Origin of the sequence: Bacillus sp. TH17 (assembly GCF_016651125.1) — a bacterium.
GTDB classification, from domain to species: domain Bacteria; phylum Bacillota; class Bacilli; order Bacillales; family Bacillaceae_G; genus Bacillus_A; species Bacillus_A mycoides.
On the sequence record NZ_JAEKEN010000001.1, the window covers coordinates 692,055 to 749,725 of the forward strand.

Sequence of the window (57,671 nt, forward strand, 5' to 3'; positions counted from 1 at the left end):
TGAAAGAAGAGATTGATAGTAAGATTAGTGGTTTGGAAATGGATCAGGAATTATCTTTGTATTTTACATTATTAGATTTTAGATATAAGATGCTGACGGATTGGTTGAATATAAAAGAAAATAGTTTTGAGAGAATAGAATCTTTTGAAATCCCAACTGAAGGATTTTTAGCATATTATTATCATTTCTTTAAAGGGATATATTGTACTTCAATGTCTAAATATGGAGATGCAAAGGAAAATTATGAAAAGGCAAATGAATTACTGAAATATGTCTCGCACCCTTTAGAGAATGCTGAATTTGATTATCGTATGGGTAATTTTTACTATCAGACGTACCAACAAGTTAATGCAATTGAGTATTTGAGAAAAGCGAAAGAGGAATTTAAAAAACATATAGGTTGTGAAATAAATATAGCGCTAGATGAAAATGTTTTTGGCCTGTGTTGTGTAGATTTAAAAAATTACGAACTCGCTGAAGAAAGCTTTAATACTGCTATGGATATTTTCCAAAAAGTAAATTATGAAAAATATATTTTAATGGTGCGTCATAATTTAGCTTTTTTATATGCTAGCCAAGATTTATCGGAACTCGCAATTCGTCATGCATCCGAAGTTACAAAAAAACAGCCGAAATTTTTTAAAGCGCTATTTGTTGAAGCGGGTGAATATTATAAATTAGGACAATATCAATTGGCGGCAGATTTGATAGAAAAAGGTTTGGATATTTGTAAAGAATTAAATAAGGAAGAGTTTCAATACCGTTTTATGATTTTGAAAAGTGTAAACGAAAAATCACCTACATTAAGCTTAGAGGAAGTAGTTTTAGAAGGTATTTCTTATTTTGAGAAAGAAGAGTTATGGGAGTGTATACAAGAATACGCTGGAATGTTAGCTTTAAGGTTTTATGAAGAAGAGAATCACAATAAGGCAAGTCATTATTTTTACATGAGTCATAAAGCTCAAAAAAAATTATTGAAAAAAGGGGCGCTGAAATAATGAAAAAGATTCACTTTGGAATGTTGGGGATTGCGTTAGTAGGTGCGTTATCGATTGGAGCTAATAGTTTATTTACAAATCAAGCATTAAATATAGGAGAGACAGGAGGAGCACCAGCAAGACCAGACTACGTTAGTTTTAATAAAGGCGATGGCGGAGCACCAGCAGATAATAGAGGCGACGGCGGAGTAAGCCAACTCTAATAACAAAGAAAGGGACTTCAACATGAAGTCCCTTTCTTTGTTATTAGGACATGTAGAGAAAAGAATTGACTTACTTTAAATGTGTAACTATAATAGTTACAAAGTAACCATCACTAATGGCAGTGAGTAATATTTTTTTAGTATAATTGTAACTGTCATGGTTACAATTAAAAACAATCATAAAACAACCAAATAATGTAAAAACTTTAAATAGCAACAAGAGAAAGGAGACGGGAATTTTGAAACGGTTTAAATTTTATTTTATTAGCGGTATTGTTCTTGTTTTATTAATAGTATGTAACTTCGTTGATAAGCCGATTGCGAAGGTTGAAGAAGTGAAAGATACTGTGATGATGAGGCTGAATACGAAAGAGAGTATGGCGCAGATTGATGGGCAGACGATTTATTTTAAGCAAATTGGTGAGGGGAAACCGCCTTTACTTATGCTTCACGGGTTCGGTGGTTCTTCAGATGGGTTTAATGATATTTATCCGGAACTTGTAAAGGACCATACGATTATTGCAGTTGATATTTTAGGGTTTGGGCGTTCTTCTAAACCAATTGATTTTCAGTATTCGTTTCCCACGCAAGTGAATTTATATTATAAGTTAATGAAGAAGCTCGGATACGATCAATTCGCAGTACTTGGTCATTCGATGGGCGGAGAGATGTCTCTAAATTTAGCGTATTTATATCCGGATGCAGTAACGCATCTCGTTTTAGCGGATTCTACAGGAATAGAGTCTTTCCAGCAAAAAGAAAGTTATGAAGTGCCGCCACTATCGACAGACTTACAAACTGTAACAGAGATTACGGATTATAATAAAAATGAAGTGAAAAATAGTCGCGATGATAAAGAGCATTATGATCAGCTTACGAAAATGAGAGAGCGCCGCATTGCGATGGAAGCAGATAAAATTAAGGTACCGACTTTAATTATATGGGGACGACACGATAAGAGTGTTTCTTGGAAAAATGGTGAACTGTATCATGAGCTATTTGCAAATAGTACGTTCCATATCATTGAAAAAGGATACCACGCACCGTTTCGCCAGGAACCAATCGAGTTTATGGAATATGTACAAGCGTTCTTCGCGAAGAATCCACAATAAAATTTAAGCATAAATCCACTTCTTTCCTCATAAAGTGAAACTAATAAGGCTTGTCTAAGGAAAGGGATGAACGAAAGTGGAAACTTTACCATGGTGGATTTATCTTGTAATCATTGGGATCGTATTGAGTGGCTACATGGTTTTATATACTTCGAAAAAAGAGCAAGAGATGGATAATGATTTTATCGAAAAAGAAGGCGAAGTATATATGAAGCGTTTAGAAGAAGAGCGAGAGAAGCGGAATCAGGATAGTGATAAAGATTCGGTATTGCTTTAATAGAAATTTTGACAGGCTACCGACTAGTAGAACTTTACATCTAGCTGGTAGCCTTTTTTGCTGGAGGAGCAGTATATGTTCATCAAGCTAAGCTTATACAAGTTGAATTTTACATGTATACAATATTCATCATGAACTTTTATTGATGGTATTTATATATTTTTTTACTCATAAGAATGGAACTAGCGCAGTATTTACTGGGGGGATTAACAATGCATAGGGATGAAACATCATTACATCCTGATACAGGTGTTACATCTGTAATGTTTGTTGAGCGTTCATTAAATGAAATTCGTTTTTGGTCTAGAATCATGAAGGAGCATTCTTTTTTTCTTCGCTTAGGGTTTAGATGTGAGGATACTCAACTAATTGAAGAGGCTAATCAATTTTATCGATTGTTTGAACATATCGAACAAATAGCGCATTCCTATACAAATGAAACAGATCCTGAGCAAATAAAAAGATTTAATTCAGAAGTACAACAAGCCGCAACTAATATTTGGGGATTTAAACGAAAAATTTTAGGATTAATTCTCACATGTAAATTGCCAGGACAAAATAACTTTCCGCTTTTAGTTGACCATACAAGTAGGGAAGCTGATTATTTTAGAAAACGTTTAATACAATTAAATGAAGGTAAATTAGATGCTCTTCCTGATGCTATTATTAAAGAAAATGTTTTCTTTTTAAGGATTATGGCAGACCATGCTAAATTTATTGGTCATCTTCTTGATCCATCGGAAAGAAAGCTTGTAGACACAGCACGGAATTTTAGCAATGATTTTGATGAATTGATGTATCAAGCAATTGACTTAGAATCTATGAAACCACAATCCCAAACAGTCCCTCTTTTAGATCAATTTTTAGATCAAAATCGTGTGTCGGTTACATCTCTTCGGGATTTTAAGAAAACAGCACGTGATTTAATTGAGCAATGTAAAATAAAGAGTATCATTCATCCATTATTAGCAGACCATGTTTTCCGTGAAGCTGATAGATTTCTTGAAATAATTGATATGTTTGATGTTCATCTTACAAATATTCAATCCCAACCTAGATATTAGAAGATAAGGAAAGATAATATTTTACTTTCAGCTGAGAAGTTAACAATTTATTGTTAGCTTCTTTTCTTTGTGAATAAAATTTCTTTTCATTTAGTAAATTTCCCTTCAAAGACTACATAAATCCCTTTGACCAAATATGTAATTCTCTGTAAAATGATATATATGGAAAGATTATGAATATACAGGAAATATATGGATAGTAGATTCTAATAAATTATTCGGGGGGATTTATTAGTTAAGTATATTAACTTGTTTGCACTGAATTTTACACATAAAGGGGTATTAGTAATCATGAAAGCAAAGAAATTAGTAAGTTTAGCGTTACCAGTTATGTTATTGAGTGGTTGTATTACAATTGAAACTGATGGTAAGAAAGCTGAACCAAAGAAAGAAGAAACGCAAAAGGTAGAGAAAGAGAGTAAGTCAACGGATAGCAAGAAAGAGGATAGCTTATCTGTAGCGAAAGGTGAAGATACAAACAGTAGTTCATCAAGTAGTCAACAAAGTTCTTCTTCAAATAATTCTACTTCTTCTAATTCTTCAACTGGTAAGGTAACTGGTTCAGATGTTGAAAGGTACAAGGCAGATATTATAAACAGTGCCACTCAAATTGAAGATACAATGAAATTAATTGAAGGAATAGCAGATTCAGACGTAAAATCATACAAACAAAAGAAAAGTGAAGTACAACTGAGTTTAGGTGGAGCAAAGGCAACCGCAACGAAATTGAAGAATCTACAAGCACCTCCTGAGTTACAAGGAGAACAGGCGAAGATAAAGCAGTCGATGGAACTGTATGCGGATTGTTTTCAACTTCTCTTTGATGCATTAGACCAAGAAGACGAGAGTAAAATGCATCAATCATTAAGTAAAGCACAAGAAGGCTCAAAACTGTTTGAAGAAGCAGCGAAGAGTATCGGTAGCAAAACTAACTAAGAATAAATTACTTAAAGGGGTATGAGGTATGAAAGTGAAAAAACTAATAGCTGCTGCAGTTCCAGTTGCCATATTATTAAGTGGTTGTGTTACAGTAAAAGATTCGGAAAATAAAGAAGAAAAGACAGAAGAAACAAGTAAATCTAAGGCTGCTGAAACGAAAGAAAAATCAACTAATTCGAAAGAAGAAAGTAAAGATGTTCAAAAGGTTCGAGTTTTAGATGAAGATTATGCACAATATTTATTAGATATTGAACAGGATATGTTAAGACGATTTGATTACTATGATGCTTCTGTAAGAGATTTGAGAAATGGAAGTAAATCAAAAGCTGAGGTATTAGATAGTATTAAAGACATCTATAAAGTATTTGATAAGATAGAGAAGATTTACGCACCGCAAAAACATAAAGAAGAACAAAAAGAGATTGAAAAAGCGACAGGTAAACTAAGAGAAACATTCGGTGAAATAGAGAAGTTATTCAACGATAAAGGCTTCAGCTTAGAGACCGATAAGGAAATCTTAAATAAAGCAAATGCAAAACTAGAGGAAGCAAAACGTATTTGGAAACCTACATTCGATAAGTTAAGATCCGAGATAAAAGGTGATACAGCCACAGAAAAATCTACTAGTACAACAAGTAGTTCTATATCGACAAACCCAACTACTGATAGTCAGGCTCAAACAGATAAAAGCCAAGCTAAAACGGGGGTATTTGTAGGTACAGTTGGTACAAGTGAAGAGTTAGGAATTAGTTATGGAAACATGGAGAAGAACATCAAAGATGGGACTGAGATTATTGGTAACTGGGGTATTGATTACGGTAGTGGCATAAAAACTACGTTAGTACTAAAAGGTGATAAAACATTTGAGTCCTATGCGAACGGTTCTTATCCGAATAAAGATAACTACTTAACAGGAACATATGCGGTAGATGTTCCATCATTCCAGTTATCTTTAAAAATAACAAAAGCAGTTAAAGACGGTCAAGAAGTAAAGCTAACAAATGATAGTATGATGTATAAATTACAAAACTATGATGGAAACACATTACAAATTTATCATATGGACGATAACGTTCGTATTCGTTATGCAAAACAATAAATAGTTGGCAAAAAACTCTGTAATAAATTTTACAGGGTTTTTTGTTAGTTCTAATTGTATTTCTTCATTAATTTCCCTGGCGCTATCCATATTAGTATAAGTTGAGAAATCAACAAAACGATTTTCTTTTTGGAGAATGATAAGGATTCGGTTTTATTATAATTAGGGGAGAGTGGATAACGTATTGTTATCCACTTTTTTTATTTCCTAAAATATATCAACGATTTTTTCAATATATCGACTTACTGACACAAAGCGACAATGTTAAGAAGCACGATTATTGTTCGGGAAATTATTATAGAAGAAAAGCATATGAAATCGACATGATGCATAGCGTCATTTTTAGATGTAACGCACAAGTTGCACAACCTATGCAACGATAACTAGCTTTACTCTTCATCATTTATTTGACCATACTAGACATAGAGAGGTGATAAACACAGTATGATTTTTAGTGAACGTTTAAAAGAAGAAAGGGAAAAAAGAAATTGGTCGCAAAATGATTTGGCTGAAAAAATTCATGTAAGTAGGCAGTCTGTTTCGAAATGGGAGACGGGAAAGAACTATCCGAGCATTGAAATTATTATTCATTTAAGTGATCTGTTCGGTATTACAATTGATGAGTTATTGAGGAGTGATGAAGAGTTGACGCAGAAAGTAATTGAAGATAGTAAACAATTAGCGCATCCAAAATGGAAGGTGTTCTTTGATGGTCTATTCATGCTGGGTGTATTTTTGTTTATTACAAAAATCGTTGTATGGGCGTTAAATAAGTTTGCCGGAGCAAGCATTACAATTGTCGCAGATGCACCATATGTAATGAATTTTTTACCGCTCCTATTAATGATTATAGGTGGTACGGTTTCTGATAAGTTGAAGAAAATATATAGATAAGAGAAAGATTTGTAAGAAATCCACTACACTAGCTGTTCTTTTCACCCAAATTGTGTACTATAAAGGATAGATAGGAAGGGGACGTTTAGAATGGAATTTCATGAGCAAAAGATTTTGCCGGCAGTGAGGCAAATTAAAGATTTGGAGAAGCTATTACATAGTTCGTATGAGTATATTGTTATTTTAGATATTCATGTCGGTCAATTGAAGAGTGTTGTGTCGCTCGCGAAGCAGCATAATAAAAAAGTATTTTTACATGTGGATTTGATCCATGGATTACAAAGTGATGGGCATGCGACGGAGTTTTTATGCCAAGAATATAAACCGTACGGGTTATTATCGACAAAGGCGAGCGTAATTATGAAGGCGAAGCAAAAAGGTGTCGTCTCCATTCAACGCATCTTTTTAATTGATTCTAGCGCAATGGAAAAGAGCTGTAATTTGCTAGAAAAGACGAAGCCGGATTATATAGAGGTGCTTCCTGGTGCGTTAACGGGTGTCATTGCTGAGGTGAAAGAGCGTACAGGTGTACCAATTTTAGCAGGTGGTTTTATTCGAACGGTAGAAGACGTTGAAAGAGCGTTAAATGCTGGTGCGACAGCAATTACGACATCGAAAAAAGAACTATGGAAACATTACCAAAAAAAGTGACGAAAATGTGAAAAAATTCTGTTGACACCGCTTTCATTAAAGGTTAACATTATAGACAAGTTAATAAACGTGACGGAGAAAAGAAGAGATCCACATTTTATTGTTTCTATATATATTATATAGAAGCATGTAAGCTGTGGATCTTTTTCTTTTGAAAAAAAACGAATGGCCATTCATTTTACCTCTATCACTTTTCGAAAGCATTTAAATTGATTGTGGAGGGATTTTATGTCAGCATTTTTAGGGGAATTAATAGGGACTGCATTGTTAATCTTACTTGGTGGCGGCGTTTGCGCTGGTGTAAGTTTAAAGAAATCGTTTGCGAAAGATTCTGGTTGGATTGTAATTACAATGGGTTGGGGTCTAGCGGTTGCTATGGCAGCGTATGCAGTTGGATCAATTAGTGGGGCACATTTGAATCCGGCTTTAACGATAGGACTTGCGTTTAAGGGAGCGTTCCCATGGAGTGATGTACCTATGTATATCGCAGCACAAATGATTGGGGCAATTATCGGGGCAGTTCTTGTATATTTACATTACTTACCACACTGGAAAGAAACAGAAGATCCAGGAACAAAGTTAGGTGTATTTGCAACAGGTCCAGCAATTCCGAACACATTTACAAACCTTTTAAGTGAAATGATTGGAACATTCGCTTTAGTATTTGGTATATTAGCAATTGGAGCAAATAAATTTGCAGATGGTTTAAATCCATTTATCGTTGGTTTCTTAATTGTAAGTATTGGTTTATCATTAGGTGGAACAACAGGATACGCAATCAACCCAGCTCGTGATTTAGGTCCGCGTATTGCACACTTCTTCCTTCCGATTGCAGGAAAGGGCGGTTCAAACTGGAAGTATGCATGGATCCCAGTAGTTGGTCCAATTCTAGGTGGATCACTTGCAGGATTATTCCATCAAGTTGTATTTGAAGGAAAACAAAATTCAGCACTTATTTATGTGATTATTACAACTGTGATTGTATTAGCAATCTCTTATATGACAAGTAAAAAAAGTGAAGCTACTACAAATAGTAGAAAAGTAGCATAGGGGGAAACTGATATGAAAAAATATATTCTTTCATTAGACCAAGGAACAACAAGCTCACGCGCAATTCTTTTCAATAAAGAAGGAAAAATCGTTCATTCAGCTCAAAAAGAGTTTACACAACATTTTCCAAAGCCAGGCTGGGTTGAGCATAATGCACAAGAAATTTGGGGATCTATTTTAGCAGTTATCGCAACTTGCTTAAGCGAAGCAGATGTGAAGCCAGAACAAATCGCTGGTATCGGTATTACGAACCAACGTGAAACAGCGGTTGTATGGGATAAAACGACTGGAAAACCAATTTATAACGCAATCGTATGGCAATCTCGTCAAACAGTTGAAATTTGTGATGAGTTAAAAGAAAAAGGTTATAGCGAGATGGTTCGCGAAAAAACAGGTCTTTTAATTGATGCATACTTCTCTGGTACGAAAGTAAAATGGATTTTAGATAACGTTGAAGGTGCAAGAGAAAAAGCAGAAAACGGCGAGTTATTATTCGGAACAATTGATACATGGCTTGTATGGAAATTGTCTGGCGGGAAAGCACACATAACAGATTACTCAAATGCATCACGCACATTAATGTTTAACATTCACGACTTACAGTGGGATGATGAGCTTCTAGACATGTTAACAGTACCAAAGAGCATGCTTCCAGAAGTACGTCAATCATCTGAAATATATGGAGAAACAATTGATTATCACTTCTTCGGTCAAAATGTACCGATCGCAGGTGTAGCTGGTGACCAGCAAGCAGCATTATTTGGACAAGCTTGTTTCGGTGAAGGTATGGCGAAGAACACTTACGGAACTGGTTGTTTCATGTTAATGAACACAGGCGAAAAAGCAGTAGCTTCTGAGCATGGCCTATTAACAACAATTGCATGGGGTTTAGATGGTAAAGTGAATTACGCATTAGAAGGAAGTATTTTCGTAGCTGGTTCTGCAATTCAGTGGTTACGTGACGGACTGCGTATGTTTAAAGATGCGAGCGAGAGCGAAGTGTACGCTAGCCGTGTTGAATCAACTGAAGGTGTATACATAGTACCGGCATTCGTAGGACTAGGTACACCGTATTGGGATAGTGAAGTACGCGGCGCTATGTTTGGTGTAACACGCGGTACGACGAAAGAGCATTTCATTCGTGCAACGCTAGAATCTTTAGCATACCAAACGAAAGATGTACTATGCGCAATGGAAGCAGATTCAGGTATTGAACTAAATACATTACGCGTTGATGGCGGAGCAGTTAAAAATAACTTCTTAATGAAGTTCCAAAGTGATATTTTAGACGTTCCTGTAGAGCGTCCAGTGATCAATGAAACGACAGCTTTAGGTGCAGCATACTTAGCTGGTCTTGCGGTTGGATACTGGAAAAACCAAGATGAAATTAAAGCACAGTGGCATATGGACAAACGCTTTGAACCAACGATGGAAGCGGAAACAAGCGAAGAGCTATATGCTGGATGGAAAAAAGCAATTGAAGCAACTAAAGCTTTCAAATAATCATAAACAGTGTTATAATGATGACAAGTTAATAATTCGGTAGGAGATTTGGAGAGACCACAACACGCTATAGAGGCGAAATCTATAGCGGAGCTTGTGGTCTCTTTTTTCGTTATCAAAGGGAGGAATTACCATGAAATTTTCAAGTAAACAACGTAAAGACGTATTAAATGGAGTAAATAAACAAGAGTTAGATGTGATCGTAATTGGTGGAGGTATTACTGGTTCTGGTATTGCATTAGATGGGGCAACACGCGGTTTATCAACGATTGTGTTTGAAATGCAGGACTTTGCAGCAGGTACATCAAGTCGTTCAACGAAACTTGTACACGGCGGTTTACGTTATTTAAAACAACTTGAAGTGAAAATGGTAGCAGAGGTGGGGAAAGAGCGTGCGATCGTATATGAGAACGGTCCCCATGTAACAACACCGGAGTGGATGTTACTTCCGTTCCATACAGGCGGCACGTTCGGGTCATTCAGTACATCAATTGGTCTTCGTGTATACGACTTTCTAGCAGGTGTAAAACGAAGCGAGCGCAGAAAGATGTTTAACCGTGAAGAAACGCTAAATAAAGAGCCTCTTGTAAAACAAGAAGGATTAAAAGGCGGCGGTTACTACGTAGAATATCGTACAGACGATGCGCGTCTTACAATTGAAGTAATGAAAGAAGCGATTGAACATGGTGCGAAAGCTGTTAACTACGCAAAAGTAGACAGTTTCTTATATAAAGATGGAAAAGTATGCGGTGTACGTGTAATCGATTTACTAGACGGAGAAGTGTATGAAGTTTACGGTAAGAAAATTGTAAACGCAGCTGGTCCTTGGGTAGATACACTTCGTGAAAAAGATAACTCTAAAAAAGGGAAAGTACTTCAGTTATCAAAAGGTGTGCATTTAGTAATTGACCAAAAACGTTTCCCATTAGGGCAAGCAATTTACTTTGATACACCAGATAAACGTATGGTGTTCGCGATTCCTCGCGAAGGAAAAACGTACGTAGGTACAACAGATACGTTCTATGATAAAGACGCAGCTGTACCGCACATGACAACAGAAGATCGCACATATATCATTAATGCGATTAATTACATGTTCCCAAGCGTGAAAATTACAGAAAAAGATGTGGAATCAAGCTGGGCTGGTGTACGTCCGCTAATTTATGAAGAAGGTAAGAATGCATCTGAAATTTCTCGTAAAGATGAAATTTGGACTTCTGAATCTGGTTTAATTACAATCGCGGGCGGTAAATTAACAGGATACCGCAAAATGGCTGAAATGGTAGTAGACTACGTAACGAATCTATTACAAAAAGAAGGCCATAGCGCATATAAGAAGAGCGATACGAAACATATGCCAATCTCTGGTGGTCATGTAAGTGGTTCACACGGATTCCCGGCATTTGTTGCGAAAAAAGCAGGCGAAGGTACGAAATATGGTTTAACGACAGCACAAGCGGAAAAATTCGCGAAATTCTACGGCTCTAACGTTGACGTACTGTTTGACTTAGCGAAAAAACATAAAGACGAAGCGAAAGAATACAACATGCCGCTAGACGTTCTAATCCCACTTGTATACGCAATGGATTACGAAATGACAGCGAAACCAGTTGACTTCTTCGTACGCCGCAGAGGCGCTGTATTCTTCAACATCCACTGGGTATACGAGTGGAAAGAAGCAGTAATCAACTATATGGCTGCGAAACTAGGCTGGAGCAAAGAAGAGCAAATGAAATACACAGCTGAATTAGAAAAAGCGTTAAGAGATGCTGTAATTCCTGTAGATCAACAAGAGCAAGCAGCTGCTTTAGCTTAAAAATAAACCGCGTGAGGGAGAGCCCTCGTGCGGTTTTTTGTTTTATTATATTTGTATAGAGTGTACTGAAATTAACTGAGTGTAGATTTTTGTTGCTTAACAGGATATGAATACGAAAGGTATAATAAGTATTGTTATACCGTTTGAATAACTTAACAATTGTAGTAGTGTATTGGAGTTGAAATGAATCAATTTATTAATTTGCTTCTACAATATCCTTATTTTGAAAAACTTAATAAAACAGACGTATCGCAAGCTATAAAAAGTGCGGGGAATATTAAAAGTTTTGTTTTAGAAAAAATTAAATAGTAGAGGATGAGCAAAACGGTATGGACATTTCCAACCGTTTTTTTATGAATTTATAAAACTTTTCCATACAGTGCGTCGTCTAATAAATGGGAAGGAGGAAATGATGTGGATGAATTAACGGTAGAAGCGTTTGAAATAGAAGATAAGGAACTCCTTATCGATGAAATAATGAACAAGTATGGACAAGAAGTCTTACAGCTTGTGTATTCATATGTGAATAATAAAGAGGTCGCTGAGGATTTAACGCAAGATATATTTGTGAAATGTTATAAATCTCTTCATACATACAAAGGGAAGTCGAATGTGAAAACGTGGTTGTGGAGAATTGCAATTAATCAATGTAAGGACTACATAAAAAGTTGGTATAACAAAAAGGTGATCGTGACAGAGGATGAAGCTGCTTATATTGGGGTTCAAAATGATAGTGTCGAACAAACTGTTATTCAAAATGCGAAGGACCGTGAACTGGCTTCTGCAGTAATGAATTTACCGATAAAATATCGAGAAGTCATTTATCTATTTTATTATGAAGAACTATCAATTAAAGAGATTGCTATTGTAATAGAAGTGAAAGAAAACACGATAAAAACGAGACTGAAAAAAGCGAAGGAGCTTTTGAAGAAAGGATTGGAGGAATAATCAAATGGAAGATCGATTAAAAGGCCTGCGAAAATCAATGGAGAATACAACGTTTAAACATTTGAGTTTTTCTGATCAACACCGAAAGCGGGTGCGCGAAAAAATCAATGCATCACACGAAAAGGAAGAGGACATCTCGTTAGCGATTTTACAACTCCTCAGTAATGAAAAAACAGGATACGAATTGTCACAGCTACTACGAGGGAGAGGGATTCAAAAATTCGAAGGAAATGAAGGGTTTTTATATACCGTATTACATCGGCTAGAACAGAATCGTTTTATCCAATCAAGTTGGGATCATTCAGGAGCTAAATATTATCAATTAAATGATAAAGGAAACAAGATGCTGCGAAAGGCAGAAAAAGATTCTACGAAGGCACGGTTTATATTAAAAGGATTAGTACAGGAGTGAGATAAAATTGAACAAAAAATGGGAGCGTTTTTTAAGCGAAGTTACCAATCACATTAAATCAAAAGAAGCAAAGAGCTTTGTAGCAACTGAACTAGAGTTTCACTTAAAACAGGCGAAGAACACGTGGATAGAAAAAGGTTTAGGTGAGGAAATTGCTGAAAATAAAGCTGTGGAACAAATGGGAAGTCCGATCAAGCTTGGCAGGGAACTTAACAAACTTCATAAGCCGAAGATTGATTGGTTCATTATTAGTTTATTAGTGATTGCTATGGGATTAGGCTTTTTGCCACTAGTAGCTCTTGGACATACGAATGATTTACTAATGGACAAGGTGATATTTGTTATTCTCGGTGTTGTAGCAGCTTTAGGGATGATGCTGATTGATTATCGGAAATTAGAAAGACTCGGATGGTTGTTTTACACAATTGGAGTACTTATCCTGTTAATGTTATACTGCTTTCCAAACGCTTCATTGACTGGAGAGCCGTTAATGAAAATTGGTCCCATTGCAATTGACTGTTTAATGGCAGTGCCGTTCTTTTTTCTAGCCTGGGCTTCTTTTTTCAATAATAGTAGGTTAAAGGTTATGCATCTTGTGGTTTTGTATTTATTTTCTTTGTATTTATTTTTAATTGTATCAACTCTTTCGTCAATTTTTATCTATATAACGATGGTATTCATTATGCTTTGGTGGAGTAAGTTAGGAAAGAAAAAGGCATTGATTATTACAATTGTACCAATTTGTTTATTTATTATCAGGGTATCCGTATCCTGGTCCTCAGGATACCACTTGGATAGATTTCTAGGGTATTTAAATCCAGAGCAAGATGCAGGTGGCTCAGGGTTTATGTATATACGTTTAAAAGAGGTAATGTCGTCAGCAGGTTGGTTTGGTGCATCTGAAAATATAAAGCCCATACCTGCTCCAGATACTGATTTTGTGTTTGCCAGTTTGACTTACTATTATGGATATGTGCTTGCGCTAATCCTTGTCTTGATTCTTTCTCTTTTTGTAGCAAGGATAATGATCATATCTTATAAAATAAATGATCGGTATGGTAAATTGCTTCTCGTTGGAGGAATGACTCTTTTTGTAGCCCAGTTCATTTATAACGTTGGCATGATCATAGGATTATTACCGATTGCTTCTATATCATTACCTTTTATTAGTTATGGATTAACACCAACTTTATTTCATGCGCTTTTAATGGGGATTGTGCTGAGTGTATATCGACGTAAAGATATGTCATTTAGAATGAAAAAAACACCTTGATGATGATCAAGGTGTTTTCGTTACAAGTTCAAAACTCTCCGAAGTAGCCCCTGTTACAAAAGGACTAACCTCACCAACGCTATAAAGCTGTAAATCATGCATCGCGCGCGTACAAGCGGTGTAGAACAATCTGCGTAGGCTCTCATCGCTGTACACATCTTTAGAAGCGTCGTAAATAATAACAGCATCAAATTCGATACCCTTCGCTAAATAAGCAGGGATAACGACGATGCCTTGCTCATACTCGGCTGAGTTACTTTTCACAAGTTTAATATTCTCGATATGACTGAGTGCCTCGTATGCAGCGGCACTTTCAGCCGCGGATTTACATATAATTGCGATCGTATTGTGCTGTTGTTTTTGTAGTTCAGCAACTTTGGAAGTGATACGCTCATGCAGCTCACTGTAATCCGAAACTTTAGTTACTGTAGGCTTTTCACCGTCACGTTCAAATGCATTAATGTTCTTTCCTTCAGGTACGAGGTCCCGTGTAAATTCAATTATCGGTTTTGTTGAACGATAGCTACGAGTTAAGTTAATGCCGTTCGTTTCATCTGGTCCGTATAAGCTAGTAAGTGTATTGAAATTAACTGTTTCACTCGCATGGGCAAATATCGCTTGGTTAAAGTCTCCGAGTACAGTCATTTTTGCGGCAGGGAAGAGACGTTTTAAAAACTCGAACTGAAACGGAGAATAATCTTGTGCTTCGTCTACAAGTACGTGTTTAATGGATCTGTTCGTTTGGAAGCCTTCAATTAATTCTTTTAAAAGTAAAAATGGAGTCGCATCCTCGTAATGTAGCTTTCCTTCATCAAGCATGTTCACAGTTAATGAGCAAATGTCGTCCCATTCTTTAGGCTTTTCGCCAGTAACCCATGATGCATCTGTGAAGAGTTGTTTATATATTCCTGTGAAATTGATAAAACGCAATGTTTGAACGCCTTTACGCAACGGTTTTAATTTTTTACGGACAATCATACGACCGAGTACTTTCGTTTCTTTTTCATAATCATTAAAGGAGTTGTCATCAAACTCGCCTTTTTTCTGTAAGTATTTATAAGCTTTTTGATATTCATCTTTACTAAGTAGTTCAATTTCTTCTTCTACCCAAGGCTTTTTCAGTTCTGTTTTTTCAATTGTGTCTATTTGTTTGTTTAGCCAATCCGTTAACTTCTCAATTCGATTATGGAAGCGGAGGGAGGAATCAGTATTATAAAATTGCTCTGTAATTTCTTTAGCAGAGGCAATCAGTTTTCCTCTAAATTTCATTCCTCTAAATAGCATGCCTGAAGATTCAAGAGATTGTCTGTACGTTCTAATCATATCGAAAAATTGAGTAGATGCTTTAAATCGAATGCTCGCATTTCGAGTTTTATAATTTGCGCTATTCGTTTCAGTTAGCATATATTCTAATTGCTCATAAGGGTCTTCAACGTCAAATGACTTGCTTAGTCTATGGTTTAAATATTCCTGGAATGTAACTTGCTGCATATTCTCTTCACCGAGTTCTGGCAGTACGTTAGATACGTAGCTGTTGAACATGGAGTTAGGGGAGAAGAGAATGATTTGATCTGCTTTTAGCCATTCGCGATATTTATATAGTAAGTAGGCGATTCGCTGCAGGGCAGCTGACGTTTTACCACTACCAGCAGCTCCTTGAACGATAAGTAGTCGCCCTTCATCGTGACGGATAATTTCATTTTGCTCGCGCTGGATAGTAGCAACGATACTTTGCATATGTTTGTTTGTTCCTTTTCCGAGCGCTTGTTGCAGAATTTCATCTCCAATTGTGAGGCTCGTATCGAACATGGAATCAATCTCGCCATTCTGAATAATATATTGTAATTTTTTCTCCACATTACCGCAGATTACGCCTCCTGGTGTGCTGTATTCAGCCGGTCCTGGTGGATAATCGTAGTAAACACTTGAAATTGGTGCGCGCCAATCGTATATAAGAAAGTTTTCTCCGCTTGCATCGGTAAGTGTAGCAACGCCGATATAAATTTGTTCTGCACCAATTTCTCCTTCTTCTTTGAAATCAATTCGTCCGAAGTAAGGTGCTTTATGCATACGGCGTAGTGCGGCAAGTCGATTAAAGGTGTGCTTATGGGTAATTTGTGTTACGGCTAGTGACTGAGCTTGTTGTCTTAAGTTGATAACTGTTTCAAGATAATCGTCAAAAGTATCAGTATTAACTTTTACATCATCCCAAAAGTGTTTACGAATGTTGATTACTTCTGCCCGGCGTCTGCCAGTTTCGCTTTCCAGTTTATCAATTTGCTCCGTAATCGTTTCTATTACGTTATCCAATCGTTTTTGCTCTTGATCAAGTTTTTTGTTCATACGTAAGCACTCCTTTAAAAGTGAAAAATAGAGGTTGACTGAAGATGTGTTTTGGTGTACAATTAAGATACGGATAAATACATTCTTTTATTTTTATCGAATGCGTTTCTGTACTAATTTAACATAGTTTTTTAATTTAATCAATGATAATAAGATAAACCTTGGTTTCGTGCTGTACGAAATCAAGGTTTTTTTGTGTTGAATGGAGTAAGATGGGGGAGTATATCGATTTATCGGTAAAAAACTACTACAAAATAAAAAAGCTTGGGGCTACCCAAGCTTTTTTCACTTCATTATTTCTTTTCGTCTTTTTTAGCGTCAGCTTTTGGTTCTTCGAAAAGATCTTTCAAATCTTTATCGTCAACTTTTACGTCAGCTTTTTTGATTTCTTTCATCATAAGATCATTCATAAATTGAGCATCTTGTGTTTTTTCTTGAACTACTTCTTTTTTGATGTCAGCTTTTGCTTTATCGAAAGTTGCGTCAGCATGAGTCTCAGTTACTTTAATGATATGGTAACCATGCTGTGTTTTTACTGGTTCACTTACTTCATCTTTTTTCAGCTTACGAGCAGCTTCATCGAATTCTTTTACCATTTTATCTGGTCCGAAGAATCCTAAGTCGCCACCTTTTTCTTTTGAACCTGGATCTTCAGAGTACTTTTTCGCTAACTCTTCGAAAGATTTACCTTGTGCAAGTTCTTCTTTCACTTTTTTAGCAGTCTCTTCATCTTTTACAAGAATATGGCTTGCTTTAATTTCTTGCTTATAGTCCTCAAATTTTTCTTTTAAGTCTTTATCAGTAATTGCTTTTTCAATCGCTTGTTCTTGAGCTAATGAAGCGCGAACGCCATTTTTAACTGTTTCTTCTTTAAGGCCTTGTTGTTTCATTAGTGTATCGAATTGGTCACCGACTTGCTTTTTCATTTCATCGAACTTTTTGTCTACTTCTTTTTCATCGACTTTGTAGTTTTTAATAAGTACTTTTTCCATAACCATGTTATTTAGTACTTGTTTACCAGCTTGTGTCTTCATTTGATTGTAGAACTCTTCTTTAGTGATGTCACCAGCTTTAGATGTAACAATTTTGTCTGATGATGATGTTCCACATGCTGATAATGCGATTACACTTGTTGCGGCTAAGGCAAGCATAGCTTTCTTCATTCAATAAACACTCCTACTATTATGTATTTTTAATTTATCCCATACGAATGAAGAAACGCCTTATGATAGGTTATTTTCGTTCATAAGAACCTGATTAAGTCTCACTGATGTCTTTGCTTTTTTATATGTAAAAGCACGCTTAACAGGGCTTACCGAGGCTTTAGGATAAAGTTTAGATGCGTGTCGTTTATTTCATAGTATAAGCAATATGTACAAAATTTAATATATCATATTTCGACGGGTTTTCCTATTGATAAAGAAATTTTAACCAGTTTGTGTCAGATTTTGAAAGGGTACCATATTGGGCGCATGTCGCATATACAGAAAAGAGGAGGGGATGGGGGATGAATTCAAAACTTATTTTATTACTTGTACTGTTTATTTTATTAGTTATAGTAGGTATAATTTGCTTATAGAGGAAAAAAATGAGGAAGGGGCTTCCTTCCTCACTTTCCATGAAATATAATTTCTACATAACTAGAAATTAATAGAATGGTAATACATACATTAATAACTCGAAAGACACCGGGCTGGCGGCTCGCAGATATTTGTTTTCGCTCACACAGTGTATGTGTCATGAAATTCGTGTAAAATATAACAAGAAGTGCGAATGCAACAAAAACAACGGTTATAAGAGTCATGAGGCGAGACCTCCTTTTGGCTAAAATACATATACTTTATATATTGTATCATACGATATTTTGTTCGTGTTACAAAATTCAGAAATAGAAGACTTTGTGTTAGGAAGCGAGGGAGAAAATGGACGTTGTAAGAAGACTAGAACAAGCTGAATACTACGTAGACCTACTATTTAAAATGATTGATGAAGAAAAGTGTCCATTTTATTCTTTAATCATAAAGAAAAAAGCTCGTAAAAAAGACATTGAACGTATACTAAAACTTTGTGAAAGACTGAACGAACAATATGTAGTGGAGAAAGCAGAAGGCCTTCTATTGTTTGATGCGCTATTAGATCAATTTGAAAAAGCGCTTCCACATCAGCTCGAAGTACACGAAACTGCGGAAGCGCTAGCAAAGCAGGGCTTATTTGTGCCACTTATGAATGAATTCTTACGCATGATTGCGAAAGGATAAATAGATTATTTCTTAACTAATTTTTGATCGGTCTCCGTAAAGTTCTCCTCAATATTCTCTAATGATTTCTCAAAAATATCGATGAAGTCCTGTCCGTAAATATTGCGAAGGATCGCAATAAGTTCGATATTTTCTGGGAACTTACCGTAAAAATTACGAAGTTCAAGTGCCCCATTAAAAACAGAATTATTTTCAGGGTCATACTCCTCCATTAAGCGAAGTAGTAATTCTTCCCCTTTGTCTGTAATTTCAATGTACGTATTTCGTTTATCATCTTCTTTTTTAGAGAATACAAGATAGCCGCGTTCTTCTAGCTTTTTAGAGAAGTTAAACGCCGTTGATACGTGCATAACTCCAAACTTAGCAATCTCAGAAATAGAAGCCCCTTTTAAATGATAAGCGATTGATAAAATATGATGCTCGTTAATGTTTAAATCGTAAGGTTTAATCCATTGTTGCCAATCTTTCTCTACGCATTTCCATAACGCTTTCGATAATTGAGCAATACGTTGGCTGAAAATCATCGCTTCTTTTACCGAGTAATTTTTTTCTCCACTTTTCATTTACTCACCCACTTTAACATTCTTTTTTCATTATTATCTATTATGCCAGTAAAATAAAAATTAATAAAGTCTTTTTGTGAGAATTGTGAAAATTTTTCGGGAAAATAACATTCTATACAAATCATGCATAACTATGGAAGCGTTTTATGAGTCGAGAATACATGTGTTGTCTTTACATGTTAAGGGATAACATATATTGTAAATGCATAAAAACACGGCATATCTATGTGATATGCCGTGTTAAGGTCAATTCGTATGAAAAATATTTGTTATATGCAAAAAACTAAGCAGGAATATGTTTACGCTTTTTCTGGAACGGCTTCTTGTAGTTTCTCAATTGACTTTTGAATGTCTAAAATTTCTTTTTCGATATGTCGTTTGTTTTGAGAAATATCTTGTTTCCAGTTAGAAAGCGTGTCATGCATATCGTCTTTTAGTTCTTGGAATACTTCTTTACCTTCTGAAGCAGTTTCAACGATTTGACGCTTTAATAACTTCGTATCAGCTGTAATATCAGCTAATGTTTTTTTAATATCAGTTCCTTTTTCTTTCAGCTTACCGCGCATAGCTTTACCAGAAGAAGGAGTTGAGAAAAGAACGGCTAGTCCAGCAACTGCTCCGCCGCAAAGTACACCTGTAATAAAGGATTTAGCTTTTGACATAAAAGGAAACCTCCTTATTTTTCGTTCGTATTCATGATGTATAAAAGTGTGCATATCTTTAAGACAAGGGGAAGAAAAGTGAGCTTTTCTTTCTTGTACATGCTATGCACAAAAAATCATACCCCCGGCATTTTTTGTGAAGAAAGAAGCCATACAATAAATGCCAGAGGAATCGGCTTGTTATGTATTACTTCTTATTATAGTGGCACTATTTCACACTATTTGCAATTGTACTTGCGATGTTTTGTAAATTTTCCATTGTGTATTCATTTTGGTGTGATTTCCAAACAGCACCGAAACCATCGTTTTCACCGTAGCGTGGAATTAAATGAAGGTGGAAGTGGAATACAGTTTGTCCAGCTTTCTCGCCGTTATTGTTAAGTAGGTTGAAACCAACTGGATTAAATTCTGCTTTCATTGCATTTGCGATTTTTGGAACGACCGCAAAAATATGTGATGCGATTTCTGGCGTTAACGCAAAAATGTCTTGTTTGTGAACTTTCGGAATAACAAGAGTATGTCCTTTTGTTACTTGACTAATATCTAAAAATGCAAGTACATGTTCATCTTCGTATACTTTTGAGCAAGGGATTTGCCCGTCAATGATTTTACAAAAAATACAATTGTCCGCTGTATGATTCATCGATCTCATCCTTTCAAATAGTCTTAGCCGTATTTTACCATAATTACATAGGAGAACAAACACGAAAAACAGGAAGCTGACTCAGCTTCCTGTTTTCTGAAGAGGGATTGAAAAAGCATTTTTTATAATTTACGGTTCGCAGACACCTCATTTATTTAAGAAATGCACGGTAAATCGGCTAAAGTTTCTGCCGTAGACACCCCATTTTCAAGTGAAATGAATTGCAATCTTTTTTTAAAATGAAATTGTTTATTTTTTAAAACAGTATATGCTCTTTCGGAGACACCCCGTTTCGAAAATGAAACAAATTATCTGGTTATGTGTAAATTTCATTGTCCAACTTGGACACCCCATTTCATGATGACTTCACTATGTTGTTGTACTCATCAATTGGTGGTTGCTTTTTCAATGTGTTCCTTCTTCACTAATTATGATGTCCGCTTTCGTAAAAATATATGCCAAGAAATTTAAATTTTTTTTTGAAGGCATCGATACTATGTAGTGCACCATGATTTTTGGTAAGATGAATATATACATTTCTTACAAAAGTGAATGAATATAAATGAAGAAAGTGGTGTCGTATGAGCGAGTTATTGCGTGTAGAAAATGTTACAGGAGGATATACGAAACGACCTGTACTGCAAAATGTTTCGTTCTCTGTTAATAAAGGCGAACTTGTTGGCTTGATCGGTTTAAATGGAGCCGGGAAAAGTACGACAATTAAACATATCATCGGTTTAATGGAGCCGAAAAAAGGAACTGTCACAATTAATGGGAAAACAATTCGTGATGATATGACAGCGTACCGTTCTAGTTTCTCCTTCATTCCAGAAACGCCAGTATTATATGATGAGTTAACGTTAGAAGAGCATTTGAAATTAACAGCGATGGCGTACGGTGTAGATGAAAAACAATATGAAGAACGCGTAGGACAACTATTACAAGAGTTTCGGATGAAAAATCGTTTGAAATGGTTTCCGTCTCATTTCTCAAAAGGGATGAAACAAAAAGTGATGATTATGAGTGCATTTTTAGTTGAACCATCACTTTACATTGTGGACGAACCTTTCGTTGGGCTTGATCCGTTAGCGATTCAATCACTTCTTCAAATGATGGATCAAATGAAAAAGAGTGGTGCGGGCATCTTAATGAGTACACATATTTTAGCGACAGCAGAGCGCTATTGTGATTCATTCATTATTTTGCATCAAGGTGAAGTGAGAGCGATGGGAACATTATCAGAACTTCAATCCGGGTTTAATATGCCTGGTGCAACGCTTGATGATATTTATATTGCGTTAACGAAGGAAGAAGATTATGAATAGCACAGCGTTATGGAAAGAACGATTTCGGCACTTTCTAAAAGAAGTTCGTACATATAGTAAATACGTATTTAATGATCATTTGAAATTTATTTTCGTATTTATCATCGGCGCAGGAGCGTATTATTACCAGCAATGGTTACAAACGTTAACACCTTCGTTTCCGACAGCGTTTGTTATGGCAGTCTTACTTGGCCTCGTATTAACAGCTGGGTCCATCCAAACGTTATTAAAAGAAGCGGATCTCGTGTATTTGCTTCCAGTTGAAGAAAAGTTAAAGCCTTACTTTACGAAGGCATTTCTCTTTACGTTTATGATTCAGTTATACATAATCGCAATGGTAGCAGCTGCGCTTGCCCCGTTATATTTCCAGCAAATGAAACAAACAGGTGCCAATTACATATGGATTGTAATCGCGTTTGTCATTGTAAAAGCGTGGAATTTATTCGTAGCGTGGGAAAAATCATTTTTAACAGATCAAAGCGTTCAAAAAGCAGATTGGTTCATTCGCTTTATCTTAAACGGCTTATTTGTGTACGTCCTTGTAGAACGTACTTCATTCATTTTTACCGGTGTAATTGTCTTTCTTATGGCACTATACCTTGCTGTTATGCATCAAAAGGTGAAAGGAAAGCCGCTAAACTGGGAGTATTTAATTTCTGAAGAAGGTAAAAAAATGATGCTGCTGTACCGCATTGCGAATATGTTCGTTGATGTACCAGCGTTAAAAGAGAGAGTATCACGTAGGAAATGGCTTGATTTCATTCTTTCGATGATTGGTGAGAAACGTACATATTTATACTTATATACGAGAACATTTTTAAGATCGGGTAACTATTTCGGATTATATATGCGTTTACTCGTTCTTGGGGGAATTATTCTTTACTTCATCCCATTTTTATATGGACGTTTTATCGTAAGCCTTGTTTTCTTATACTTAATCGGCTACCAGCTCTTAACCCTTTGGAAACATCACCGTATGAAAGTTTGGCTTGATTTATATCCGGTAGGGGGAGACGAGAAGAAGAGAGATTTCCTTACTTTATTAAATGCGATTCTTATTATCGGCAGCGTTGTATTTACAGTTATATTTGCACTTGCGACGAAAGATTTCATAATGACCGGCATTTTATTTGTAGTAAGCATATTATTTAGTATTGGTTTCGTTTATCAATACGGTGCAAAGCGCATTGAGCGTTTAAACTGAAAGGAATGAACCTATGATTACATATGAAGAGAAGGTTATAAAAGAATTGGAGCAGTGGAAAGCTACATTCATGAAAGGTTCTTCTATGATGACACGGTTCTCTAAAAAAGTGCAGGTGAAAGTGCAACAACTAGTGCCCGCGAAAGTGCAAAAGGTACTAACAGAAACGATTCGGATGATGGTGCAAACAATTAGTGCTGGATCAAACTTCATAAAACCGAAGCTAAAAGAAACGAACTGGTCACTGCAAAGAAGAGACGATGAAGTACGTAAAAAAATGGATGAGTACAAAAAAGTCGCAGCGGCAGAAGGGGCAGGAACAGGAGCAGGTGGTATTCTCCTTGGCCTTGCCGATTTCCCGTTATTACTTACTATTAAAATAAAATTTTTATTTGATGCAGCAACATTGTACGGATTTGATACGAGTAAAAAAGAAGAGCGCCTTTTTATTCTTCACGTTTTCCAACTTGCTTTTTCAAGTGACGATCACCGAAAAGAAGTATGGAAAGCGATTGAAACGTGGGATACAGAAGAAGAAAATCATATGGACTGGGAAAAGTTCCAAACAGAATACCGAGACTATATCGATTTAGCAAAAATGCTCCAGCTCGTCCCGATCATCGGTGCCCCGGTCGGAGCGTACGCAAATTATCAATTGTTGCAAAGGCTTGGGGAAGTGACGATGAATTGTTATCGTATGCGATTGCTTAATAGAAATTAATTTGTTTTACAAAAAGTATCCTAAATTACACATTTAGGATACTTTTTTTTATTTTTATTCATATTTTTAATTTTTTTACCAATAATATACAGATAAAGTTACTTGAGCTTACTTTACTGTATTTAGGGGTGCAAAATATGAAAGTATCAATATTTATTACTTGTGTTGCAGATATTTTTTATCCAGAAGTAGGGAAAGATGTTGTGGAAATTCTTGAAGATTTAGAGTGTGAAGTTGATTTTCCAAAAACTCAAACTTGCTGCGGACAACCTGCTTATAATAGCGGGTATGTGAAAGAAACAAAAACAGCTGCAAAACATATGATTGAAGCCTTTGCTAGTTCAGAATATGTTGTGGCACCATCGGGGTCTTGCGCTATGATGGTTCACGAGTTTTCTAGCTTATTTTCTGAAAGTGAAGCGGATTGAAAGAAAAAAGCTACTGAACTTGGAAATAAAACATATGAATTCACACAATTTCTAGTTGAAGTGTTAGGGAAAGAAGATTTAGGTGCGGAGCTTCATAAAAAAGCAACGGTTCATACATCTTGTCATATGAGCCGATTAATGGGGATTAAGGAACCACCGCAAAAACTATTAAAGTGTGTAAAGGGACTGGAAGTTGTTTCATTGCCGCATAATTATGATTGTTGCGGATTTGGAGGGACATTCTCGGTGAAAATGCCAGAAATCTCTGAGCAAATGGTTGAAGAAAAAGTAAAGCATATTATGGAAACCGGTGCGGAATTGTTAATTGGGATGGATTGTAGCTGCTTAATGAATATAAAAGGACGTTTAACACGTAATGGTTATCCAATTGATGTAAAACATATTGCTCAAGTATTAAATGAAGATCGAAAACAAGGGGGGATATAGAGATGGGAATGAAAATTGGGAACGATCCCTTTCATAAGCGTACTGCAGCAGGTATTGGGGATCAATTTATGCGACAGGCTGTCAGGAAAGCGCAAGATGGTCTGAGAGTCAAGAAATTAAAAGCTACTGAGAGTCTTGGGAACTGGGAAGAATGGCGAGCTTTAGGAGAAGAAATTCGAAAGCATACATTAGAAAACCTTGATTATTATTTATATGAGCTGAGTGAAAATATTGAGAAAAACGGTGGTTTCGTTTATTTCGCAAAGACTGCAGAAGACGCAAGGGAATATGTAAAAGAGATTGTAAAAAAGAAAAACGCGAAAAAAATTGTGAAATCAAAATCGATGGTAACGGAAGAGATTAGTTTAAATGAAGCGATTGAAGAAGCTGGAGCGGAAGTGTTAGAAACAGATCTTGCTGAATTTATTCTACAAGTGAACGACCACGATCCTCCATCACATATTGTTGTTCCATGCCTTCACAAGGATAAAGAACACATTTGTGAAATATTTAAAACAAAGTTAGATTATACTGGAACATCTGATCCTACGGAAATGGCGAGGTTTGTAAGATCGTATTTACGTGATGATTTTTTTGCAGCGGATATAGGGGTGACTGGATGTAACTTTGCTGTTGCAGAGTCTGGATCAATTTCTATCGTAGCAAACGAAGGAAATGCAAGACTTACTACGACACTTCCAAAAACGTTGATTACAGTTATGGGGATGGAGCGTATTGTTCCGACGTGGGAAGAGCTTGATGTTTTAGTAACACTTCTATGCCGAAGTTCTGTAGGACAAAAGTTAACAAGTTATATTACAGGGTTAACTGAGCCTGGCGGGACGGATGGACCTGAGGAATTTCATTTAGTCATTGTTGATAATGGCCGTTCCGATATTGTAGGAACAGAATTCCAAAGTGTCCTTCAGTGCATTCGTTGCGCGGCATGTATTAATGTGTGTCCTGTATACAGGCATATTGGTGGACATGCATATGGCTCAATTTATCCAGGACCAATTGGAGCTGTGTTGACACCGCTTTTAGCGGGATATGATGAATATAAGGATTTACCTTACGCATCTAGCCTGTGTGGTGCTTGTACAGAAGCGTGTCCAGTGAAAATCCCGTTACATGACTTATTAATTAAACATCGTAGCCGCATTGTAGAAGAAAAACAATCACCTGTAGCTTGGAACGTGGCTATGAAAGGTTTTGAAAAAGCGGTGAAGAGTCCTAGACTATTTTCTTTTGCAGCGAAGAGCGCTCCGTATGCATTAAAACCTCTTGCAAAAGGGGATAAGATCGAGCGTGGAATTGGGCCGTTAAAAGCTTGGACGGATGCGAGAGATTTTCCAGTTCCGAAAAAACAACCGTTTCGAGAGTGGTTTGAAAAACACGAAAAGGAGAACAATGATGGCCATCCAAAATCGTGAGGAATTTTTACTCCAGTTATCAGAAAAGCTTGGTAGGAAACGTCCAGAAGCAGTGAAAAAACCGAACTGGTCTTTTTCCCCGCAGTGGGATGTTTTTGACGGACTGGCGCAAGATGAACTTGTATTAAAGTTAATAGAGCACTGCGAAGTGATTCATACAGAAGTAAAGCGAACAACAAAGGAAAATCTTGTTGAAACATTGGGGTCTTTTATAAAAGAATGGAATATCAAATCTGTTATATGTTCGAATGATGAGCGCTTTAATGAGTATGGTCTTACACCATGTTTCAGCAATGAAGGAACAACACATTTTCGTACATGGGGATTAGATCATAAAGAAGAGGACGTAAAATTTGCGAAAGCTGCTGACCTTGGCATTACGTTCAGTGATATGACTTTGGCAGAATCAGGAACCGTTGTGCTATTTAATGATGGGTTAAAAGGAAGACATGTGAGTCTTCTTCCAGAGTCATATATTGCAATCGTTCCTAAAAGTACGATCGTACCAAGATTAACCCAAGCTACAAAACTGATTCATGATCAAAGTAAAGCGGGAGAAAACTTGCCGGCTTGTGTGAACTTCGTTTCTGGTCCGTCAAATAGCGCGGATATTGAAATGAACCTTGTCGTAGGTGTGCATGGGCCAATTAGAACAGCGTATATTATTGTGGATGATCAATAATGATTTACGTGTGCGACAGAGCGCCCGCGCATACGAGTTGGAAATATAAATGAAACATTATAAGAGTACTGAAAATAGAAAGCGCTGGCTGTTAAATATAACCGGGGCTTTTTATTTTGCGTGCCCAGGTTATTAGTTTTTAAGTTCTAAATTTTTTGAATGAGACATAGAGCTTATACGATATTCTCCGCCACCATATTCTACATCCACAGAGAAAGTTTTACTTTTGTCATCTTTAACATGTCCATTTATAAAAACTGTTTGAAAATCATTGGGAGCAAATTTATGACTTGTAAGGGTTACTTCTAAATTCTCTTTTTCTTTGAAATATTCAATTGTTACTTTTTCTGCTTTATTAACTATTTGTTGTTCATCATTTTTTTGATCTATAGTACATCCTCCTAAAAGTATAAGTGTAAAAATAAAGAATAATCTTATACCAAATTTTTTCACGTAGAATCACTCCATTAATATTGCGTTATATTTCTTTTTCCTAAATTTTATACCCACTGAACATTGTGGTGGGGTATAAAGAAAAGGCACTTTAAAAGAGTGCCTTTTCTTTTATTATTTTAAATATAAATTTTCACTTGTAGAGATTGAACCTATTGTATATTCATCTCCACCGTATTCTATTGTAATATTAAATGTTTTGCTTTCATCATTTTTTATATAGCCGGAGATAAAGATACCTTGTAAATCACTTGGACCAAATCTATAATCAGTGATTACTACATCTAAGTCTTGTTTTTCTTTGAAGTATTGGATTGTTCTTTCTTGTGCCCTTTCAACTATTTGTTGTTCAGTATTTTTTTGATCTATCGTACATCCTCCTAAAAGGATAAGTGTGAAAGTAAAGAATAATCACTCCATGAATGTTGCGTTATATTCCTCTTCAATAAATTTTATATTCACTGAACATTGTGTGGTGAAGTATAAAGAAAAGGCACTCTAAAGTGCCTGGATTATTAGTTTTTAAGCTCTAAATTTTTGGTGGTTGAAATAGCGCCGATATGATAATTATTTGCGTATTCAACTGAAGCAGTAAATTCTTTAGTTTTATCATTAGTCACATAGCCTGATATAGAGATAGTTTGAAAGTCTTTTGGTCCAAATTCATGATCAGTAATTGATACATCTAAGCCCTCTGTTTTTTTGAAATATTGAATGGTTTCTTCTTTTGCTTTATTAATGATTTCTTCCTCGGTATTATTTTCATTATTACAGCCTCCTAAGGTAGTAATAATGAAAATGAAAACTAAATAAAAAAACAATCTTTTATGCAACATAATTCTCCTCCAATCATTGGTTCCTAAATTAGGGATATATCAAATGTTGTAGAAGAGAAACTTTAAAATGTTTTAATAGGTTCAAATCAATCTAGGTTTTTAAGAATTATTTGAGGGGCTCCTTTTGAAAATAAAAATAGACACCTTATTGTTAGGTGCCCAAAAGTTTGATACATTGCTTCTAAATTTTTAATGTTAGAAGTTGAGCTTATTGAATATTGATCTCATCCTTTATATACATATGAAATAATTGGAATTAATATAAAGGGCCAACAAAAATATACTTTATTTTCATATTAATTTCAGTCATCATAACTAATACTTTCAACCTTATTTTTATAATTTATATCTGCAGTTATTTTACGGTTTGGATTATTTATTACATGACCAGATACAAAAATCACCCAAAAATCTGAGGGGGCGAATTCCACTCTTGTCACTGTGACACCTAGCTTTTTATCTTCTTTAAAATGTTGGATTGCGATCTTTTCTGCTTTTTCTTTTAATGCTATTTCCTCATTTTTTTATCCATATTGTATTATTTTTTTAGAGAAAAATTCGTTGAAACAGAACCAACATTATAATTATTATTGTAATCTATTGTAGCAGTGAATTCCTTGCTTTCATCATCTTTGATATGACCAGTTATGAAGACTGATTCTAGATCATTAGAAGGGAACCTGTAATCAGTAATAGTTACATCTAAATTTTGTTTCTCTTTAAAGTAATTAATTGTTTTTTCTGTTGCTTTATCTACTATTTGTTTTTCTTTATTATTTTCCTGCATATTACATCCCCCAATTATTGTACTTACAAAGATAAAAAAGACAAAAAAGGTAAATTTTCGGATTTTAATTCTCATGTTTACCCTCCGTTAATGTTGTTCTATAATTTAGAATATACTAAATATCCCGAGGAGGGAATACTTTGGATAGCAAAAATACACAAGAAGTGTTAGATTTAAGCTTTTATCGAATGGCTAAAGATGCGTATAAATCAGATAAAGAGTTAAGAAATGAAATTACAGTGAATAATGCGAATGATGATACTTTACAAACATGGAAGGTCCGTGAAACATTCCACGACAAACAAACCGGAATGGACGCAGTAGTCTTTGAACGAGATGTCGATGGGAAAAAGCAAGTTATGGTAGCTTTCCGAGGTACAGAAGGGGACAAAATTATAGAGAAAAACTCTTTAGGCATTCCGATGAAGCCAGGGGAAGGCATGAAGGATTTAAAAACGGATACTAATCATTTTGTATTACGAGAAGGTGTTCATGAACCAGCAGCACCTCCTGTAGCAGGAACTGAGAATGCAGATTCAAAGAAATATTGGAATGAAGAGAATCAACGTTGGGAAACACACAATCAATTCGAACAAGCTGAAAGAGTTATGAAACAAGTAACGGATACATATAAGGATAGGGATGATGTGGAGATATATACGACGGGCCATTCGTTAGGTGGCGCTTTGGCTGAATATGTTGCAGCATTTAATGATAGCGTAAGATGTTTGTCGTGGAATGCGCCGAGTGCAAAACATTTGTTACCGCCTGATTTACAAGAGAAAGCAAATAATGGTGAATTTAATAATAGAATTGTAAGTGTTGTTCATGGAAATGATTCGATTGGTTATGGGCCGTTTGGCTCATATGAAAGTCATATAGGATCTACTTATGCGGTAACACCACCAATTTCGAAAGAAGCAATGTCAAAGTTACCATTACAGCAAAAGCTCGGGATGGATGTTGTTCGATTTTTGAATTCGATAAGTGGCCCTGGTTATCATTATCAAACAGATCGGAACTTCCGTTTTGGAGAGAATGGATCTTTATCAAATGAATACTTGTAAACGATGATTTTTTATTTTACAATTTACTTACCGACCGGTAAGTAAAAATAAGTGAGGTACAGTATGACAAAGAATTTACAAACATCGCAAAACATTGTAGAGGCATCATTTAAACTCATGGCAGAGCACGGTATTGAGAAGATGAGCCTTTCTATGATTGCGAAAGAGGTAGGTATTTCAAAACCGGCTATTTATTATCATTTTTCTTCTAAAGAAGCGTTAGTGGATTTTTTATTTGAAGAAATTTTTTCTGGGTACCATTTTGCAAGTTACTTCGATAAAGAGCAATATACGAAAGAAAATTTTGAAGAAAAATTAATTGCAGATGGTTTACATATGTTGTCGGAGTATAGAGGTCAAGAAGGTATATTACGCATTATAAATGAATTCATCGTAACTGCGACGCGAAATGAAAAGTATCAGAAACGCTTATTTGAAATACAAGAAGAGTTTCTAAATGGATTCCACGATTTATTAAAGAAAGGTGTGGAACTTGGTGTTGTGTCACAACATGCAACTGAAGAAAACGCGCATACGTTAGCGCTCGTTATTGATAATATGAGTAATTACATATTAATAGGATTCGATTTAAAGTATAAAGAAATTTGGATTCGAAATGTGAAAAACGTAATGAAGGAGGGGGAATAAAAATGAAAATGCAGAAAAACTGGTGGCTCGGTTTTCTGGGGTTAATTGGAATTTATAAAATCCCAGGTATGATTGAAGCTTTTCAAGCGGATAAAGGTTGGTTCGCGTTAATTAGTTTAGTTTGGCTGCTTTGGTTCGGGTATTTTATTCCTGAGAAAAAAGAGGATAAATAATAAATTTTCAATTTTATGTAAAGTTATGTAAAATATAGATTGAGACAATTCATATATTAGATTAATAGATTTGGAGTGGTTACATGGATCCATTGAAAAATGAAATTCATCCTGACATGGTCAAGGTGTGGAAAGTTCGTGCTGTAATTGAAGAAGGGATAGGTATTCTCGTCATCTTAGTATACCTTTTCCTCATGATAAAGTTTGATTGGTGGGCGTGGATTTTGTATGTGATGGTTGGGTTAACAGTTGCGCTAGCACCATTTTCGTACTTTTTATTCCCGAAACTACGTCAGCGTTATTATAGCTATCAATTAAATGAAGAAGAGCTTGAAATTCAGCACGGTCTTTTCGTTGTAAAGCGCGTATTAGTACCGATGATTCGTGTACAGCACGTTACAATTGAACAAGGACCAATTATGAGAAAATATGGATTAGCAGAATTACATATTTCAACAGCGGCAACTTCTCACAGCATTCCAGGCTTAACGATGTACGAAGCAGAAATGTTAAAAACGAGAATCGCAGAATTAGCGAAAGTGAGTGATGAGGATGTATAAGAGGCAGCATCCCATTACGATGTTATTAGAATTAAAAATAACAGACTTTATACCATTATTTATTTTCATGTTTAGTTTAAATGGAAAGTTTCCATTTTGGTATTTAATTCCCGCTGGATTCGGTTTACTCACCGTCTTTTCAGCGTTTGAAAAATGGTATTACACAACATACTGGGTTGAAAATAACGTATTACATGTGAAACAAGGGCTCTTTGTGAAGAAGGAGAGCTACTTAAATAAAGAACGTGTTCAAACGATTAATACAAGTTCAAACGTGTTATATCAAATGCTCGGTTTAAAGAAAATTCAAATCGAAACAGCTGGCGGAGGCGATGATGCCGAAGTAAGCCTAGCTGGTATTACAGAAGATGAGGCGAAGGAGCTTATTTCCTTACTAAATGAGCCAACTCCAGAAGTAAAAGCAGAAGAAACATCAGAAGAAGTAGTAGAAAAAGAAGTTATGACAGAGGAAAAGCAAGCGACAGAGTACAAATTAACTTTGAAAGAAATTTTATTAGCATCTGTTACATCTGGTCAGTTTGGATTATTATTCTCATTAATCTTTTTCGTGTATCACCAAGTAGATGAGTACATTCCGAAATGGATAAAAAATAGCGTAGAGTCGTATGTAATGGATCATGATATATACGGCTGGATTTACATGGTAGCTATTTTACTCGTCCTTTCGTGGATTATATCTACAATTGGTTACGCGTTAAAACATGGTAATTTCACAGTAAATCGAAAAAACGATGAAGTGCGTATTTCTCAAGGATTACTTGAAAGGAAAGAACTAGTACTAAAGTTACACCGCATTCAAGGGATTACGATAAAAGAAGGTATTTTCCGTCAGATGTTCGGTTATTGTGCTGTGCAAGTCGAAGTCATTCAAAGTAAGGGATTGGGAGAAGAGAAAGACAAAGTTACGCTGCATCCGATTATTCGAAAAGATCGTGTGCAAGAGTTACTCGCTCATTTACAATTGCCATATGAACTGAATACAAATATTACTGCATTACCAAAAGCAGCCTTGCGCCGTTATTTAATTGATAGTTTCATTTTCTTCGCAATGCTAGCAGTCCCGCTTACTGGGATAAGCATATACTTTGAAAAGTATTTCATCATGTGGGCGTTGTTACCGCTAGCTATCCTCATCTTTACACTTGGATACGCAACATTTAAAACAAATGGTTACGGTGTAAATGGAGAACAAATTACGATTATACATCGTAGTATTGGGAAACATACAGGACTTGTAAGAAGAAGACACGTCCAATCAATTGAAAAAACACAATCATATTTCCAGCGCCGAGCGGATTTATGTACGTATACGTTTTCTAGTGCATCATCGAATTATAAACTAGAGCATACGAGAGTAGAAGATGCGGAGAGAATGCAGGATTGGTATAAGAAGAGAATAAGTGAGAATTAATTTGAAAAAGCTTGCCTATTATGAAAGGCAGGCTTTTTTGTTATGGAGAAATGAGTAGTTTGATTCATATATGGGTGCAAATACAGCTCACATTTCTCAATACGTATCAGAAAAAAGTAGTACCTTTCTATTTCAGGGAAATTCGTGAAAATTTTGATATAAATGGTATACTAATATAGAAATAATATTAGGAGGTTATATATGATAAGTCAGTTGAAAAGAGAAGCACTTGATGCATTAAAAGGAAAATGGGGATTAGCGGTAGGGGCAACCTTATTACTTGGAATCCTTATTGGAGCTGTTGAACTTCTAATTACAGGTGTTTTCTCGATGTTTTGGGGTTGGGAAGAAGCAAGTGATTCGCTTACAGTAAGTATTATTGCAATGCTTGTTATTGGTCCGTTAACAATAGGCGCCTACTATCTTGTTTTAAATGTAATCCGTGAGACTAGTGCTCGCATTGGTGATTTATTTAGATGGTTTAGCGATGGAAGTAAGCTTATGAAGTCGTTTTTAACATATTTACTAATGTATGTATACTGGATGCTATGGACATTACTTCTTATTATTCCGGGTATTATTAAATCATTTTCTTATTCTATGACGTATTTTATTTTGAATGATCGTCCAGAATACACAGCGAATCAAGCAATTACCGAAAGTCGCCGTATGATGAATGGACATAAAATGGATTACTTTTTACTATGCTTAAGTTTCCTTGGCTGGTTCATTTTAAGTATTCTTACTTTAGGAATCGGTTTCTTATGGTCTGCACCTTATTTCTACGCGACATCGGCAGCGTTTTATGAAGAGATTTCAAAAGAATATTATAAAAAAGAAGATACTACCTTCTAATAAAACACCTAAACCACTTATCCCCTAAAGAATATAGGGAACAGACGGTTTAGGTTTTTTGATATGTGTACTGTTTTCGGGGTTCACTTCAAAGCTCTTCCCTCTATGTTTTATCATAGAGGGTTATTTTTTTATGTAAAAATGATAGAAAATAATGAATAATATATGTGAAGGGAAAAGTGAGGTGAATGAGATTGAGCAAATTTTTAATTCCGTATTCATTTTCTATATTAGGTTTCTTTATTTCAGCAACGGCACTTGATTTATATGATAGGATGGGAAAAAATGATGAGATGACTTCGCCGAACATAATTGGAAAGATAATTCAATCTACTGCGCAAATGGGAGTCCTTACATTGTATTTTGGAGTACCTATCATTTTAGGTGGCTGTCTTCTTGGTGAGCTATTGTTTAGAGGTATCATTTTACGATTTAAACTAAGCTATATTATATCTTTATTATTATATTTACTTTTAGCTTGTAGTATTGTTTCAGTAACGGTTGGGATTCCAACTACATATGAAGATTCTAATGTTTTTTTCATGGGAATAACTATGATTTGCGCTGTGACATTCTTTGTGGGCCGGAATATATGGGAGAAAAAACAAGTTAATAATGGAGTGACAGAATGAAATATACTTGTCCATGCTGCGGGTATAGAACAATAGAAGAAGAACCACCAGGTACATATGAAATCTGTAACATATGTTATTGGGAAGATGATCCTGTTCAGTTTAACGATCATGACTTTGAAGGCGAAGCAAATGAGGTTTCGCTAAGACAAGCGCAGAAAAATTTCATTGCGTTTGGTGCTTGTGAGGAATGTTTTGTTGAATCAGTTAGAAAACCGACTGGTGAAGATATGAAGGATGCTAGTTGGAAGCAAATTTGTTAAGTGGTTTATAGGTAGAAAATGTTATTACTTATAGAAAGAGAAGTAATAACATTTTTTATTTAGTGATTAAAGAATTGGCAACGTCTTATAAAATAAAACAATAAAGCTGATAGGGTGGTAGGAAGACCAGCGTCGAAAAATGCTTGAAAACTAAAGGATAGGAAATCGACTCGTTAAAATTGTATTTCGCATTTATGGGAATATTAGGAATTTATATAAATGTATAGATGTATAGTCTACGGAGTGTATTTAATGTTATCATATTGGATGATATGGAAATTTTTAATAGAAGAAGCAACTAACAATTCAAAGATAATGAAGCCTATATTGAATAAAAAAATACCTAGTAGTACTGAACAATATTAAAAATAAAATACGTATTTAGATAGAATTAGTAGAAATGAGGGTTTAAAAAGGAATGAACACGAGCATAACACGGCAAAAGATTTTAGCCGCCGCTTCTCAAATTGTTCAATTTAAAGGGGTAGCTAAGTTAACTTTAGAAGCAGTAGCAAAAGAGGCAGGTGTAAGTAAAGGTGGATTATTGTATCACTTTTCAAATAAAGAAGCTTTAATAGAAGGCATGATACTTAAAGGGACAGAGGAGTATCATGGTGCTATTCATAATAGGGTAACGGAAGACACAGAGAAGAAAGGAAGGTGGATTCGTTCTTTTGTAGAGGAAAGATTAAGTAATGAGAAAAGAACAGAAGAGTTGTGTAGTAGTATGATGGCAGCATTAATGCTAAAACCGGAATTACTTGAGCCATTACAACAAGCATTTCAGCAATTGCAAACTAAAATAGAAAATGATGAAATGGATTCTGTTTGTGCCACAATTATTAGATTAGCAGCTGATGGATTATGGTATTCGGAATATTTAGGGATTGGAAGACTAAGTTCTGAATTAAGAGAAAAAGTGATTCAAGCTCTTATCAATGCTTCCTATAAGTAGAATATACAAACTATAGAATAAAAAATAATTCCCCATTGGTTTATTTAATCCGATGGGGAATTATTTTTTTATTAGAATAATAGAACAATTTTGCAGGGTGTTGAATTATAACCGTCCAGACGGTATAGTAATATTTGGTTCAAAAGGAAAATGAAACAAAAAAAGAATAAAAAAATATTTTTAGCACACTATTCGAAAGGATAGGCCGCAAAGCTTAGAGTCTACGGTAATATATTGGTTACTAAGATCGTCTGGTTGCACATTTTTGATGCAACCGGACGGTCTTTTTTTGTTATATAAATATAAAAAATTAGGAGGAAATTATGCAAACGAAAAGTACTAAAAGGCACATTTCAATGGTTTCATTAGTTTTTCTAGTATTATTTTCAGTGCTGAATGTATGGGCTCCAGTTATTCAAGCCGCTGTGATAAAAAATCCAGTGGACGAGATTAATATTTCTCGTACTGATGGCACAACATCTGAACCATATCAGGCTTCAGATGGTATGAAAGTAGAAGTGAAGTGGTCAGCTAAAGAGCAAATAAAAAGTGGAGATCAATTCACAATTGATATGCCAAAAGAATTTAGAAAAGATCTTATGAATATGAGTTTTCCTTTAAAAGATGCTGAAGGCAAAACAGTTGGTATATGTGAGATGAAAAAGGGTCTATTAACGTGTACTATGGGTGATTATGTAGAAGGAAAGAATAACGTTAAAGGTTCTTTATTCGTAGAATTTTACTTTGGTCTAGAAGCATATGATGGTGTCCAAAAAATCCCATTAGAATTTAACGTTGATGGTCAAATCGTAAATAAAGAAGTAAGTGTAAGTAATACGACAGAGAGACCGAAGCCGCAGCCCAATACAGATAACCTATTGAAATGGGGTTCTTATAATCAAGAAGATCCGTCCATTGCTGATTGGCTTGTATATGTAAATGCAACTGGAACAGAAATGCAAGATCTTAAATTAACAGATACATTAGGACCTGGGCATGAGTTAATTACAGACAGTGTAGTATTAGAAGAGGCTGTATTTGAAGATGGTTATGCACCAACAAATATTAAGTCAGCAGATTTATCTAAAATTAAAATTAATGCAACGAAGACTGGATTTACAATTGAATTTCCAGACAGTTCAAAAGGTTATATTTTAAGATATAAAACAAAGATTACCAATCCCGCTGCAAAGCCTCATAAAAATACAGTGAAATTAGAAGGCAAAAATATTAAAACTGAAGAAAAAGTAGGAGAAGTATTCGTAAGTGGTGGGGGAGGAAGCGGTTCAGGCGAAGATAATCCACCTAGTATTGAAAAGAATATAGTTGATGAGAATGGTAAGCTTGTAGAGAATCAGCAGTTAGCGCAAATGGATCAACCTATTCAATATCAAGTTGGTACACATATACCAAACGATCCTCCTAAATACACATCTATGGTAATTAGTGATGATTTAGAAGATGTATTAGAAGTATTAGAGGCAAAAGTGTATGATCAAAATGGCCAAGATATTACTTCTAAAGGAACACTAAAGATAGATAAACAAAAAAGTGAAGTAGCATTTACGTTCGGTGAGAGTTTTGACTATAAGTCATATGAAGACCAGATAATTAACTTGAATATTAAGGCGAAAATTAAAGCTGATGCAGACTTATCTTCTTACGTAGATAAGAAGATTCCTAATAAAGCAGAATTACATTTTGATGATAAGAAATTAACATCAAATGAAGTAACGGTTACGCCGCCTGAACCTCCAAAAGACGGTACAGTAGCTATTCATAAAATAGATGCTGAGGATCCGACTAAAGAGTTAACAGGTGCCGAATTTGAAGTTCGAGATAGTGAGGATAAGGTTGTTGCAGTACTGAAAACAGGCGAAAAAGGTTTTTCAGCCCCTCAAACTTTAGCACCTGGAACGTATAAAATTTATGAAAAAGTAGCACCTGAAGGATATCAAAAATTAACAAGTCCGGTAGAGGTTACACTTCAAGCTGGAGAAACAAAAACAATTGAAATTAAAAATACCATGCAAAAGGGTCAAATTGAATTAAAGAAAATTGATTTGGAAAATGGTGGTAAAGCATTAGCGAATGCAGAGTTTGATATAGTAAAAGACGGTGTAGTAGTTGAGCATATTATTACAGATAAAGACGGTAAGGCAATTTCTAAACCGTTAGCACCAGGAAAATATATTTTAAAAGAAACGAAAGCGCCCGAAGGATACCAATTAAAAGAAAAAGAGTTCGAAGTAAATGTAACAGGGGACGGCATATTCCCAATAACAGTAGAAAATGCAATGGTAGACAAAGGTAATGTAGAAATTACAAAAGTGGACAAAGAAAGCGGCGCAGTATTAGCGGGTGTCGAATTTGAAGTCCAAGATGAGAAAGATAAAGTGGTAAGAAAAGTAGTAACAGATAAAGATGGAAAAGCAAACGTTTCAGATCTATCAGTAGGAAAGTACAAATTAGTAGAGACGAAAAGCTTACCAGGTTACAAGAAACTAACAGAATCAGTATCATTTGAAATTAAAAAAGGTATGACGACAGTCCTATCATTGAAAGTAGAAAATGAGCAGTTAGACAAAGGCTCATTAGAAATTACAAAAGTAGATAAAGACAGCCAAAAAGCATTAGCAGGCGTAGTCTTCGAAGTGCAAGATGAAAAAGGAAAAGTGGTAAAAAAAGTAACGACAGATAAAGATGGAAAAGCGAATGTCTCAGACTTATCAGTAGGAAAATACAAATTAGTAGAGACGGAAAGCTTACCAGGTTACAAAAAATTAACAGAGCCAGTATCATTCGAAATTAAAAAGGGTATGACAGAAGTCTTATCACTGAAAGTAGAAAATGAGCAGTTAGATAAAGGCTCAGTAGAAATTATAAAAGTAGATAAAGACAGCCAAAAAGCATTAGAAGGTGTAGTCTTCGAAGTGCAAGATGAAGCTGGAAAAGTAATAAAGAAAGTAACAACAGATAAAAATGGGAAAGCAAAAATTGCAGACCTATCAGTAGGGAAATACAAACTAGTAGAAGTTGAAAGTTTACCAGACTATAAGAAACTAACAGAGCCAGTATCATTTGAAATCAAAAAAGGCATGATCGAGGTACTATCATTAAAAGTAGAAAATGAAATGGTAGATACGGGAAACGTAGAGATAACGAAGATAGATAAAGATAATAAGGCGCCGTTAGCGGGAGTAACGTTTGTTGTCCAAGATGAGAAGGGCAATGAGGTAAAAAAAGTAACGACAGATAAAGATGGAAAAGCAAATGTTTCAGATTTACCTGTAGGAAAGTATGAATTAGTAGAGGTAGAAAGTTTACCTGGTTATAAAAAGTTAGAAAAACCAGTATCATTTGAAATTAAAAAAGGTATGACGAAGTCTTTAACATTTACTGTAGAAAACGAAATGGTGGATACGGGGAATGTTGAAATCACGAAAATAGACAAAGATAGTAAAGCACCATTAGAAGGTGTTGTGTTTGAAGTACGTGATTCAAAAGGTAAAGTAGTTACTAAAGTAACAACGAATAAAGATGGAAAAGCAAATGTTTCAGATTTATCTATTGGAAAGTATGAGTTGGTAGAAGTAGAAACACCAGCAGGATACAAACCGCTAGAAAAACCAATTTCATTCGAGATTGAAAAAGGTAGAGTTACAGCATTACAATTAACTGTCGAAAATGAATTAGTGGATACAGGAAATGTAGAAATTACAAAAGTAGACAAAGAAAATAAAGGTGCTTTAGCTGATGCCGTATTTGAGATTCAAGACGAAGCAGGACAAGTAGTCGCTAAAATAACGACAGATAAAAAAGGGCACGCACAGGTTACTAATTTATCAGTTGGAACATACAAGTTGGTAGAGGTAAATGCACCAAAAGGATATAAGCAATTAGTAGATCCTATTACTTTCCAAATTGAAAAAGGTATGACAAAATCTCTTGCTTTAACAGTAGAAAACGAAATGTTAGACAAGGGTAATGTAGAAATTACAAAAGTAGATAAAGAAGGCCAAAAAGCATTAGCAGGCGTAGTCTTTGAAGTACAAGATGAAGCAGGCAAAGTAGTAACAGAAGTAACGACAGATAAAGATGGAAAAGCAAAAGTCTCAGACTTATCTGTAGGCAAGTACAAATTAGTAGAAAAAGCAGGCTTACCGGGATACAAAAAACTAACAGAGCCAGTATCGTTCGAAATTAAAAAAGGTATGACGAAAGTTTTATCATTGAAAGTAGAGAACGAACTGTTAGATAAAGGTTCAGTAGAAATTACAAAAGTGGACAAAGAAAGTGGCGCAGTATTAGCGGGCGTAACCTTCGAAGTGCAAGATGAAAAAGATAAAGTAGTAACAAAAGTAACAACAGATAAAGATGGAAAAGCAACAATTTCAGATTTATCAGTAGGGAAATATAAGCTAGTAGAGGTAGAAAGCTTACCAGGGTACAAAAAACTAGCGAAACCAGTATCGTTCGAAATTAAAAAAGGTATGACAGAAGTCCTATCATTGAAAGTAGAGAACGAAAAGTTAGATAAAGGTTCAGTAGAAATTACAAAAGTAGATAAAGACAGTCAAAAAGTATTAGAAGGCGTAGTCTTCGAAGTACAAGATGAGCAAGGAAAAGTAGTAACAGAAGTAACGACAGATAAAGAAGGAAAAGCAAAAATCTCAGACTTGTCTGTAGGCAAGTACAAATTAGTAGAAAAAGCAGGCTTACCAGGTTACAAAAAATTAACAGAACCAGTATCATTCGAAATTACAAAAGGTATGACGACAGTCCTATCAATGAAAGTAGAAAATGAGCAGTTAGATAAAGGCTCAGTAGAAATTACAAAAGTAGATAAAGACAGCCAAAAAGTATTAGCGGGCGTAGTCTTTGAAGTACAAGATGAAGCAGGCAAAGTAGTAACAGAAGTAACGACAGATAAAGATGGAAAAGCAAAAGTCTCAGACTTATCTGTAGGAAAGTACAAATTAGTAGAGAAAGAAAGCTTACCAGGTTACAAAAAGTTAGCAGAACCAGTATCATTTGAAATTAAAAAAGGTATGACAAAATCTCTAGCGTTCACTGTAGAAAACGAAATGGTGGATACGGGGAATGTTGAAATCACAAAAATAGACAAAGATAGTAAAGCACCATTAGAAGGTGTTGTGTTTGAAGTACGTGATTCAAAAGGGAAAGTAGTAACAAAAGTAAAAACGGATAAAGATGGAAAGGCAAACGTTTCAGATTTATCTATTGGAAAGTATGAGTTGGTGGAGGTAGAAACACCAGCCGGATACAAACCACTAGAAAAATCAATTTTATTCGAAATTGAAAAAGGTAGAGTTACAGCATTACAATTAACTGTCGAAAATGAATTAGTGGATACAGGAAATGTAGAAATTACAAAAGTAGACAAAAAAAATAAAGATGCTTTAGCTGATGCCGTATTTGAGATTCAAGACGAAGCAGGACAAGTAGTCGCTAAAATAACGACAGATAAAAAAGGGCACGCACAGGTTACTAATTTATCAGTTGGAACATACAAGTTGGTAGAGGTAAATGCACCAAAAGGATATAAGCAATTAGTAGATCCGATTACTTTCCAAATTGAAAAAGGTATGACAAAATCTCTTACTTTAACAGTAGAAAACGAAATGTTAGACAAGGGTAATGTAGAAATTACAAAAGTAGATAAAGACAGCCAAAAAGTATTAGCAGGCGTAGTTTTTGAAGTGCAAGATGAGCAAGGAAAAGTAGTAACAGAAGTAACGACAGATAAAGAAGGAAAAGCGACAATTTCAGATTTATCTGTAGGAAAGTACAAATTAGTAGAGAAAGAAAGCTTACCAGGTTACAAGAAGTTAACAGAACCAGTATCATTTGAAATTACAAAAGGTATGACAGAAGTCCTATCGTTGAAAGTGGAGAATGAGCAGTTAGATAAAGGTTCAGTAGAAATTACAAAAGTAGATAAAGACAGTCAAAAAGCATTAGCAGGCGTAGTCTTCGAAGTGCAAGATGAGCAAGGCAAAGTAGTAACAGAAGTAACGACAGATAAAGAAGGAAAAGCAACAATTTCAGATTTATCTGTAGGAAAGTACAAATTAGTAGAGAAGGAAAACTTACCAGGATACAAAAAATTAACAGAACCAGTATCATTCGAAATTACAAAAGGTATGACGAAAGTTTTATCATTGAAAGTAGAGAATGAACAGTTAGATAAAGGTTCAGTGGAAATTACAAAAATGGCTGCTGAAAGCAAGAATATATTATCAGGAGCTGTGTTTGAAGTTCATGATGAAAAAGGTAAAGTAGTAGCGAGAGTAACAACAGATAAAGAAGGAAAAGCAAAAGTCTCAGATCTATCTGTAGGTAACTATACACTTGTAGAAGTAGAAGCACCAAAAGGATATGAAAAATTAACTAATCCAATTCCATTTGAAATCACAAAAGGAATGATAAATTCAGTTCAATTAGAAGTATTAAACGAATTGAGTCATTTAGCACCACCAGGTCCAGAAAAACCAGATCCAGAGAAACCGGAAAAACCAGATCCAGAAAAACCGGAAACAACAGATCCAGAGAAGCCTGGAACAACAGATCCAGAGAAACCTGGAACAACGAATCCAGAGAAGCCTGGAACAACGAATCCAGAGAAGCCTGGAACAACAGATCCAGAGAAACCTGGAACAACGAATCCAGAGAAGCCTGGAACAACGAATCCAGAGAAGCCTGGAACAACAGATCCAGAGAAACCTGGAACAACGAATCCAGAGAAACCTGAAAAAGAATTACCGAAGACAGGGCAGAAAATGCCTGTGGAACCATATATGGGAGCACTTCTTGTAATGATGAGTTTTGGATTACTCGTATTAGGTAGAAAACAGCAAAGATAATAAAAGTGAAAAGGTATCCTCAAAGTATTTGAGGATACCTTTTTTATCTTTATTTGGCATAAAAAAAGCATCTAGCAAAAGAATTAGCTGCAAATAAAAAACACAAGGGAAGATAAATGTCTTCCCGCTTCACGAATGTGCTTATTTCAAAAAAAGTATAAAAACTAGCTTTATTATATATATTTGATGTGTAAAGGTATGGAAGGAAAAGTTTATACGTTTTCGTAGTGTTTTGTTGAAAAAAGAGCAATCTATGTAATTAATTTTAATGATTTAGGAAATAAGTCCCGTTCTTAAAGCGTTTGAAGAGCGATAGTCCAATAGTAGGTGGGAGATGAAATTAGGGTTGGAATCTTATTGGATCTTAAAATGTAGAGGGGGAAAATAATGTAAAAAAAACTATTGTATGTTTAAAAACCTTATGTTACATTTGTGTTACAAGAGAGTTACAAATCGTGACTTTTGTTACGATTTATTTTCTGTTGCTTTTCGGTATGTTACAGATTATAGTTTGTATTCCAATTAGCTGAGAATGTTTAAAGCTGAAGAAATAGCAAACTATAAACGAAAAATGATTTTTCTATGTGTATAAGAGTGTGTGTAGTAAAGATTCTGAGTAAGGGCTTTATTAAAATTCCTTTCTGTCTTAAAAGAAGAAGAAAACCAACTACCAACTATTTAGGAGTTTTAAGTAATGATAGTAAATGAAATGTACAGTACATAGTTACTTTCAGTCTAATTACTACACAGACTTTTATACATATGATGTTATTGTTTTAGTTATATATAGGGGGAGAGAAAATGAGAAAGTTATTAGCGGTAATTGGACTTACGTTTTTAATGCTAGCTGGATGTAGTAATGGGGATTTTGACAAAGCAATGGATGAAGGGAAGACCGCGTTAACGAATAAAGAATATAAAAATGCTTTATCATCATTTGAACGAGCACTAGATGAGAAAAAAGATGATTCAGATGCAAAAGTGCTTGTAGAACAAACGAAAGTAATGATTGAAGCAGTGAAGTTAAAAGAAGAAACAAAGGTAGAAGAATCGATCAAGTCATTTGAAAAAGTAGAGAGCATGAAGAATGGAAGTAATGCGCTTATAAAACAAGCAAAGGAAGAACGAACAGCATTAGTAGCGATCTTAGAACAAAAAAAGAAGTATGAAGAGCAACTGGTGAAAAGCGAAGAGTTAATAAGTAAGAAAAATTATGCAGAAGCGAAAGAGATGTTAAATAAGGTAGTTTCAGAAACAAAAGATAACAAGAACCTTGAAGAATATAATAAAAAGGCTTTAGGATTAATCACTAAAATTGGTGAAGAGGAAAAAACCGCAAAGAGTGTAACGACAGCAGCGAAGGCACAAAAAAATGATGCAGTAACGAGTCAAAAGGTAGCGACAGAAAAGAACCAAAAAGCAGAGACAGAAAAAAATCAAAAGGCAGTAACAGAAAAGAACCAAAAAACAGAGACAGAAAAAAATCAAAAGGTAGTAACAGAAAAGAACCAAAAAACAGAGACAGAAAAGAATCAGAAGGTAGTAACAGAAAAGAACCAAAAAGTAGAGACAGGAAAGAATCAAGATGCATTTACTTTTGAGAAAGCTAAAGAATATATCAAAAAAGAATATAAAGAAGAATATAATTACACGCTAGAGGATACGCAAGTAGAAAATGGAAAGAAATATTATCAAATTAGAGTGCGTACGACATATAAAATAGAAGGTGCAGCTGGAGCAGGATTTACTGGAGTATTCAAGGTGTTCGAAGATGGTACAATTGTTGAAATGCACTAAATTGATGAAAAAGGTATCCTCAAAGTATTTGAGGGTACCTTTTTAGCATAAAAAAGCATCTAGCAAAAGTACTAGATGCAAATAAAAACACAAGGGAAGATAAATGTCTTCCCGTTTCCCGTAAGTAATTATATCAAAAAAATTATAAAAAACTAGCTTTATTTTTAATATAATGAATGTGTGAGGCTATGAAAGTAAAAGATTACACTATTTTCATAGTGTTTTATTAAAAAAGAGTTGTATAAATGATTAATTTCAAGCCAGAAAATTTAAACCAACTATTAAAAGTAACGCTTATAAGTGCGAATAAGTCTTATGATACGATTAAAGAGTATGAATTTACGGGAGAAGCAGTAGTATTCCGTGTAGACTTCGAATATATTGACGTTTCTCTAATGATTATAGATATGTTAGGAAGAACTGCTTCTAAATTTAACATTTTGCCATACGCTCGCCCTAATACGAATGAGATAGATTACATTCAGTTTCAGGTGTATTCCATTAATGAAGGGAATTTTAAAGAAATGCTCGACACAATGTAAGGAACTATAATTTTACAAAACTGTATATAACAACTAATATATAATTAATAAATTCATATAATTGGAGTGATGAGATGCAGCCGTTAGAGAGGGAGATTCATTCTAATATGCTGAAAGTGTGGAGAATTCATGCTTTAATTGGGGCGGCAGTTATACTAGCAGTCGTAATTGCGTATTTCTTTTTTATGATTAACTTTAACTGGTGGGGCTGGTTGTTTGGATTGTTAGTGACAGGAGCAGTTATATACATACCACTCGACTATTTTGTATTTCCAAATTTACGTCAACGTTATTATAGTTACAGATTAAATGAAGAAGAGATTGAGATTCAAAAGGGAATGTTCGTTGTAAAACGCGTACTTATTCCGATGATTCGCGTGCAGCACGTAACGATTGAGCAAGGACCGATTATGAGAAAGTATAATTTAGCAGAATTACATATTTCAACAGCGGCAACTTCTCATAGTATTCCAGGCTTAACGAAAGAAGAAGCAGAGCAGCTGAAAAGACAAATTGGAGAGCTTGCGAAAGTGAGTGATGAGGGTGTATAAGAGGCAACATCCGATCACGATATTGTTAGGTATTCGAATTGCGACTTTGTTGCCTTTTATTTTGCTTGTTTTATTTCGTTCAGATGGTGAAGTAAAACCTTGGTATTTCTTACATCTTGTTCTTTTGGCCATATTATTTATTATGGCAATTTTCTCATCTATAAAATGGTATTTCAAAGTGTACTGGGTTGAAAATAATATTGTACATATTAAACACGGTGTTTTTGTGAAGAAGGAAAGTTATTTAAATAAAGACCGTGTGCAAAACATTAGTACATCTTCTAATGTCATTTATCAAATGCTTGGGCTTACGAAATTAAATATAGAAGTAGCGGGCGGCGGTAGTGAGCCGGAAGTGATGTTAGCTGGTATTAAAGAAGATGAAGCGAAGGAACTGATTGCCTTATTAAATAAAAAAAGAAGCGCTGCGAGTGAAGAAGTACCCATGGCAGAAGAAAGTAAGACGATTTATCAGTTAACGATGAAAGAGATTTTAGTAGCTTCCATTACGTCTGGTAGATTCGGATTAGTGTTTTCTGGATTACTTCTTATTTACACAGAGTTTAATCAATTTCTTCCAGAATGGCTCATAAATAAAGTGGAAGCGTATGTGATGGATAACGGTGTATATGAATTAATCGTTATGGCCGCGATTTTAATGGCGGTTTCGTGGGTCGTTTCGACAGCTGGTTATGCGCTAAAATATGCGAACTTTAAAATAGAGCGAAACGGAAATGAAATTCGTATTGTGCAAGGGTTATTTGATAAGAAAGAGTTTGTCTTAAAGCTCCACCGCATTCAAGCAATTACTGTGAAAGAAGGAATTCTCCGCCAGCCTTTCGGTTATTGCTCTGTCGAAGTGGAAGTCATTCAAAGTATAGAAGCGGCAGGGAATGAAGTGATGTTACATCCTTTTATGAAGAAAAAAGATGTACAGCAGCTACTTGCCTATTTACAGTTGCCATATGAAATAGAAGAGGAAATCGTTCATTTACCGAAGGCTGCATTACGCCGTTACGTCGTAATGGGCTGGATTACAAGTGCTGTGCTCGCTGTGCCAATCGCTGGTGCGAGTATATATTTTAAACAACATACTGCGTTGTTCGTTCTTATACCGCTATTTATTGTATTTACAATACTTGCATACGCTAGATATAAAAGTGGTGGATATATGATACGAGACAATCAGTTAGTAATGGTGCACCGAGGTCTCGCGAAATATACAGGGATCATGCGAAGAAGGCATATTCAAGTGGTCGGATACAATCAATCTTATTTTCAAAAGAAAGACGAGTTATGTACAGCTGCTGTAGCGGTGACGGGACATGGTTATGAAGTGAAGCATATGCGAAAAGAAGACGCGCTTCGCATATATAATTGGTACAAAGAAAAAGGAAACACCAGTGTGTAATGGTGTTTCCTTTTTTTGTGTCGTCATTTGTCGATAAGTCGATATATTCGAAAAATCGCTAATATAATTTCATGTACCGAGGTCTCTAAACTCAGAAACTTAAACTAACACATCAAAAGTAGTCACGAACGACGGGCGCGAGAAAATACTTTTTTGCTGTTCTGCATGTGGATGGGCCTGAGCCTGTGCATGTCCTTCTGCTTGTGCAGGACGTTTTTTGTGAGCATTTTCGAATGAACGTGATTCTGTCCAGTTTTTAAAGTTTTGCTCAGTTTCCCACATCGTTAAGATGACATATGTATCGTTACTTAATGGGCGAAGAACACGGATTGCTTGGAAGCCAGGCTCATTTTCGATTAGACCAGCACGGTTTTTAAAACGGTTTTCAAATACAGGGCGACCTTCGTCTGTTACAGAAATGTTGTTACAAACGATGTAGCCAGGTTGTCCTTTAAATTCTCCAACAGCGTCTAATACGTCATACTGAAGTGTGGATTCCACAGATTCTTCAGTATTTTCTTTATAAAACATATCTTTTTCGTTATTTTTTGCAGTGAAATGTGCTTGTTCTAGAGGTGTTTCGTATGAAATAATAGCCTTCATTTTAATGCCCCCTTTATGGTTTGTCTCTATTATATCAATTCTCTTAAAAAACTTCGAAGATTATATACATAAAGATACTTCTTTTTCAAATAATAAATGTACCATCATTTGGAAAGAAGGCCGATGTATGAAGAAAGCAAAGTGGACTTTATTAGGCGGGGTAGCAACGTTCGTAGTAGCGATTGTACTCTATAAACTTATTGTGTTAACTGGTGGCTATATGATGGATGAAAAGCAGCTTGTTTTCCACTCTTCATCACGTATCGTTGACCAGAAAGGAAAAGAAATTACGAAGTTATATGTAGAAAATAGAGAGCTCGTGCCGATTGAAGAAATTCCAAAGTACGTGCAGCAAGCATTTATTGCTGTGGAAGATGCTCGTTTTTATGAGCATCAAGGAATTGATTACCCTTCTATATTTCGGGCGCTTTATAAAGACGCGTTAGCTGGAGAGAAGGTAGAAGGCGGTAGTACGATTACGCAGCAACTAGCTAAAAATGTCTTTTTAACTCGCGAAAAAACATTTACGCGTAAATTGAAAGAGGTCGCAATTTCTCTTCAATTAGAGCAAAAATATACGAAGCAGCAAATTCTTGAAATGTATATGAACCATATTTATTTCGGTCATGGGGCATATGGTATTCAAGCGGCAGCAAAGTTGTATTTTAATAAAAATGTAGAAGATTTAACAGTGGAAGAGGGAGCTATGCTTGCAGGGCTTCCGAAAGCGCCAAATGGCTATTCACCGTACTTATCCCTAGAAAAGAGTAAAGGGCGCCGTGATCTTGTTTTGTCACTTATGCATAAACAAGGCTATTTAACAGCGGAAGATAGTGTTCGTTACCAAGGGAAAACAATCGCTCTTTATAAAAATTCAGATGAACGTGAACTCGCATATATGCCGTATATCGATATGGTTATAGATGAAGCGGCGCGTTTATATGGTTTATCGCATCAAGAAGTACTGCGCGGAGGATATACGTTTGTCGTACCGATGGATGAAAAAGTTCAAAAGGTAGCATATAACCAGTTTCAAGATGCGAGAAATTTCCCTGGTAAAGAAAACGGGGCGCAAGGTGCATTTTTATTAATGGATAATCAGACTGGCGGAATTAAAGCCGCGATTGGCGGAAGAGAGTATGTTCCTAGAGGGCTTAATCGCGTTTTTGCAAAGCGGCAGCCTGGTTCTGTTTTAAAGCCGCTTATCGTATATGGACCTGCACTTGAGACGAAGAAATATAATCCATATTCTTTATTAACGAATGAAAAAAGTTCGTTTGAAGGTTATGAACCTCGAAATTATAATCATGAGTATACGAAAGAGATGACGATGTACGATGCGGTATTAGAATCAGCAAATGTGCCAGCTGTATCTTTATTAAATGAATTAGGGGTAGATGAGGGAAAGCAATATTTAGAGAAAGGGAATGTTCATATTGCGGACTCAGGTTTAAGCACAGCACTTGGCGGGCTAAAAAATGGTGTGTCTCCATTTGATCTTGTCAAAATGTACCGATCTTTTTTAGCAAACGGGAATATTATTGAACCGCACGTTATCGATAAAGTATTAAATAGACACGGGGCGGTCATTGGAGAATCATCAAAAGCTGAAACGAAAGTCTTTTCGAAGCAAACGGCATGGTATATGACAAAGATGCTTGAAGGAGTTGTGAAAGAAGGTACGGCGAAAGCTGGCGTATATAATGGAGCTTTAGCTGGAAAAACAGGCACAACTTCATTGCCGAATGATGACAATGGTGCGCGTGATATGTGGTTCGTTGGATATACACCGAATTTAGTAGGTGCAGTTTGGATTGGCTATGACCGCACCGATAAAGAGCATCAATTACAAGATGGAAATGCATCTGCAACGATGTTATTTAAAAAGATTTTAACGAAAGCAAACATACAAGATAAAGCGAGTTTTCATAGGCCAAAAGGTGTTGAAACAATTGGACTGCCAATTCGTTTAGATAAGATTCAAAACGTGGAAGCAAAACTAGCATTTAGTCCTTTCGGTTTATTTGCAATGAAACTAAGCTGGACGCCGCTTCCTGATGAGCGAATTATGTATCGGATTTATAAAGTTGAAAAAGGAATTCATACTCACGTTGGAACGGCAAAAGGAACGGGGAAATATGAGGAGAAGTTTATTAATATATTCTCAAAACCAAGTTTTTACGTTGTACCATATAACACACAAACGAACCGTGAAGGAGAAAAGTCAAAAGTAGCTAAACCGTAGTTTTTCTCTGTGCTATAATAAGAATGTTGTGAAAATAGTAAACGTTTTTACGAACGTTTGTGTCAATTTAATGAACAACGTACATAATGTTATGCATTTTGTTTTTACAAGCTGTATAGTAAAAAAAGATAAATATCGGAATAGAGCATATTTAAAGAAAAAGCATTGGTAAGGAAGGGAGCTAGGGTCTTGGTAAGAACTATAAATGAGACATTTTTAAAAGCATGTAGGGGGGAACGTACAGAGTATGTACCAGCATGGTATATGCGTCAAGCAGGTCGTTCACAGCCGGAATATAGAAAGATAAAAGAGAAATATTCTTTATTTGAAATTACACATAATCCAGAGTTGTGCGCTTACGTTACAAAGTTGCCAGTTGATCAATATAACGTAGACGCAGCAATTCTTTATAAAGATATTATGTCACCACTACCTGCAATTGGTGTTGATGTGGAAATTAAATCTGGCATTGGTCCAGTTATCGATAGTCCAATCCGTTCTTTACAAGACGTAGAAAAATTAGGGGAAATCAATCCAGAAGATGACGTACCTTACATACTAGATACAATTCGTTTATTAACGACAGAAATGTTAGATGTACCGTTAATCGGTTTTTCAGGAGCTCCATTTACGTTAGCGAGCTATATGATTGAAGGCGGTCCTTCTCGTAACTATCATAATACGAAAGCGTTTATGTATGCAGAGCCGAAAGCTTGGTTCGCTTTAATGGATAAGCTTGCAGATATGGTTATTACATATTTAAAAGCGCAAATTAACGCAGGAGTAAAAGCGGTTCAAATTTTCGATTCTTGGGTTGGAGCAGTAAATGTAGCGGATTACCGTATATTTATTAAACCAGCGATGGAGCGTATTTTTGCAGAAGTTCGTAAGGTGGGTGTTCCAATGATTATGCACGGCGTAGGTGCTGCACATTTAGTGAATGAATGGCACGACTTACCGCTTGATGTAGTAGGTTTAGATTGGCGCTTACCGATTGAAGAAGCACGCGCACGTGGTGTTCACAAGGCGGTACAAGGAAATATGGATCCTTCATTCTTATTAGCACCTTGGCCTGTTATTGAAGAACATGTAAAAGGTATTTTAGATCAAGGGATGAAGCAGCCAGGTTATATCTTTAACTTAGGTCACGGCGTATTCCCAGAAGTAAATCCAGATACATTAAAACGCTTAACTACATTTATTCATGAGTACTCTAAAGAACAGTTAGCGAAGTAAAGGAGATTGTCTGTATGAAAAAGAAAATTGGTTTGCTTGTAATGGCATACGGAACGCCATATAAAGAAGAAGATATTGAACGTTACTATACACATATTCGCAGAGGAAGAAAGCCAAGTCCTGAAATGCTAGAAGATTTAACAGAGCGTTACCGTGCAATTGGTGGTATTTCTCCTTTAGCTACTATTACATTAGAGCAAGCTAAAAAGTTAGAGACACGTTTAAATGAAATACAAGATGAAGTAGAGTACCACATGTATCTTGGTTTAAAACATATTGAACCGTTCATTGAAGATGCAGTACAAGCTATGCATAAAGATGGAATAGAAGATGCAATTGCACTCGTTCTTGCCCCTCACTATTCTACTTTTAGCGTGAAGTCGTATGTAGGACGAGCGCAAGAAGAAGCAGAAAAACTTGGAAACTTAACAATTCACGGCATCGATAGCTGGTATAAAGAACCGAAATTTATTCAGTATTGGGTCGATGCAGTGAAAGGTATATATAACGGTATGTCAGAAGCAGAACGTGAAAAAGCGGTGTTAATCGTATCTGCACATAGTTTACCAGAAAAAATTATCGCACTCGGCGATCCATACCCGGATCAATTAAACGAAACAGCTGACTATATTGCACGTGGTGCTGAAGTAGCAAATTATGCAGTAGGTTGGCAAAGTGCCGGAAATACACCAGATCCTTGGATTGGTCCAGATGTACAAGATTTAACGAGAGAACTAAATGAAAAATACGGCTACAGTTCATTCGTATATGCACCAGTTGGATTTGTTGCGGAACATTTAGAAGTTTTATATGACAATGACTTTGAGTGTAAAGTGGTAACGGATGAAATTGGCGCGAAATATTATCGTCCAGAAATGCCAAACGCATCGGACGCATTTATCGACTGTTTAGCAGATGTTGTATTAAAGAAAAAAGAATCTGTAATGTAAGTAGAAAGGGGGAGCTTACTTGAGGAAAAAAGTTGTGATCATCGGCGGTGGCATCACAGGATTGACAACAATGTATAACTTACAAAAAGAAATTCGTGAAAAAAACTTGCCGATAGATGCATTGCTTATAGAAGCGTCTGGTAAACTTGGCGGGAAAATTCAAACCGTTCAAAAAGATGGATTTACAATTGAACGCGGTCCTGATTCTTTCTTAGCAAGAAAAGAGAGTGCAGCTAAATTAGTGAAAGAATTAGGACTTGATGCTGAACTTGTAAATAATAAGGCTGGTCAATCGTTCGTTCTCGTAAACAATCGGTTACATAAAATGCCGAGCGGTTCAATGATGGGAATTCCAACGCAAATTACGCCGTTTCTATTTTCCGGATTGTTCTCCCCAATTGGTAAACTAAGAGCTGGTTTTGACTTATTAATGCCTAGATCAAAACCAGTTTCTGATCAATCACTCGGGCAGTTTTTCAGGCATCGTCTTGGAAATGAAGTCGTTGAAAATTTAATTGAGCCATTATTATCTGGTATTTATGCAGGGGATATTGATGAAATGAGTTTAATGTCAACATTCCCTCAAATTTATCAAATTGAACAGGAGCACCGTAGTATTTCACTCGGTATGCGTACGCTCGCTCCAAAGCAAGAGAAGGCTGAATTGAAAAAAGGAATATTTAAAACTGTGAAAACCGGTTTAGAATCTATAGTAGAATCTCTTGAAACGAAGATTCCTAATGATATGGTAATGAAGGGAACTCGTATCGAAAAGGTTGCAAAAATTGGTGATAGTTATACGATTACGCTTAGTAACGGAAAAGAAATGGAAGCAGACGCGATTGTAGTTGCGACGCCGCATAAAGTATTGCCATCTATGTTTGCGCAGTATAAGCAGTTTCGTTTCTTCCGTAACATTCCGTCTACATCAGTTGCAAACGTGGCACTTGCTTTCCCAAAGTCTGCAATTCAGCGTGATATTGATGGTACCGGATTTGTCGTATCAAGAAATAGTGATTATACAATTACAGCGTGTACGTGGACACATAAAAAATGGCCACATACAACGCCAGAGGGAAAAACGCTTCTTCGCTGTTACGTCGGACGCCCAGGTGATGAAGCGATTGTTGAACAAACTGACGAAGAAATTGTACAGCTCGTATTAGAGGACTTACAAAAGACAATGGATATTACAGAGGATCCAGAGTTTACAATTGTAAGCCGCTGGAAAGAAGCCATGCCTCAATATACAGTAGGCCATAAAGAGCGAATGAAAAAGCTCACAACATTTATGGAGGAAGAATTGCCAGGTGTGTATTTGGCAGGTAGTTCTTACGCTGGTTCTGGTCTTCCAGCTTGTATTGAGCAAGGTGAGTTAGCGGCGAAACGTGTGTTATTTCATTTAGAAAAAGTAATGGAGACTAAATTAGTCGCACATTAAAATATTTCAAACAAAACGCCTTCAATTATATTGAAGGCGTTTTGTTTATTGGATAAAATACCTTTAGTCAATAAAGCTATATAAGTTATTTTGTATTATAGGTTGAAAACTTGTAAATTAAATAAATTTTGTGTAAAACTTGTCGAAATATAGTTCTATATAACGAATCATTTGATATGATAGAAATGTTGAGAAAATATGAAATAGGGAGAGGGAAATGGCTGTGAAGAAATTATTAAGTGTCTTTTTATCATTGATGTTATTGCTTTCATTTACTGGAACTTTAGCGCAGGCGGAAGAAACTACTTCTATGTCAGTAGAAAAAGCAATTCAAGTATTTAAGCAGCAAGGGAAAACGAAGGGGATAGTGGAAGGATATATCGTTGGGTATACGCAAAGTCCTTCTAAATACACGAAAGATCCGGCTAAGTTTGACGACACAAACGTGGCAATTGCCGATTCGCCAAACGAAACGAATCCAGACAAAATCATGCCTGTTCAATTGCCAAAAGGCGATGTGAGATCGGCAGTAAATGTGAAAGACCATCCTGAAAATATCGGGAAGAAAGTTAGGTTGACAGGGACGCTTGAGTTATATTTCGGTAGCCCAGGTTTAAAATCAGTAACAGCTCATAAGTTTCAAGGAGAAGAACAAAACCGCGTTAGCGATGTAGTGGCATCACCAAATGGTGGGGAAGTTGCAAAAGGAACAGCAGTAACATTAACAACGAATACAGAAGGAGCAACAATCTACTATACGTTAGATGGCTCTAACCCTACAAACAAGAGCGTTCGTTATAACGGACAAATTGTAGTGAATGAAAATAGTGTGATTAAAGCAATTGCAGAGAAAGAAGGGCTTACTTCTTCAGCGATTTCAACATTTTCATTTATTATCGTAAATAATGAACCAGTTCGTATTCATGATATTCAAGGGAAATCACATATTTCTCCTTACAATGGGAAGAAAGTAAACAGTGTGGAGGGCGTTGTCACAGCGCTTGATAAAAATGGTTTTTATATAGAAGATAATCAGCCGGATAATGATCCAGCTACTTCTGAAGGTATTTACGTATACAAAAAAGATGCGAATGTAGCAGTAGGAGATCTTGTCCAAGTTGATGGAGAAGTAGAAGAATATGTTGGACCTGGATATGCAGAGCGATTTGAAACAGACTTAACGACGACGGAAATTAAGGCGAGTCGCGTTGCTGTAATCGCAAAAGATCAACCTTTACCAGCGCCGATTGTATTAGGAGAAAACGGTGTGAAAATCCCTGATCAAATTATCGATAATGATGCATTCGGTCTATTTGATCCAAATGAAGATGCAATCGACTTTTATGAAAGTGTAGAAGGTATGCGTGTTACGATGCCAACACCAAAAATTATCGCTCCGCAGAAAAACGGTAATTTATATGTAACAGTAAAAAATGGCGGAGATAAAGTAGTAACGAAGTATGGTACACCTTTATTAGATAAAGAGCAATTAAATCCAGAGCGCCTTTCTGTAAAAGTACCTCGTGATTATGTCGCGAAAGTAGGCGATACGTTTACTGGAGATATAACAGGCGTAGTAGGATATGACTACGGTTCGTTCCGCATTTCGCCAGTAACGGAATTACCATCTGTAGTGGACGGCGGATTTAAGCAAGTAGGGGCAAATATTCAGCCGCGTCTTGATAAGTTAACAGTTGCTACATATAACATTGAAAACTTCTCAGCGAACAAAAAAGAAACAACAGATGAAAAAGTGAAAGCGTTAGCTTATTCTATTAAATATAATTTAAAAATGCCTGATATTATCGGTGTACAAGAGATGCAAGATAATAATGGAGCAATCAATGACGGTACGACTGATGCGTCTTTAAGCGCAAAACGTATCATTGATGCTGTATTAGAAATTCGTGGACCGAAGTATGAGTATGTAGAAATTGCGCCGAACAACAATCAAGACGGTGGGGCACCTGGAGCGAATATTCGCGTCGGTTTCTTCTATAACCCATCTCGTGTGAAATTAGCGACAGTACCGAAGTTACTAGATAAAAATGTTGTTCGTATTGGAGAAGAAAATTCATTATTTGAAAGTACACGTAAACCGTTAGCGGCAGAATTTACGTTCCAAGGACAAAACGTTGTTGTCATTTCAAATCACTTAAACTCAAAACTAGGAGATGCAACGCCATTTGGAAAAGTGCAGCCGCTCGTATTAAAGAGTGAAGAAAAACGAGTTCAATTAGCACAAGAAGTGAATCATTTCGTACAAGGTATTCAAGAAAAGAATACAAATGCACCAGTTGTTGTATTAGGTGATATGAATGACTTTGAATTCTCTAAACCTTTAGAAGCACTTGAGGGAACGATATTAAAAGATATGTTAAACACAGTGCCGAAAGAGAACCGCTACACGTACATTCATGAAGGTAACGCACAAGTGCTAGATCATATTTTAGTAACAAACAACATCGCACCGCACACAATTGTAGACCCTGTACACTTAAACTCAAACATTATGAAAGAACATGGGCGTGTAAGTGACCACGATCCAGTACTTGTTCAAATTGATTTGAAGAAGGCTTCTTAAATAGTCGAGAAAGAACGCTTAGAAATATACTAAGCGTTCTTTTTCTGTAAAAATCATGTTAAAATTAATTTAAAATTCAGTTTTTTATAATGAGGAGGTTAAAGATGCAAGCATGGTTAAATGGAAAATTAATGAATCAGCTTGCAATTTTTTTTAGTACGATCGTCATGCTTCAGTTTGTAGCCGATATAACAGGGCTTACACAGAATCTAGATAGTATGTATTACTTAATAAATACCGCAACTTCCTATATAACGTTTAGTTTGGCGGTTATTTTTACTTTAATCGGTGCAAGAAGAGAATTAAGTAAATACGCAATTATTTTATTATGTTCAGTTGTAGGTATTAAAGCGATTTATTTTGCGGCGATCGTTATTTTATGGGGATTGGCAGGTACGCCGTAAATGGGAGAGGATTATATGAGTATTGAAAATATAAGATTGATAAATGTAAATGATAATAAGAGCGTAATTCTCTAAGCTAACTTAGGGAATTACGCTCTTATTCGTTCAATTAGTTAGTCCGAAATTGCTTGAAACGCTTTTCTACACCGATCTCTTTTTTGCAGCCTTCTTCTATATTTTTTTCTATCCCGCTTTACTCCTTGTATATACATAAATAAGCTAACGAGAAGGAAGAAAGCACATTGCATCGTTAAAATGTATGGTGACATGCCTTGCAATGGTTGTTTCGGATCATATAAATGAATAGGTGCTCCGCCTATTGAAGGAAATATTGTATTTAGCAGGACGTAAGGAATGGAGGCAACTGCAAATGGAAAGAGAATTGCCATATAGTCCTTTTGTGACCATACAGATGCAGCAAGTCCTAAAAGAGCCATTAAACCTGCAAATAAAAAATTAATTCCGATATATACAGTAATGTAAGTGAGAGGCGCATCGAAATATAGGTTTGCGAACATTCCATCAGCATTTATGATGCCTGAACCAATCGTAGGTGTTCCGTCTGGAATGGTTAATTTGCAAAATAATAACGATAAGATGAATGGAAATGTATAAAGAAATCCTCCGCAAAAAAACGTAACGATATATTTCATTAATGAATAAGGAAATAAAGAAATCCCCTTACTCACAAACGGTTTAAAACCATCTGACTTATCCGAATTGTAACTTGTACTAAAGGGGAAACTCGCAATAACTGGCATTAATAATAAATAAACATCCATTTCATTGTCGCGAAATCCGATCCATTTTATATCTGTTGAAATAGGTCCACTTGCTGCGTCCCCTAAATAACGAATTACATAGTAATAGTGATAAATACAAATAAGAACGAATCCACTAAACATAATAATTAAAGAAATACGACTACAAAAAGCTTGCTTTATATTTAAACGAAGCGCACGCATCATGACTGAAAAAGCCTCCACTATTTTGATAAACTTGTCTATTTTCTATATTACTATTAAATGTAAAGATTTTCTTGTTTTTTTATTTGATTATTTGAAAAAAGGGAATTTCGTTGTCGTTAAGTAAGGTTTAACGGAAATTATATTTTCTAAAATATGGTTGACAATTTAGTATTACATTTGTAATCTTAATTGTAGATTACAAATGTAATAAGAGGGGTGGAAAACAATATGACAAATAAATTACCTAAAATATCTGAAGCAGAATTAGAAATTATGAAAGTGTTGTGGTCGAATTCTCCACAAACAGCGAATGAAATTATAGAAGAACTGGAAGATACAATGGACTGGAAACCGAAAACAATCCGTACATTAATTAATCGGTTAGTACAAAAGGAAGCCGTTTCTTATCATCAAGATAAAGGGCGTATGTATGCTTATTATCC

Annotated in this window: 53 protein-coding genes, 2 pseudogenes and 1 riboswitch (2 of these 56 cut by a window edge); of the genes and pseudogenes, 43 read left to right on the forward strand and 12 right to left on the reverse strand. The window is 35.7% G+C overall.

Translation table 11 applies throughout. From position 1 onward, the window contains the following. The 15 genes from JFT95_RS03395 to JFT95_RS03465 all read left to right on the forward strand — a co-directional run. On the forward strand, positions 1–998 hold the 3' portion of the coding sequence (locus JFT95_RS03395; RefSeq protein ID WP_044444080.1) for a response regulator aspartate phosphatase. 97 nt of this gene lie to the left of the window's left edge; the window shows 998 of its 1,095 coding nt (coding positions 98–1,095); its start codon lies beyond the left edge, outside the window; the stop codon is at positions 996–998. After that, positions 998–1,201: a Phr family secreted Rap phosphatase inhibitor gene (locus tag JFT95_RS03400; protein ID WP_201051405.1), complete on the forward strand. Its 204-nt coding sequence runs from the start codon at positions 998–1,000 to the stop codon at positions 1,199–1,201. The genes JFT95_RS03395 and JFT95_RS03400 overlap by 1 nt, the downstream gene beginning before the upstream one ends. A 239-nt stretch (positions 1,202–1,440) precedes the next feature. Beyond that, complete coding sequence (locus JFT95_RS03405; RefSeq protein ID WP_113769064.1) at positions 1,441–2,313, forward strand: alpha/beta fold hydrolase; 873 nt, start codon at positions 1,441–1,443, stop codon at positions 2,311–2,313. A 76-nt stretch (positions 2,314–2,389) separates the two neighbouring features. Continuing rightward, complete coding sequence (locus tag JFT95_RS03410) at positions 2,390–2,590, forward strand: sporulation YhaL family protein (RefSeq protein ID WP_002087191.1); 201 nt, start codon at positions 2,390–2,392, stop codon at positions 2,588–2,590. A gap of 212 nt (positions 2,591–2,802) precedes the next feature. Continuing rightward, positions 2,803–3,654, forward strand: coding sequence for a DUF2935 domain-containing protein (locus JFT95_RS03415; protein WP_000554485.1), 852 nt, complete (start codon positions 2,803–2,805; stop codon positions 3,652–3,654). Positions 3,655–3,945: 291 nt separating this feature from the next. Then, positions 3,946–4,590: a DUF7018 domain-containing (lipo)protein gene (locus JFT95_RS03420; protein ID WP_016119759.1), complete on the forward strand. Its 645-nt coding sequence runs from the start codon at positions 3,946–3,948 to the stop codon at positions 4,588–4,590. A 28-nt stretch (positions 4,591–4,618) separates the two neighbouring features. Continuing rightward, positions 4,619–5,692 (forward strand): DUF3994 domain-containing protein, encoded by a 1,074-nt coding sequence (locus JFT95_RS03425; protein ID WP_088292348.1) that lies wholly within the window; start codon positions 4,619–4,621, stop codon positions 5,690–5,692. A gap of 444 nt (positions 5,693–6,136) precedes the next feature. Continuing rightward, positions 6,137–6,586, forward strand: coding sequence for a helix-turn-helix domain-containing protein (locus JFT95_RS03430; RefSeq protein WP_002134790.1), 450 nt, complete (start codon positions 6,137–6,139; stop codon positions 6,584–6,586). Positions 6,587–6,676: 90 nt separating this feature from the next. After that, positions 6,677–7,237 carry a glycerol uptake operon antiterminator GlpP gene (gene glpP / locus JFT95_RS03435; protein WP_000394293.1) on the forward strand — a complete coding sequence of 187 codons (561 nt, stop codon included), beginning with the start codon at positions 6,677–6,679 and terminating at the stop codon, positions 7,235–7,237. 228 nt (positions 7,238–7,465) lie between these two features. Continuing rightward, complete coding sequence (gene glpF / locus JFT95_RS03440; RefSeq protein WP_201051407.1) at positions 7,466–8,287, forward strand: glycerol uptake facilitator protein GlpF; 822 nt, start codon at positions 7,466–7,468, stop codon at positions 8,285–8,287. Positions 8,288–8,299: 12 nt separating this feature from the next. Then, complete coding sequence (gene glpK, locus JFT95_RS03445) at positions 8,300–9,790, forward strand: glycerol kinase GlpK (RefSeq protein ID WP_002011107.1); 1,491 nt, start codon at positions 8,300–8,302, stop codon at positions 9,788–9,790. A 133-nt stretch (positions 9,791–9,923) separates the two neighbouring features. Beyond that, positions 9,924–11,606 carry an aerobic glycerol-3-phosphate dehydrogenase gene (glpD, locus tag JFT95_RS03450; RefSeq protein WP_002030199.1) on the forward strand — a complete coding sequence of 561 codons (1,683 nt, stop codon included), beginning with the start codon at positions 9,924–9,926 and terminating at the stop codon, positions 11,604–11,606. Positions 11,607–12,020: 414 nt separating this feature from the next. Next, positions 12,021–12,554, forward strand: a complete 534-nt coding sequence (locus JFT95_RS03455) for a sigma-70 family RNA polymerase sigma factor (protein ID WP_002011110.1) — start codon at positions 12,021–12,023, stop codon at positions 12,552–12,554. Positions 12,555–12,558: 4 nt separating this feature from the next. After that, positions 12,559–12,966 carry a PadR family transcriptional regulator gene (locus tag JFT95_RS03460; protein ID WP_201051409.1) on the forward strand — a complete coding sequence of 136 codons (408 nt, stop codon included), beginning with the start codon at positions 12,559–12,561 and terminating at the stop codon, positions 12,964–12,966. A gap of 7 nt (positions 12,967–12,973) precedes the next feature. After that, positions 12,974–14,239 carry an FtsW/RodA/SpoVE family cell cycle protein gene (locus JFT95_RS03465; protein WP_201051411.1) on the forward strand — a complete coding sequence of 422 codons (1,266 nt, stop codon included), beginning with the start codon at positions 12,974–12,976 and terminating at the stop codon, positions 14,237–14,239. A 6-nt stretch (positions 14,240–14,245) separates the two neighbouring features. Here JFT95_RS03465 and helD read toward each other — a convergent pair whose 3' ends face one another. From helD to JFT95_RS03480, 3 genes are all read right to left on the reverse strand, one after another. Further along, positions 14,246–16,582, reverse strand: coding sequence for an RNA polymerase recycling motor HelD (gene helD / locus JFT95_RS03470; RefSeq protein ID WP_201051414.1), 2,337 nt, complete (start codon positions 16,580–16,582; stop codon positions 14,246–14,248). A gap of 293 nt (positions 16,583–16,875) precedes the next feature. Continuing rightward, a complete protein-coding gene (gene prsA, locus JFT95_RS03475; protein ID WP_201051416.1) occupies positions 16,876–17,745 on the reverse strand; it encodes a peptidylprolyl isomerase PrsA in 870 nt (289 codons plus the stop codon). A gap of 446 nt (positions 17,746–18,191) precedes the next feature. Beyond that, positions 18,192–18,386 (reverse strand): hypothetical protein, encoded by a 195-nt coding sequence (locus tag JFT95_RS03480; RefSeq protein WP_000172693.1) that lies wholly within the window; start codon positions 18,384–18,386, stop codon positions 18,192–18,194. A 118-nt stretch (positions 18,387–18,504) separates the two neighbouring features. On the opposite strand from JFT95_RS03480, the gene JFT95_RS03485 reads away from it, so the two are divergent. Then, complete coding sequence (locus tag JFT95_RS03485; protein ID WP_002087170.1) at positions 18,505–18,840, forward strand: YhaI family protein; 336 nt, start codon at positions 18,505–18,507, stop codon at positions 18,838–18,840. Positions 18,841–18,845: 5 nt separating this feature from the next. Here the strand turns inward: JFT95_RS03485 and JFT95_RS03490 are convergent, their stop codons facing one another. The 3 genes from JFT95_RS03490 to JFT95_RS03500 form a co-directional block, all read right to left on the reverse strand. Continuing rightward, entirely contained in the window at positions 18,846–19,403 is a 558-nt protein-coding gene (locus tag JFT95_RS03490) for an HTH-type transcriptional regulator Hpr (protein ID WP_002011118.1), read from the reverse strand. Positions 19,404–19,702: 299 nt separating this feature from the next. Then, positions 19,703–20,065, reverse strand: coding sequence for a YtxH domain-containing protein (locus JFT95_RS03495; RefSeq protein WP_002011120.1), 363 nt, complete (start codon positions 20,063–20,065; stop codon positions 19,703–19,705). Positions 20,066–20,273: 208 nt separating this feature from the next. Further along, positions 20,274–20,708, reverse strand: coding sequence for an HIT family protein (locus JFT95_RS03500; protein WP_001016832.1), 435 nt, complete (start codon positions 20,706–20,708; stop codon positions 20,274–20,276). A 581-nt stretch (positions 20,709–21,289) separates the two neighbouring features. On the opposite strand from JFT95_RS03500, the gene ecsA reads away from it, so the two are divergent. The 6 genes and pseudogenes from ecsA to JFT95_RS03530 all read left to right on the forward strand — a co-directional run bounded on the left by ecsA (position 21,290) and on the right by JFT95_RS03530 (position 26,948). Further along, positions 21,290–22,033, forward strand: a complete 744-nt coding sequence (gene ecsA / locus JFT95_RS03505) for an ABC transporter ATP-binding protein EcsA (protein ID WP_001292616.1) — start codon at positions 21,290–21,292, stop codon at positions 22,031–22,033. After that, positions 22,026–23,237 (forward strand): ABC transporter permease, encoded by a 1,212-nt coding sequence (locus JFT95_RS03510; RefSeq protein ID WP_088038759.1) that lies wholly within the window; start codon positions 22,026–22,028, stop codon positions 23,235–23,237. The genes ecsA and JFT95_RS03510 overlap by 8 nt, the downstream gene beginning before the upstream one ends. 13 nt (positions 23,238–23,250) lie before the next feature. Then, complete coding sequence (ecsC, locus tag JFT95_RS03515; RefSeq protein ID WP_201051418.1) at positions 23,251–23,958, forward strand: ecs operon protein EcsC; 708 nt, start codon at positions 23,251–23,253, stop codon at positions 23,956–23,958. 137 nt (positions 23,959–24,095) lie between these two features. Further along, positions 24,096–24,833: pseudogene (locus JFT95_RS03520) on the forward strand ((Fe-S)-binding protein). A gap of 2 nt (positions 24,834–24,835) precedes the next feature. Further along, entirely contained in the window at positions 24,836–26,266 is a 1,431-nt protein-coding gene (locus JFT95_RS03525; RefSeq protein WP_201051420.1) for a LutB/LldF family L-lactate oxidation iron-sulfur protein, read from the forward strand. Next, positions 26,247–26,948, forward strand: a complete 702-nt coding sequence (locus JFT95_RS03530; RefSeq protein ID WP_088038767.1) for a LutC/YkgG family protein — start codon at positions 26,247–26,249, stop codon at positions 26,946–26,948. The genes JFT95_RS03525 and JFT95_RS03530 overlap by 20 nt, the downstream gene beginning before the upstream one ends. 132 nt (positions 26,949–27,080) lie before the next feature. On the opposite strand, the gene JFT95_RS03535 is transcribed toward JFT95_RS03530, so the two are convergent. The 4 genes from JFT95_RS03535 to JFT95_RS03545 form a co-directional block, all read right to left on the reverse strand. Further along, complete coding sequence (locus JFT95_RS03535) at positions 27,081–27,401, reverse strand: hypothetical protein (protein ID WP_201051422.1); 321 nt, start codon at positions 27,399–27,401, stop codon at positions 27,081–27,083. Between the two features lie 114 nt (positions 27,402–27,515). After that, a complete protein-coding gene (locus JFT95_RS29435) occupies positions 27,516–27,791 on the reverse strand; it encodes a hypothetical protein (protein ID WP_307838410.1) in 276 nt (91 codons plus the stop codon). Positions 27,792–27,916: 125 nt separating this feature from the next. After that, positions 27,917–28,237 carry a DUF1433 domain-containing protein gene (locus JFT95_RS03540; protein ID WP_201051424.1) on the reverse strand — a complete coding sequence of 107 codons (321 nt, stop codon included), beginning with the start codon at positions 28,235–28,237 and terminating at the stop codon, positions 27,917–27,919. A 538-nt stretch (positions 28,238–28,775) separates the two neighbouring features. Beyond that, positions 28,776–29,099 carry a hypothetical protein gene (locus JFT95_RS03545; protein WP_001220548.1) on the reverse strand — a complete coding sequence of 108 codons (324 nt, stop codon included), beginning with the start codon at positions 29,097–29,099 and terminating at the stop codon, positions 28,776–28,778. Positions 29,100–29,212: 113 nt separating this feature from the next. Here JFT95_RS03545 and JFT95_RS03550 point away from each other — a divergent pair. From JFT95_RS03550 to JFT95_RS03615, 14 genes and pseudogenes are all read left to right on the forward strand, one after another. Further along, positions 29,213–30,088, forward strand: a pseudogene (locus JFT95_RS03550) (lipase family protein); the annotation flags it as partial. 66 nt (positions 30,089–30,154) lie between these two features. Beyond that, positions 30,155–30,739 carry a TetR/AcrR family transcriptional regulator gene (locus JFT95_RS03555; protein WP_201051426.1) on the forward strand — a complete coding sequence of 195 codons (585 nt, stop codon included), beginning with the start codon at positions 30,155–30,157 and terminating at the stop codon, positions 30,737–30,739. Positions 30,740–30,741: 2 nt separating this feature from the next. Next, positions 30,742–30,912, forward strand: coding sequence for a hypothetical protein (locus tag JFT95_RS03560; protein ID WP_002188645.1), 171 nt, complete (start codon positions 30,742–30,744; stop codon positions 30,910–30,912). 83 nt (positions 30,913–30,995) lie between these two features. Further along, positions 30,996–31,472 (forward strand): PH domain-containing protein, encoded by a 477-nt coding sequence (locus JFT95_RS03565; RefSeq protein ID WP_098322978.1) that lies wholly within the window; start codon positions 30,996–30,998, stop codon positions 31,470–31,472. Further along, positions 31,465–32,904 carry a PH domain-containing protein gene (locus JFT95_RS03570; RefSeq protein ID WP_201051428.1) on the forward strand — a complete coding sequence of 480 codons (1,440 nt, stop codon included), beginning with the start codon at positions 31,465–31,467 and terminating at the stop codon, positions 32,902–32,904. Before JFT95_RS03565 ends, JFT95_RS03570 begins: the two co-directional genes overlap by 8 nt. 201 nt (positions 32,905–33,105) lie before the next feature. After that, positions 33,106–33,759 (forward strand): DUF975 family protein, encoded by a 654-nt coding sequence (locus JFT95_RS03575; protein ID WP_201051430.1) that lies wholly within the window; start codon positions 33,106–33,108, stop codon positions 33,757–33,759. A gap of 194 nt (positions 33,760–33,953) precedes the next feature. Further along, the gene (locus JFT95_RS03580; protein ID WP_201051432.1) at positions 33,954–34,391 is read left to right on the forward strand and encodes a hypothetical protein; all 438 of its coding nucleotides are present in this window, start codon (positions 33,954–33,956) and stop codon (positions 34,389–34,391) included. Then, positions 34,388–34,654, forward strand: a complete 267-nt coding sequence (locus JFT95_RS03585) for a CPCC family cysteine-rich protein (RefSeq protein WP_201051434.1) — start codon at positions 34,388–34,390, stop codon at positions 34,652–34,654. Before JFT95_RS03580 ends, JFT95_RS03585 begins: the two co-directional genes overlap by 4 nt. 418 nt (positions 34,655–35,072) lie before the next feature. After that, positions 35,073–35,609, forward strand: coding sequence for a TetR/AcrR family transcriptional regulator (locus JFT95_RS03590; RefSeq protein WP_012260521.1), 537 nt, complete (start codon positions 35,073–35,075; stop codon positions 35,607–35,609). 172 nt (positions 35,610–35,781) lie between these two features. Further along, a riboswitch (cyclic di-GMP riboswitch) is annotated at positions 35,782–35,872 on the forward strand. A gap of 60 nt (positions 35,873–35,932) precedes the next feature. Beyond that, the gene (locus JFT95_RS03595) at positions 35,933–42,496 is read left to right on the forward strand and encodes a SpaA isopeptide-forming pilin-related protein (protein ID WP_201051437.1); all 6,564 of its coding nucleotides are present in this window, start codon (positions 35,933–35,935) and stop codon (positions 42,494–42,496) included. Between the two features lie 801 nt (positions 42,497–43,297). Beyond that, complete coding sequence (locus JFT95_RS03600; RefSeq protein WP_201051439.1) at positions 43,298–44,293, forward strand: hypothetical protein; 996 nt, start codon at positions 43,298–43,300, stop codon at positions 44,291–44,293. Between the two features lie 245 nt (positions 44,294–44,538). Further along, positions 44,539–44,835: a protoporphyrinogen oxidase gene (locus JFT95_RS03605; protein ID WP_201051441.1), complete on the forward strand. Its 297-nt coding sequence runs from the start codon at positions 44,539–44,541 to the stop codon at positions 44,833–44,835. A gap of 74 nt (positions 44,836–44,909) precedes the next feature. Beyond that, positions 44,910–45,386, forward strand: a complete 477-nt coding sequence (locus JFT95_RS03610) for a PH domain-containing protein (protein ID WP_002186468.1) — start codon at positions 44,910–44,912, stop codon at positions 45,384–45,386. Beyond that, the gene (locus tag JFT95_RS03615; protein ID WP_201051443.1) at positions 45,379–46,797 is read left to right on the forward strand and encodes a PH domain-containing protein; all 1,419 of its coding nucleotides are present in this window, start codon (positions 45,379–45,381) and stop codon (positions 46,795–46,797) included. Before JFT95_RS03610 ends, JFT95_RS03615 begins: the two co-directional genes overlap by 8 nt. A 99-nt stretch (positions 46,798–46,896) precedes the next feature. Here the strand turns inward: JFT95_RS03615 and hmoB are convergent, their stop codons facing one another. Then, positions 46,897–47,400, reverse strand: coding sequence for a heme-degrading monooxygenase HmoB (gene hmoB / locus JFT95_RS03620; protein WP_201051445.1), 504 nt, complete (start codon positions 47,398–47,400; stop codon positions 46,897–46,899). Positions 47,401–47,527: 127 nt separating this feature from the next. Between hmoB and JFT95_RS03625 the strand changes: the two genes are divergently transcribed. The 6 genes from JFT95_RS03625 (at position 47,528) to JFT95_RS03650 (ending at position 56,260) form a co-directional block, all read left to right on the forward strand. Then, the gene (locus tag JFT95_RS03625; protein ID WP_016093132.1) at positions 47,528–49,645 is read left to right on the forward strand and encodes a transglycosylase domain-containing protein; all 2,118 of its coding nucleotides are present in this window, start codon (positions 47,528–47,530) and stop codon (positions 49,643–49,645) included. Between the two features lie 189 nt (positions 49,646–49,834). Next, positions 49,835–50,881, forward strand: a complete 1,047-nt coding sequence (gene hemE, locus JFT95_RS03630) for a uroporphyrinogen decarboxylase (RefSeq protein WP_016101582.1) — start codon at positions 49,835–49,837, stop codon at positions 50,879–50,881. Positions 50,882–50,895: 14 nt separating this feature from the next. After that, on the forward strand, positions 50,896–51,831 hold the full coding sequence (gene hemH, locus JFT95_RS03635; protein ID WP_201051447.1) for a ferrochelatase: 936 nt from the start codon (positions 50,896–50,898) through the stop codon (positions 51,829–51,831). 19 nt (positions 51,832–51,850) lie between these two features. Further along, complete coding sequence (gene hemY, locus JFT95_RS03640; RefSeq protein ID WP_201051449.1) at positions 51,851–53,272, forward strand: protoporphyrinogen oxidase; 1,422 nt, start codon at positions 51,851–51,853, stop codon at positions 53,270–53,272. A 217-nt stretch (positions 53,273–53,489) separates the two neighbouring features. After that, positions 53,490–55,856: a DUF6359 domain-containing protein gene (locus JFT95_RS03645; protein WP_201051450.1), complete on the forward strand. Its 2,367-nt coding sequence runs from the start codon at positions 53,490–53,492 to the stop codon at positions 55,854–55,856. A 104-nt stretch (positions 55,857–55,960) separates the two neighbouring features. Beyond that, positions 55,961–56,260 (forward strand): hypothetical protein, encoded by a 300-nt coding sequence (locus tag JFT95_RS03650; protein WP_201051453.1) that lies wholly within the window; start codon positions 55,961–55,963, stop codon positions 56,258–56,260. 113 nt (positions 56,261–56,373) lie between these two features. Here the strand turns inward: JFT95_RS03650 and JFT95_RS03655 are convergent, their stop codons facing one another. After that, positions 56,374–57,228 (reverse strand): hypothetical protein, encoded by an 855-nt coding sequence (locus JFT95_RS03655; protein ID WP_002125815.1) that lies wholly within the window; start codon positions 57,226–57,228, stop codon positions 56,374–56,376. A gap of 228 nt (positions 57,229–57,456) precedes the next feature. Between JFT95_RS03655 and JFT95_RS03660 the strand changes: the two genes are divergently transcribed. Next, on the forward strand, positions 57,457–57,671 hold the 5' portion of the coding sequence (locus JFT95_RS03660; RefSeq protein ID WP_088292318.1) for a BlaI/MecI/CopY family transcriptional regulator. Its footprint extends 187 nt past the window's final position; only the first 215 of its 402 coding nucleotides appear in the window; the start codon lies at positions 57,457–57,459; its stop codon lies beyond the right edge, outside the window.

Excerpts from the sequence above, each read along its gene's own strand:
- ecsC (WP_201051418.1), top strand. The coding sequence starts at position 23,251 with ATGATTACATATGAAGAGAAGGTTATAAAAGAATTGGAGCAGTGGAAA.
- JFT95_RS03485 (WP_002087170.1), top strand. The coding sequence starts at position 18,505 with ATGGACGTTGTAAGAAGACTAGAACAAGCTGAATACTACGTAGACCTA.
- JFT95_RS03575 (WP_201051430.1), top strand. The coding sequence starts at position 33,106 with ATGATAAGTCAGTTGAAAAGAGAAGCACTTGATGCATTAAAAGGAAAA.
- JFT95_RS03480 (WP_000172693.1), bottom strand. The coding sequence starts at position 18,386 with ATGACTCTTATAACCGTTGTTTTTGTTGCATTCGCACTTCTTGTTATA.
- JFT95_RS03510 (WP_088038759.1), top strand. The coding sequence starts at position 22,026 with ATGAATAGCACAGCGTTATGGAAAGAACGATTTCGGCACTTTCTAAAA.
- JFT95_RS03490 (WP_002011118.1), bottom strand. The coding sequence starts at position 19,403 with ATGAAAAGTGGAGAAAAAAATTACTCGGTAAAAGAAGCGATGATTTTC.
- JFT95_RS03600 (WP_201051439.1), top strand. The coding sequence starts at position 43,298 with ATGAGAAAGTTATTAGCGGTAATTGGACTTACGTTTTTAATGCTAGCT.
- JFT95_RS03655 (WP_002125815.1), bottom strand. The coding sequence starts at position 57,228 with ATGATGCGTGCGCTTCGTTTAAATATAAAGCAAGCTTTTTGTAGTCGT.
- JFT95_RS03460 (WP_201051409.1), top strand. The coding sequence starts at position 12,559 with ATGGAAGATCGATTAAAAGGCCTGCGAAAATCAATGGAGAATACAACG.
- JFT95_RS03595 (WP_201051437.1), top strand. The coding sequence starts at position 35,933 with ATGCAAACGAAAAGTACTAAAAGGCACATTTCAATGGTTTCATTAGTT.
- JFT95_RS03560 (WP_002188645.1), top strand. The coding sequence starts at position 30,742 with ATGAAAATGCAGAAAAACTGGTGGCTCGGTTTTCTGGGGTTAATTGGA.
- JFT95_RS03495 (WP_002011120.1), bottom strand. The coding sequence starts at position 20,065 with ATGTCAAAAGCTAAATCCTTTATTACAGGTGTACTTTGCGGCGGAGCA.
- glpF (WP_201051407.1), top strand. The coding sequence starts at position 7,466 with ATGTCAGCATTTTTAGGGGAATTAATAGGGACTGCATTGTTAATCTTA.
- JFT95_RS03545 (WP_001220548.1), bottom strand. The coding sequence starts at position 29,099 with ATGAGAATTAAAATCCGAAAATTTACCTTTTTTGTCTTTTTTATCTTT.
- JFT95_RS03420 (WP_016119759.1), top strand. The coding sequence starts at position 3,946 with ATGAAAGCAAAGAAATTAGTAAGTTTAGCGTTACCAGTTATGTTATTG.
- JFT95_RS03500 (WP_001016832.1), bottom strand. The coding sequence starts at position 20,708 with ATGAATCATACAGCGGACAATTGTATTTTTTGTAAAATCATTGACGGG.
- JFT95_RS03565 (WP_098322978.1), top strand. The coding sequence starts at position 30,996 with ATGGATCCATTGAAAAATGAAATTCATCCTGACATGGTCAAGGTGTGG.
- JFT95_RS03530 (WP_088038767.1), top strand. The coding sequence starts at position 26,247 with ATGGCCATCCAAAATCGTGAGGAATTTTTACTCCAGTTATCAGAAAAG.
- JFT95_RS03570 (WP_201051428.1), top strand. The coding sequence starts at position 31,465 with ATGTATAAGAGGCAGCATCCCATTACGATGTTATTAGAATTAAAAATA.
- JFT95_RS03585 (WP_201051434.1), top strand. The coding sequence starts at position 34,388 with ATGAAATATACTTGTCCATGCTGCGGGTATAGAACAATAGAAGAAGAA.
- prsA (WP_201051416.1), bottom strand. The coding sequence starts at position 17,745 with ATGAAGAAAGCTATGCTTGCCTTAGCCGCAACAAGTGTAATCGCATTA.
- helD (WP_201051414.1), bottom strand. The coding sequence starts at position 16,582 with ATGAACAAAAAACTTGATCAAGAGCAAAAACGATTGGATAACGTAATA.
- JFT95_RS03650 (WP_201051453.1), top strand. The coding sequence starts at position 55,961 with ATGCAAGCATGGTTAAATGGAAAATTAATGAATCAGCTTGCAATTTTT.
- JFT95_RS03625 (WP_016093132.1), top strand. The coding sequence starts at position 47,528 with ATGAAGAAAGCAAAGTGGACTTTATTAGGCGGGGTAGCAACGTTCGTA.
- JFT95_RS03590 (WP_012260521.1), top strand. The coding sequence starts at position 35,073 with ATGAACACGAGCATAACACGGCAAAAGATTTTAGCCGCCGCTTCTCAA.
- JFT95_RS03525 (WP_201051420.1), top strand. The coding sequence starts at position 24,836 with ATGGGAATGAAAATTGGGAACGATCCCTTTCATAAGCGTACTGCAGCA.
- hemH (WP_201051447.1), top strand. The coding sequence starts at position 50,896 with ATGAAAAAGAAAATTGGTTTGCTTGTAATGGCATACGGAACGCCATAT.
- hmoB (WP_201051445.1), bottom strand. The coding sequence starts at position 47,400 with ATGAAGGCTATTATTTCATACGAAACACCTCTAGAACAAGCACATTTC.
- glpP (WP_000394293.1), top strand. The coding sequence starts at position 6,677 with ATGGAATTTCATGAGCAAAAGATTTTGCCGGCAGTGAGGCAAATTAAA.
- JFT95_RS03645 (WP_201051450.1), top strand. The coding sequence starts at position 53,490 with ATGGCTGTGAAGAAATTATTAAGTGTCTTTTTATCATTGATGTTATTG.
- JFT95_RS03400 (WP_201051405.1), top strand. The coding sequence starts at position 998 with ATGAAAAAGATTCACTTTGGAATGTTGGGGATTGCGTTAGTAGGTGCG.
- JFT95_RS03415 (WP_000554485.1), top strand. The coding sequence starts at position 2,803 with ATGCATAGGGATGAAACATCATTACATCCTGATACAGGTGTTACATCT.
- JFT95_RS03555 (WP_201051426.1), top strand. The coding sequence starts at position 30,155 with ATGACAAAGAATTTACAAACATCGCAAAACATTGTAGAGGCATCATTT.
- glpK (WP_002011107.1), top strand. The coding sequence starts at position 8,300 with ATGAAAAAATATATTCTTTCATTAGACCAAGGAACAACAAGCTCACGC.
- JFT95_RS03430 (WP_002134790.1), top strand. The coding sequence starts at position 6,137 with ATGATTTTTAGTGAACGTTTAAAAGAAGAAAGGGAAAAAAGAAATTGG.
- glpD (WP_002030199.1), top strand. The coding sequence starts at position 9,924 with ATGAAATTTTCAAGTAAACAACGTAAAGACGTATTAAATGGAGTAAAT.
- JFT95_RS03540 (WP_201051424.1), bottom strand. The coding sequence starts at position 28,237 with ATGTTGCATAAAAGATTGTTTTTTTATTTAGTTTTCATTTTCATTATT.
- JFT95_RS03605 (WP_201051441.1), top strand. The coding sequence starts at position 44,539 with ATGATTAATTTCAAGCCAGAAAATTTAAACCAACTATTAAAAGTAACG.
- ecsA (WP_001292616.1), top strand. The coding sequence starts at position 21,290 with ATGAGCGAGTTATTGCGTGTAGAAAATGTTACAGGAGGATATACGAAA.
- JFT95_RS03425 (WP_088292348.1), top strand. The coding sequence starts at position 4,619 with ATGAAAGTGAAAAAACTAATAGCTGCTGCAGTTCCAGTTGCCATATTA.
- JFT95_RS03610 (WP_002186468.1), top strand. The coding sequence starts at position 44,910 with ATGCAGCCGTTAGAGAGGGAGATTCATTCTAATATGCTGAAAGTGTGG.